Below are 41,271 nucleotides of genomic sequence, written 5' to 3'. Positions count from 1 at the left end.
TAAAAGCCTGTTTACAACAAAGTATAAAAATAATGCTTAAATTTATTCCTTAATCTAAAGGTTAGTGCATTTTTAGTCACTCTGATTTTCCTGCGGAAAATCCTCGGACACAAAACCGCACTATCCTTATACACAACCGTTAGCTGTAATTAAAAAAAAACGTTAGAATATTTCGAATACGGCTTTCCGTAAATGAAGATGAAAGTAAATTAATAATTTAGTCAACCTAAAAAAATAAAAAATATGGCAAGATGTACAGCACCTTCGAGAGGACATAGAACAGCAAGTGGACGAGCAAATTGCCCTGCGTGTAGTAGTAGATATGGTGGATATAGTTCTGGATATTCATATCCATCTTATGATAACTCTTATACTTCGAGCAGAAGAACATCTTCATCTGGAAATTATAATAGTTCAAAAGGTCGAACTCGAAAAGCTTCTTGGTCAAAATCTGGTTCTACTATTTATTATACTTCAGCAGAGATAAATACACTTACACCTGTTAGAAAAGTCGTTGAAAAAAGAGCCGAAAAACCTGATATTAGAGATGTTTTTCTTTGCCACGCTTGGGATGACAGAAAAGAATCTGCGTTAGAATTATACAACTTACTAGAATCAAATGGTGTAAATGTATGGTTCAGTGAAAAAGACATACCATTAGGAACTTCATTTCTTCGGGAAATCGATAAAGGTTTAGCCAAATCTAAAATTGGAATTGTTTTAGTAACACCTAGCTTCTTGAAAAGAGTACAGAACGAAGGTGTAGCCGAAAAAGAATTATCTGCTTTACTTGCTACAGACCAACTTGTACCTATTGTGCACAATACAACTTATGATGAATTGAGAGATGTGAGTCCATTATTAGGGTCGAGAAATGGATTAGATACACAAGAGGATACAATGGAAAATGTTGCAAAGAAATTGGCTGAATTAATTACTGTGAATGAAAACAACTACAGCTAACAACGTGTATAATTAATGGCTAGTACTCGCCTACTTACGAAAATCCTCGCGGATTTTCTATTCGGTTTTTATTTACTAAACTAGGTACTTAAACACGCCACTAATCATACACAAAACCGTTATGCCACATTAACCAAAAATTGCGCAAATAAAAAAATGACCTTAGAAAAATTTTTCTCATCAGAATTGATTCTTAAAAATGATTCGATTTTATTGCGTCCTTTATCAATTAATGATATTGACTCTATTGAGCAAATAAGTTACAATAAAGAATTAGGCGAATTTGGAGCAAGAGTAAAAAACAGAAATGATTTAATCGATTATTTTGACTTCTGTTTGAAAGCAAAAAAAGAAAAAGAATTATATCCTTTAATAATTATAAATCAGAAAAATAATAACCCAATCGGATTGACAATGTTTGGAAATATTAGTTTTCAAAGTAAAAGGATAGAAATAGGTTGGACTTGGATTGGCGAAAAATTTCAAGGAACTGGTATTAATGGAATTTGTAAAGGACTACTTTTAGACTATTGTTTTGACAATTTAAATCTACGAAGAGTTGAATTTAAAATAGACATTAATAACATAAAATCTCAAAAGGCGGTAGAAAAAATTGGAGCTTTTAAAGAAGGTCTTTTAAGAAATTACAATATCCAATCTTATGGAGAAAGCAAAGGAACGTATGTCTACAGTATTCTTAAAGAAGAATGGGGAAATAAAATTTAAAAATATCCGAAAGGAAGAAACAAAAACGTGGCATAACAAAGCATAAAATTAATGGCTAGTTTTAGCTTACTTGGAAAATTCCTGCGGAATTTTCCGCTGGCAAGGTTCTATTTACTAAATTAGTGCTTAAACGCGCCACTAATATTATACGTAACCGTTGGCACACATTAGATGAAAACAAGAACTATAAACATAATTATTCTGATTTTGATATTTACCAGTTGCAAAAACAAGACAACTGAACCAGAACAAATGAATATAAAACAGACTTCTGAATTGGAAGAAAAAACCGAACCTGAAATCAAAACTCAAATTGATTTAACGGAATCGAGCTCAGAATCAACCGACAAAATACTTGACTTTCTTTCAGAAAAATATTCGAAAGTGTATGAATATAAAGGAATCGATTCAAGACAATTAATCGGAATTAATTTTATTGCAAAAGACAGCATTGACTATTATTTAAGTTCAGAAACTATGCCGTGTGACACCGAATATTACGGAAAAGCAATTAATAAAAATTACGGATTGGATTCAGAAATTGACGAAGATGAAAATGGTGTTTCTTATCCTTCAAACGAATACTCAATTGACCAAAAAGATTATGTGATTTATATACGAGTTTCATCAGACTCAACAAAAGTAACAATCGGATATACTGATAATGAAACTGACGGAACGGATTGTGCGCCGAATACAATAAATACGATGAAAAAAATAAAATAACGTGTGCCAACAAAGTATAAGAAATAATGCTTAAATTTATTCCTAAATCAAAAAGATAGCGCGTATTTGGTCTCTCTGATTTTCCTGCGGAAAATCCTCGGACACAAAATCGCACTATTCTTATACACAACCGTTGTAGTGCATATAAACAAAACGAAATGGAAAATAAATTTAAAATATCTTTCGCTGTTATACTGATTTTAACAATAATTGGATGTCGAAACATTGACAAAAAAGAAAATGAATCAGTGCAAAAAGAAACAGCCTTGATTCAAATGGAATTTGGAAAGTGGAACAAACAAAATGACAGTCTAGGCGTTGAATTAGATGTCAATAATTTTGAAAACTGGCTTGAATTAATTAATCGGACTGAAAAAATAGCCTGCAATGATAGTATACCAAAAATAACTTCAACAACAGATAGCGAAATTAAAACCATTTATTTCAGAAACACTTGTCTAAAAGAAGATTCTATTAGAATTATTAAAACTAAAAATGTAATTGAAATCTATAATAATAAGATTAGTAAAAATAACGAATCTGGTATTCCTTTGGATAGTTTAGAAAATGTTTTAAGAAAAGATATTGAAAATAATGGGAAAAACCTAGAGTTGAGTGAAAGCTCAGAAAAGCTAACGATATGTATTCAGTATGATGATAAAAATGATTTTAAGAATCTACCTAACATCTTAAAGCAACTTACAGAAACCTATTACCGAATTACAAATAAAACGGATTTGAAAATACTTTTAGTTGATAAAAAATACTTTAGTCCACCACCAAGGCCATAAGATGGAATTTAAAAAATACGCACCACAACAAAGCATAAAATTAATGGCTAGTTTTAGCTTACTTGGAAAATTCCTTCGGAATTTTCCGCTGGCAAGTTACTATTTACTAAATTAGTGCTTAAACGCGCCACTAATATTATACGTAACCGTTGTAGGTAATTTTGACGCACCAAGAAACTGAATGGAAAATTTAATAGGGAATATTGTCTTTTTAATTGTTGGAGGCGGATTTTTATATGCAGGATTCTATATTCGAAATTCGAATCGCAGAATACAGACAAACGGAATTAAAACAAAAGCTAAAATAATTGATTTCGTTGAGGAAGAAAGTGAAGATGCTGACGGATATTCAACCACTTACCACTTCCCTATTGTTCGATTTACTGACAAAAATGGAATTGAAACGACACAAAAATTAAACTCAAGTGCAAACCCAAAAAAGATTAATCAACCGATTGAAATTATCTACTTAAAAAAAGACAAAGAATACGAAATAATGATTAACAGCGACTTTTGGAAAACCTACTTCCCAATGATATTTATAATTGGCGGATTTTTATTTTCTGGAATTGGAATTATATGGTTGATTAATAAAATATGAATAAAAAACTACCTACAACAAAGCATAAAATTAATGGCTAGTTTTAGCTTACTTGGAAAATTCCTTCGGAATTTTCCGCTGGCAAGTTTCTATTTATTAAATTAATGCTTAAACGCGCCACTAATATTATACGTAATCGTTAGCAGCAAGCTGAAAAACAAATCGCACATAGAAAAAACCGACATGGAAAGTGAGCAAGAAATTATCGAGATTGATTCTAAAAAAAAATTAAAATCTAGAATTATTTCATATTTATCAGATTCTAATAAAGTTGCTGCTTTTGCTAGTATTGTTGCTGCTTTTGCCGCCATATTAGCGCTTTTTATATCTTTTTGGCAAAGTTCTCAACTAGACAAAACTTTACAAATAACACTCTCGGAAACAAGACCAATTCTAATACTTGAAATTGAAGTAGAACCTTTAACGGAAAATTTATCAAGAGTTAAGTTTGTAGTAAAAAATTCAGGTCCAATCCCAGCTAGAATTTTACACTCAGCAACTCAACCATGGGTTGATAATGATACAAGAAATCCGACTGACCATACAGACATAGATATTGTTTCACCCGGAGAAACCCATATTATCTCTTCATTTGATATTAAAAACCCATTATTAAAAAATATAATAAATGATAAATCTGATTTAAAATATGCAATTGCTCTTTTATATTCAACTACAACTAAAACTGATACGAGAAAATGGATTACTGATGTATGGGTTGCATATAGTTTAAGAAAAAAGGCTTTTGCTGTTCGAAAAAGAGACGAAATTGAAGTAAATAGTAAAACAAAAAAATGCAATTTAAACGAATTAAAACCACAAAATTGGCTTGAATGGCAACCACCAAAATAAACAAAAAAGCCAGCTGCTAACATACGTATATAAGTAATAAATTTTGAGATGCTTTTTTAAATAAGTATATTTTTTCGATAATTTAAAGAATCAATATATAATTTCATCATTATTAAATTTAGAACTAACGAAATCTAGTCTTTTCTATCATTTCTTTAAACACCTTCCATTTATTAATATCTCCATTAATAATATAAGTTTCTGTTTTTTTAAAAAGAGAGGTTAACCCTCCAATAACAGCACCTCCAAGAGCACCAATTCCTCCAAAAAAAGCTGCGCCTTCTCCCTTTGTATATGAAAATACTAATGCATCAGGATCTGCTGTTGACACACCCATTATAACACCTAAAGAAGCTCCAGGAACTGCACCAACAAGCACATTATGACCTGCAGAATGTTTCGTTTTTAAATAACCTATATCGTCAATACCCAACTTTATTAATTTATCGCCATTTTTCAATCCCAAAATACTATCATTAATAAATTTAATATGCCCTATTGCTATTTTTTTTCCATCTGCTGAATATATTCTAAAAAAAGCATCATGCCTTTTTGCTTCTTTTTGCGCAAAAAGATTCATGCTAAATATTAATGTAAAGCAAAGAGTTATAGCTAGTAATTGTTTTGTAATTGTTTTCATTATTATAATTTTAGTCAGTAAATGTTATAGTTTATAAGTAAGACCTATTTTAGTAGATTGAATATCCCCTTGTCCGGTTTCAAATATGCTACTAATTGTATATTTTTTTAACCTCAAACCAATAGTAAATCCATTAAAACTAGTATCTACATCATATATATTCGCCAACTTTCTATTTATTAAGTCTCCAACATAAAAACCTATCGTAAAAGCTTCTTCATCAGATATTTTAAAAACATATTCAGAATAAAACTGGTAAGTAAACATAGATTTTTGGTTTGCAACATATAAATCTTCATCTTCAACTAAACTTAACTTATTTAGTTTATCTTGATATGCACCAGATTCATTAAGATATGCCACCTCAAAACCTACAAATCGCCAATCTACTTTGGGACGTGTATATGTGTAATTTATTCCCGATTTTAAATTAACTGCAAAAAACTTACTCTTTTCACCATTCCTTATAAGGTCTTGATAACCCTCAGTAAATTTATAAGTACCAAAAGCAACTCCTAATCCATAATAAAAATTATAACGTCTTCCTGTTGTATTTCTGTGAACATTAATTGCAGTAACTGTTTTTTTATCATTAAATGTTGCTGCTTCTTGCGGATGTTTTCCAATACTCAAATCACCAGAAACATAAGTCTCTGTTGTTTTCCTGCCTATATAATGCTGTTTTTCTGAATATGATTTTAAAGAACCATATGAACCAGTTGTATAAATTCTAGCAGGTGAACAAGAAACGGATATGACAATTAAAAAAAGGAATGTGATTTTTAAAAAATATTTCATCGCTATGATTATTAATTAGTTACAACACAAAACTAATTTGTAATAATTGATAATCATTTACACAAAATGATTAAAAACCAATTTATTTTTCTTATTTTTCACAAAAGCTGCCTGATTCCTACTTGTAATTTTTGAAAAAATGCAAGAACAATTTATTAAATATTTAAAGGCCAAATCTGTTGATAACAATTCCTTTACTGAAGAAATAGCAAGTGTTTTAGATATAGGCTATGATGCTGCTTATAGAAGGATTAATTTAAAAACGAGCTTATCTTTAGAAGAAAGTGTAAAGCTTGCAAAACACTACAAGGTTTCATTAAACAAACTGTTTGAAGTTGGGAGTCAAACCAGCATACTCGCAAATTTATCGCCGCCTATTCATAACAAAGAAGGTTTAGGAATGTGGCTAAAACAATCCTATAACAGTGTTTTTCCTTTAACAAAACTAAAAAGCGCTTCTATTATCTATTCTGCTAAAGACATTCCATTATTTCATACGCTTAAAGATTCTCTTCTATCGAGATATAAAATCTATGTTTGGTTAAAGGATGTGGACCCAGAAATGACTAGAAATAAAATTTCATTTGATGACTTTGTAAAGGAAATACCAGAAGCATTATTAGAAAGCGCATTTAAATTAGGTGAAGTTTATAAAGACATTAACATTACTGAAATATGGAATAACACCACTATTAACGGAACATTACAACAAGTTTTATATTACTTTGAAGCCGGCTCATTATCTAAAGAATTAGCATTATTAATTTGTTTAGATATAGAAGATGTAATAAAACATATAGAAAAACAAGCCATTCAACAATCACTAATTGGGTCTAAAAACAAGGCTATCTATAATTTATATATTAACGATATTCATACAATGAGTAATACAATTATGGTAAAAACCCCATATCAGAAAGTATTTTTCACACCTTTTACGGTAATAAGCTATTTTAAAATAGAACACCAACCAACTTGTGAACTTATGTTCGAATTTTTCGAAAAACAAATGAGTATATCTAAACTATTAGTAAATGCTGGAGAAAAAGACCGTTCATTATTTTTTAAAAGAATGCATCTAAAAATTGATAAATTAAGAAAACGCATAACTATGGATAACGATGTGTTTGATTTTGAGTAAACAAAACATTAAAATTCTTAGAGACTTAAACTCTTTAATTAAAATATATGTTGTTAATATATAGACTAATACTTTTCCAGCCAATCAAAATGTTTTTTAATAATATCTTCTTTATTATTTTTAATATGTTCTATAAGACTTTTTGCAACGTTCGACATGTTTTTTGAACTCAACCAAATTAAATTCCAATTGGTAATAATAGGAAGTCCTTTAGTGGGAATAATTTGCAAATCACCAATACTAATAGCATTTTTTATACCAATTAAAGGCATAATGGAATATCCCAACCCTGATATTACAGCTTGTTTTAATGCTTCATTAGATGTAAGTTCTATTGTTTTATAAGTAGATATTTTCATAGAATCTATAAACTTCTCCATAGCTAATCTTGTAGCCGATCCTTGTTCTCTGTAAATAAGTGGTAAATTTTGAAATTCTTTTTTAGATAAGTACTTTCCTTTATGATTATAATCCTTTCCACCAACCATGTATAACTTATTTTGCATAAGCTCAATTCTATTTATTTTAAGTTTTTTAGGAATTGTTGAAACCATAGCAAAGTCTACTTCATTATTCTCTAACGACCTTATAACTGATGCCTTATTAGTAACATCCATTACTAAATCGACACCTCTATTATTATTTATAAAATCTGATATAAAATAAGGCGTTACATATTTTGCTGTAGACACAATAGCAATACTTAACTTACCAGCTAATTCCCCTTGAAATGATAAAGCTTTATAATTAATAGCTTTTACTTCCTCAATTATTTTTTTTGCAGCTGTAGCAATTTCTTCCCCAAATTCTGTTATATAAATTCGTCGTCCAACCACCTCAAACAATGGTATTTGAAACTGATCTTGAAACTTTTTTAATTGAATTGAAACCGCTGGTTGAGTAAGATACAAAGCCTCCGAAGCTTTTGTAACACTTTGAAATTCTGCAATTTTTAAAAACACTTCTAACTGATGCAAAGTATAATTCATAAATAATATTTATATATTTTATAATAAATATAAATAAAAATATATAAATAAAAAACATCAAATTTGAACCGAAGTAAAACCACAAAATAAAAACCATGGAAGCAGTATCAAAAAAAGCAAAAAAAATTAAAAATGTACAACAGGAAATCAAGCTTATTGATGGAACTTTTAATCCAACTGAAGCAGCAGATATTATTGATTCTATTTTAGATGTAAAAATAAACCATCACAAACTTAAGCGTCTTTCTATTACAGAAGGAAATGCAAAAGATTTATGTATGTATGATAATGACAGAATAAACGAGCTTATTGATGCAAAACTAGATGCTAAACTATTTTTTAACGATGCCAGGTTAAATAATAAAAAACTAATAATAGAAAGTACAGTAACAATTAAAATTGAAGATTAAAAAGTGTTTGCTTAATTTGAATTAGTCAAATAGCCCATCATAAAATATTTTATAATGGGCTTTTAAACCTTAAAATATTAAAAAGCTAAATTAACAAACAACTTGTTTTTATTACAATTACAACATAAAATCAGAAAAAAACGTGACTTATTCAAGTTTATAGGGTCTTAAAAATAGAAACACAAAAAATAATTTGAAACTTTTTGTAACATTTTTAGACATATATACGTATAACTATTGAACGACCTATTTATTCATATTATAAATTACAGGAAACTTAGATGAGACAACTTAAAATTACGAAGCAGGTTACCAATAGAGAAACCGCATCGTTAGATAAATATTTACAGGAAATTGGTAAAGTAGATTTAATTACTGCTGACGAAGAAGTTGAATTAGCTCAACGTATAAAAGCAGGAGATCAAATTGCTTTAGAAAAGTTGACAAAAGCTAATTTACGTTTCGTGGTATCAGTAGCTAAACAATACCAAAACCAAGGGCTTACATTACCAGATTTAATTAATGAAGGTAACTTAGGTTTAATTAAGGCGGCTCAACGTTTTGATGAAACTCGTGGTTTTAAATTTATATCGTATGCTGTTTGGTGGATTCGTCAATCGATTCTTCAAGCTTTGGCTGAACAATCGCGTATTGTACGTTTACCTTTAAACAAAATTGGTTCTATTAACAAGATTAATAAAACATTTGCTTTTTTAGAACAAAGTCATGAGCGTCCTCCATCTGCTGAAGAAATCGCTAAAGAATTGGACATGACAATTAACGATGTTAAGGAGTCTATGAAAAACTCTGGTCGTCACGTAAGTATGGATGCGCCTTTAGTTGAAGGAGAAGACTCTAACTTATACGATGTATTAAATAGTGGAGAATCTCCTAACCCAGATAGAGAGCTATTACACGAATCGTTACGTACTGAAATTGAACGTGCTTTAGAAACATTAACGCCTCGTGAGGCTGATGTTATTCGTTTATACTTTGGTTTAGGAAACCAACACCCAATGACTTTAGAAGAAATTGGTGAAACATTCGATTTAACACGTGAGCGTGTTAGACAAATTAAAGAAAAAGCTATTCGTAGATTAAAACATACGTCTAGAAGTAAAATATTAAAAACATATTTAGGATAGTAATTTTTTATTAAGAATTACGACTAAATTACAGTAACAAACAGTTACACATAACTGTTCGTTTTTTGATTGATGAAAGAACCCACGGCTGATTACCGTGGGTTCATTTTTCATATATTTTCATTAAAACACTTCCAATTTAAAAGAACTTTTATTTTTTTAGTTTCTATATTTGCAAAAACTAAACAACAATTTTATAATGAATTCTAAACTAATAGCACCTTCTTTACTAGCCGCAGATTTTGGCAACTTACAACGAGACATTGAAATGGTTAACAAAAGTGATGCTGATTGGTTTCATATAGATGTGATGGATGGTCATTTTGTTCCGAACATATCTTACGGAATGCCAGTTATACAGGCCATTAAAAAACATGCAACCAAGCCTTTGGATGTTCATTTAATGATTGAAAAACCAGAACGCTATATTGAAGAATTTGCTAAAGTTGGAGCCGATATTATAACGGTTCATTACGAATCTACAGTTCATTTGCACAGAACGCTTACACAAATTGAAGATGCTGGCTGTAAAGCTGGTGTTGTACTTAACTTAACAACTCCTATCTCTGTTTTAGAAGATATTTTACCTAAATGTTATATGGTACTATTAATGTCTATCAACCCAGGGTTTGGTGGTCAACAATTTGAAGATATTACCTATAATAGAATTCAGAAACTACGCAAAATGGCCAAAGAGCAAGGTTTAAATACACGCATAGAAATTGACGGTGGTGTTACCAATAAAAATATTAAGCAATTAGTTGATGCTGGTGCAGATACTTTTGTAGCTGGTAGTCATGTATTTAAAAGCAGTAACCAAACTGAAACCATAAAAGAGTTAAAAACCATTGCTAATTCTTAACATTATTGTTTTAAATAATACTGTAATAAATCGGTAGTTGTAACTATTCCTGTTAAAATACCATCATCTACAACTGGTAAAGCATGAAAACCTCTATTTGCTAAAATTTGAGTTGCTTGGGTTATAGTTGTATTACTTCCTACAGTTTCCACATCTTTTGTCATGACTTGCTCTATAGTAAATGCATTATAAACTACAGCATTTACATTATAATCGTCTTGAGATGCGTCTGCTAAACTTATTTTTAATAAATCAGAATAACTTAACATCCCTATTACAACATCTCTACTTACAACAGGAATATGTTTAATTCTATATTTATTAAAAAGCATTTCAGCTCTTTCTAAGTTATCTGTTCTTGTCAAAGCAATAATATTTTTACTCATTATAGTAGACACTGGAATTCTATGACTCATTTTATAAGTATTTATAAGTTTACAACAAAATTACTTAACAACTAAGCGTTAATTTATGATAAATATCAGCTTAAAGAAGTAAATTGAATTCATTTAATGAATGAGCAGAATTTAAAACTGACGCAATAAATATTTAATAAGATCGGTTGTAGTTACTATTCCAACTAATCTATTTCTATCAACTACCGGTAAGGCATGAAACTCTTCAACTGCAAGTATTTTTGCTACATCTTTTATAGAATTAGAAGTAGATACTGTTACTATTTGTTTTTTCATTACTTGATCTATAGTAAACATATTATAAACTAAAACATCTTTAGAATCATCATCTGACTCATCTATAACATCGCCAAAACTTAATCGTAGTAAATCTGTATAACTAAGCATTCCAACCACAGCATTATCAGATACAACAGGAATATGCCTAATATGATTATGCTTAAAAAGATATTCGGCCTTTTCTAAATTATCGGTAGTATTTAAAGTAATAACTGGCTCAGTCATTATCATGGAAACAGGTGCTTTCTTTATCATGACTTATATAATTTAGTATTTGTTATCTCTAAAATTATAAAACTAAAGCTCAAAAAAGTATGATAAAAGTCATGTAAAAAAATGATTTGAACAATCCAACATGTTAAAATAATGTTAAAAATATACAGACTTGTCTGTTTTTTTAACATTGAATGTATCTTTGTCTCATGAAAAAATTAGGTGTAAAAGAAAGAATTATTGAAACAGCTTCAAAATTATTTTATTTCCAGGGCTATAACCAAACGGGAATAAATCAAATAATAGAAGAAGCAGGAGTTGCAAAAGCCAGCATGTATCAACATTTTAGATCTAAAGAAGATATTGCTGTTGCTTATTTAATTGCAAGGCATTCTATGTGGATGGGGAAATTAGAAACATGTGTATCAAAAAACAATGAAGCCAAAGACAAAGTCATTGGATGCTTTGATTATTTAATAGAATGGTTAAGCGAAGTTAATTTTAGAGGTTGTGGATGGCAAAATATTATAACTGATATTCCATCTGGGCATGACAAAATTAAAGATCAAGCAATCTATCATAAAAATGAATTAAGACAATGGATTCATAAAGAACTTGAAAAAGAAGATGATATAACAACTGATGAAGCTAACGATTTGGGAGATCAAGTTTTAATATTAATAGAAGGTGCTATTATACTTTCTCAAATACAAAAAAACGATTGGCCTATTATAGCTGCTAAAAAAGCATGTAAAAAATTATTAATCAACTAATGATTTTTTTTAAACAAAATAAACAGACCTGTCTGTTCAAAAAATATAACTATGAAAAAAATAACACCTCCATTTACAATGGAAACAGCAAAAGCAAAAGTACAAGCCGCAGAAGATGCTTGGAACGGCAAAAACCCAGAAAAAGTAGCATTAGCATACACAAAGAATTCTCAATGGAGAAATCGAGACAAATTCTTTATTGGTAGAGAAGCTATTGTAGAATTTTTATCTAATAAATGGAATAGAGAATTGCATTATAAGCTAAAGAAACATCTATGGTCTTTTACCGACAATAGAATAGCTGTGAGGTTCGAATATGAATGGCAGGATGCTAATACTAATAAATGGTACAGAACTCATGGAAACGAACTTTGGGAGTTTGATAAAGACGGCATTATGCAAGTAAGAGATATGAGTGCAAATGACATAACAATAACAGAATCAGAAAGAAAATTTAAATAATTAAAAACCATTAAACATGAAAACACAACAAGGAAGACTTTCCATTTGGAACAGCAAAAGACGTTATAGATTATAATCTTAACGCCAATTAGAATTAAAAAAATTATTAAACATTTATTAAACAAAAACATTATGAAAACATTACAACCACTTACAGTAGATCAAGTAAATGAAAATTCTCAAGCAATTTTTGAAGGCATTAAAAGTAAAATAGGTATGCTTCCAAACTTATACGCTTCTATGGGCGTTTCAGACAAATTATTGGCAGGTTTCTTAACCTTTACAGACACTCTTAAAAGTGGAGAATTCACTGGTAAAGAATATGAAGCCATAGCTTTAGCAACATCACAAGCTAATAATTGTAACTACTGTTTATCTGCACATACAGCTATTGGAAAAATGAATGGTTTTACTGAAGAAGAAACTATAGCATTAAGAACCAATACTATTGAAGATACGAAACTAAATGCCTTGGTTACTTTAGCTAGTGCTTTTGTGAACACTCAAGGCCACCCATCAGAATCTGTTATAGAAAACTTTTTTGATGCTGGATATAATAAAGCTGCTTTTGCAGAATTAATAGCCATCGTTTCATTAACGACAATTACAAATACAGTATTTCATAACGGAGGATTTAACATAGATTTTCCTTTAGCAACATCATTAGAAATAAATCAAGAAGTATAAACACTAACAAATATTAATAAATAACATTATGAAAACACAAATTTTAAAATCAGCATTAAATCTTACAGCAATAACTGTTTTATCTATCGGATTATTCTCTTTTAACAGTACCGATATATTAAATAATGAAGCAGAACCTATAATTAATAATACAACTTCATACAAAACAATAGAAGTAAGCGGATTAAATATTTTTTATAGAGAAGCTGGAGATATAAATAAGCCTACAATCCTTTTATTACATGGCTACCCAACATCATCACATATGTTTCGAAATTTAATAACAGACTTGTCTGTTCGATATCATGTATTAGCTCCTGATTACCCAGGATTTGGGAGAAGTGATCAACCATTAATAAAAGACTTCGAATATTCATTTGATAATATGTCAAATATTGTAGAAGGGTTTCTAGAAAAATTAAATATTGAAAAATACAGTATCTATTTGATGGATTATGGTGCGCCAATTGGCTTTAGAATTGCTTCTAAATATCCTGAACGCATAGAATCATTAATCATTCAAAACGGAAATGCGTACGATGAAGGATTGAAAGATTTCTGGATACCTATTAAAAAATACTGGAACGACTATACGCCTGAAAATGGAAAACCATTAGAAGGGTTTCATTCACCTGATGGCTTAAAATGGCAATACACACATGGTGTGCAAGATGTATCAAAAATAAGTCCTGATAACTGGAATATAGATTTACAACACCTTACAAGAGCTGAAAATAACGATATTCAATTGGCTATGTTTTATAGCTATAGAACGAATGTGCCTTTATATCCAGAATGGCAACAGTATTTTAGAGACCACCAACCTCCTACTCTAATTGTTTGGGGAAAAAACGACTATATTTTTCCTGCTGATGGTGCACATCCATACAAAAGAGATTTAAAAAACTTGGAATTTCATTTGTTAGATACAGGGCATTTTGCCTTAGAAGAAAAAGGAGAAGAAATAGCTAATTATATTTTAAACTTTTTAAAGAAAAATAAAATTCAATAAGTGTTAGTTAGTAGCAGTCAGTTCGAGTTTATACATATTCCTTGTTAAATAAAAAGATTACGTCTTCTTGAACTGATTTTCTCTATTAAAAAAAAAGGATCTCATGAATACAAATTATATTTCTTTAAAAGATCTCAAAGAATCAAGTTATGGTAAAATTAAAAGAACTTACCTAAACCCCATTTTAAATTCAAGACATTTTCAAACAACATTAATAACCATTCAAAAAACAGAATTATGAAAACGATAAATTGGAAAAATGCTATAATAGCCGGATTTATAGGAACCATCTTATTTGATCTAGTCGGATTAATTATAACAGGAAACTGGTGGGACATACCAGAAATACTTGGAGCAAAAACTGGATTAGGCTTAACTTATGGTGTTATTGGTCACTACTCTAACGGTATTTTATTAGCCATTCTTTTTACTGGAATTGCACCGTCACTTTGGGGTCCTAAATGGTTAAGACCATTAATTTTTGTCGCAGCTGAAACCGTTGCATTAGTATGGTTATTTATGCTCCCATTATTAGGAGCAGGAGTCGCTGGGATAGATTTATCGCCTGCAATGCCATTAATAACGTTGGTTAGGCACTTAGCTTATGCTATACCATTAATATTTTTAATTAAATATGAGGTTACAACGTCTTAAAACCTTTATAATAAAATACAAGGAAACAAATTAAATTTCCTTGTATTTTATATTAACGACTAATAGCTTAAAACAATTATAATGGCTAAAAATTTCGCAGAAATAGCATTTACAGATGCAGTTAAAAAATTACAAACAAAACATGGTAGCAGAAATGGCTATGAGCGCATGGAAAAGTTTAATATAATTGATGGATTAACTCATAGCGAAATAAGCTTTATAGAGAAACGTGACAGTTTTTATATGGCAACCATAGGAACAAAAAACTATCCATATATTCAACACCGTGGTGGTCCCAAAGGATTTTTAAAAGTATTAGATTCTAAACGTCTAGGATTTATAGATTTTTCAGGAAATAAGCAGTATGTATCAGTTGGAAATATTAAAACGAATAACAAGGTTTCGTTATTTATTATGGATTACCCTAATAAATCAAGACTTAAAATATTTGCCAAATCTGAAATAATAGTATTAAAGGATAATCCTGAATTAAAAGAATCCCTCAATTTGGAAGACTATAATTTTAAACCTGAACGCATGATGATTTTTCACATAGAAGCTTACGATTGGAATTGCCCACAACATATTATACAGCGTTATACTATGAACGACGTTGAAGAAGCAATTATACCGTTAAAAACACACATTATTAATTTAGAGGCTCAAATAGAAGAACTAAAGTCAAAAAAATAAGAACAAGTTTCAATATTTATGTAGTAGCTTTTAGCTCCTATTTAAAGAATGTTGAAATATTATATTTATACATTCATTGATAACAAACAAGTAACCCTAATCATCTTTAATATCCACCAACATTAAAATTAAGCATCTGCTTAACTTTACCATATATGAGAGGAAACTCAGATCTAAAATCTTGAGGTGTTTCTATAAAATTTTCGATTATGACTGCTAAAAACTCAAATTGATTGGTATAAGCATAACCTCTAAAATATTCAGATTTAACTAACTTTTCTTTTATTCCTGCCTTTGAAGTTAATAGTACTGACAACTCTTTAAAAGAATCTTTGAATATAATTGAGCTAACATCACGTTCTTTTATACTGTTTAAATGAATAGCATGTGTAAATTCATGAATACCTAAGTTTAAATTATCATTATCAATTCTATAACCCTCTTGAAAATCTTTCCACGAAAGCACAAGTGCTTTAAGCTTCGGATTAAATTCCCCTTTATGATAAGCATTATTTGTATTAGAATAAAAGGCTTCTGGATATATTACAATTTTTGAAATAAGCCCAATATAAAAATCTCTAAATCCAAAAGTTAACATGACTGCTGTTGCAGCAATTAAAACTTGTTTTTCATCTGTTATTATAACACCTTCTCTACTAATAAAATCTTTATCTTTTAAAAAAGAGGCCACCCGATGCTCGAAATATTTTTTTTCTTTATTACTAAGATTATTATAAAACGAAAATTGTTGTCTTAAAACACCTTTTTGATTATCATTTAGTGTCCTTAAATAAATATAAAAATGATTATACAATGGTTTTTTAAACTTTAATACATAGGCCATTTCTATCAACCTAAAAGTATAATATAAGATGATGGATGCTAATACAACAAACAAAATACCCAGTAGTACTTTGCTAGCATTGGTGTCTTCAGCTATTAAAATATATAACATAAAATTAAAAACGTCTATTTACTTTCAAAAGTACAAGAACGACTAATAATATTAATAGTAAATTATATTTTAATATAAATTCGTTTTTTATTTAGCCACCAACCTAATGACCAACATAACATCATAAAAGCTAATGCTGTTACTAAAGCTCCAAATGCTCCTGGTAATATTTTTTGAAAAATCCTTTCACTTACCCATTCAAAAAGATCTAATCCAGAACTGGTTTTAATTTGTCGTAATATGATATAGAACAACTCTGAAAATAGATAAATAAACAAAGGGTTTTTTCCGAAGATATCAAAAAAGGCAACACCAAACTTCACCTTTCTTAATTCTATAGCATAAATTAAAACAGCCATGATAGATAAATCTAAACCTACTGTGTATAGCACAAAAGAACTCGTCCAAAGTTTTTTAGATATAGGAAAAATTAAATCCCACCAAAGTCCTAATGCAGCTAATAAGAAACCTGCAATTAGTAATTTACTAATACCTTCATAAGTCTTTCCTTTTTGCTGAACAAAAGAACCTGCAATATAACCAACAAGAACATTTACAATAGACGGCAAGGTGCTCAATATACCCTCTGGATCGAATGGAATACTATCTTTTTTATAAATATGCCCATCTCCTAATATTGACAGATCTAACTTTGCTATAGCATTTGTTGCCATATCCAAAACTGCTCCTGATTCTCCGAATAGATATAAGATTCCCCAATAGGCCAACAAAATTATTGCAGAAATAATAACCGCTGCTTTTTCGGAGAAATAATAAAATATTAGAGATGCAAATAAATAGCACAATGCAATACGCTGTAAAACACCCATAATACGTGTTTCACTTATTGGTTTTAGTTCCCATGCTCCATCTATGCCTTCTCTAAAAAAAGGGAACCAATACATTAAATACCCAAACAAAAAGATTAAAAAGGTGCGCTTAATTATTTTTTTTAAAGCAAAACTAGTTTCAGCTTGTTTTAGTTTGTTCATGGAAAAGCTCATAGCATTCCCCATAGCAAATAAAAATGATGGAAACACTAAATCTGCAAGCGAAAAACCAAACCACTGTACATGTACCAAATACGGATATAGATTGGCTCCTGTACCAGGTGTATTTACAATAATCATTAAACAAATAGTCAACCCTCTGAAAACATCTAAGGACAAAAAACGATTAGATTTTTGGATTATTTCCGTCATTAATAATTGTATTTAATAATAGGTAAACGCTTTGTTAAAGGCTCAATTTTAGATCTATATTTATCATGTAATTCTTTAGCGATAGTTGATGAACTACCTGTTGCTTCAAGTGGATAATCGCTTCTAGAAGTTACCCATCCCCATTCCCATGATTTTATTTTAGCATCAAAAGCATCTTGATTAAATGTTCCCCAGTCAGCTTTTACATCTGTGAAAAATTGTTCCCAACGTGGTTTATAAAAATCTGTAAAAACACCACTCCATTGTCTATTTGCGTATTCATGAAGTCTGTTATCAGCGCCTCCCCAAAGTGTAATAATATCACGTGCATTTTGCTCGTAAATTGCTTTTTCTGCTTCGGTAGTTCCCCAACTTCTTGCATCATCAATCCATGGTCCTAATAGAAAATCTTTTCTTGTAGCAAGCAAACGATCTATATCTTCTATTAATTCAATAAACTCTGAACTGTATTTATTAAAAGCTTCTTTATTATTTTCTTTATAAGCTCTAGCAAACTCTTGTTGTAAAGGCAATGCATAATTAGCCAATACTTGACGTGTTACATCAACCAAATCGTATTCGAAACCATCATAGTTTTCACAATCTGGAATAGATTTGATAAACAAATCCCAAGCGGGTAATAAATCTTCTGGCGCATAATTCAACTTTGTTCTTGCCCATCTTCTATAACCTTCAAAAGTTGGTCTTGCCACAATAATAGATTCGGCTCCGTCTCTAATTTCTTTTCCGTTATAAGCTGTTTGAACAAGTATATCCCATGCTTGTAACAAATTATCAGTTTCTTTACCATAACGATTAAGAATATATTTTTTAAGCCATGCATTTAAATCTATTGAAGTATCTCTCCAAGTATTATCGGTCATTAATTCATATAAAACAGGATTTTGTTCTATCGCCTCCATAGTCAACCCAATACCTTTAAGATTACCTGAATTAGCATCCGTTAAAGCTTTTGCAGGTTCTTCGGCAATGGTTTCAATTCTTCCAAACATACTAATGTTCCCTCCAAAATTGTGAAGCATATTCCAAATCCATTGTTTTCCATAGAAAGCTTCTGTTCGTTTCCAAACAGGTTCAATTTCTGAAGCTAAATCAAGAATAATCATTTTATCATCTGGAACCGCATCCAATAATCCTTTTATTTGTGGAGCTTTCCAGAAATCTCTGTGGCTATAGAACAACCAACCTTGCATGACCCAAATAGCCTCTGGATCGGCAGCTTTCATACCTTCATAAACTTTGTCGCTTAGTGCTGATAAATATTCAGGATCGTCTGAAGGTGGTTCATTTTCATTAAAAGTATCAGCAGAATACAAATTATCGGTTCCATAGATTTCCGTTTGTTTTTCTAGAAATTTCTTTCCTATTTCAGCAAATAACGGATCGTTAGCATCTAATATATAAGTGTCTTCAAAATCGTTTCCCCAGTTAGTTTGCTTTAAATTAGCATCTGGAAAAAACTTCTTAAAAGACGCTGGCACATGACCTGTAAATGCTGGTAAAACAGGTTTCATACCTAATTCTCTCTCGCGTCTCAATATTTTTATTTGTAAATCTCTGTGGCTTTCTTTCCAACTCATTGGCAACGGGCCGCCCCAACCATCTAAATTGCCCATCCAAAACCAAGAGAAATAAGAGGGTCCGCTAAAAAAAGGATCTAAATCTTTATCTGTAAAACCATACGATTTATAAACCTCATCCCAAACATAGGCTTCACCTGTAATTGCTAATGGCATATTAATACCATGTAAAGCCATCCAATCTATTTCTTTTTCCCAACGATTCCAATCCCACCAACTCATAGTATAATTAAATGTGCAGTAATTAAAATAGTAACGGTACTTGTAAGGTGTTTTTTTATGAATTAACTTTGAAACCTCAGGTAAATCTTCAGTTACATTAATATTAGTACCGTTCCAAGTAATTTGAGAATGTGTGTATTCTTTTAAATAAAAATATAATGCTGAGGCTATAGAACCATGGTTATTTCCTCTTAATATGATTTTATTGTTTTTTGATTCTAATTCAAACCAATCTTCAACAGTTAATGTATCAATTTCTACAATAAAATTTGACGCATGATTTGGTAAAACCCTTTGAATTAAAGCTTCAGAAGGTGTAAACGCTTGTTTTTGTTTTACTTCAGAATTACAACTGTAAAGAAAGACACAAATAACACTTACTAAGAGTATTGATTTTATTGCTTTATTGATTGAAAATTTCACGGATTTTAATTTAATTATTACCTAATAACACATATATAAGTATTGTAACCGCACATAAAAATATAGCCATTGGCTTGGTGTATTTCCATGTTTTTAGCTCTACAATATGTAAATCTTCTTCATTATATTCTGAATCTGCTGGATAGAAATAAGACACTCCAAACATAACGGCTAAATTCAATAAAAACTCAATACCCCAAATATGTACAAAATGAATATTAACCTTAAAGACAAAGGTGGTTAATATATAAAACGCAAGACCTACAACTAATGCCGCTTTAGCACCCATTGCAGATATCTTTTTTAGAAAAAACCCAGCTAACATTATAGATGCAATAGGAATAAAAAAGATACCATTTAATTGTTGTAATAATTGATACAAACCATCTGGCGCATTAGCAACCATAGGCGCTGCTAGTATAGCAAAAACAGCTAAAACAGTAGAAGTTAACTTCCCTATTCTTACTAATTTTTTATCACTGGCATCTTTACCAAAATGTCTTTTATAAACATCAATACTAAATATGGTTGCAGCACTATTTAATACACTATTAAAAGTACTTAAAACAGCTCCTAACACAATAGCTGCAAAAATACCAACTAAACCAACTGGCAATACTTTTTTGATAAGTTCAGGGTAAATCATATCCTGATTATCGTAAAGCGAATCTCCAAAATAATAAAAACCTATAACGCCAGGTAAAATTATAATAAGAGGCACTAAAATTTTTAATACGCCTGTAAAAAGTAATCCTTTTTGAGCTTCAACTAAATTCTTAGCACCCAAAGCGCGTTGAATAATAGTTTGATTCATACTCCAAAAATAGAGTTGATTTATTATGAGTCCTGTAAACAAAACTCCAAATGGCAACACCGAATCTTTAGCGCCTATTACATTAAACTTTTCTGGACTATGATTGTAAACCTTAATTAAACCATCTAGAGGGTTCCCGTCTCCAATACTAATAAGTGCAAATAATGGAATGGCTAAACCACCAATTAAAAGTCCATAACCATTAATAGTATCTGAAACAGCGACTGCTTTTAAGCCTCCAAAAATAGCGTAAATAGACCCTAAAACTCCAATAAAAACAACCGTTATCCATAAACCTTCTTCTTTAGTAACCTCTAATACTTCTGATATATTAAAAATACTTTCAATATTTATAGCCCCTGTATATAAAACAATAGGGATTAATGTTACAATAAAAGAAATCATTAAAAATAACGCGACCAACGTTCTTGTTGTACTATCAAATCTATTTTCTAAATACTCCGGAATAGTTGTAAGTCCCATTCGTAAATATTTAGGAACAAAATAAATAGCGGCGATCACTAAAGCTAATGCTGATGTAACTTCCCAAGCAATAATTATGAATCCGTTTTTATATGAAGATCCATTCATTCCAATTAAATGCTCTGTAGAAATATTTGTAAGCAACATAGACCCTGCTATAACAACGCCTGTTAAACTTCTGCCTCCTAAAAAATAACCGTCTTGAGAATCTAATTTCTCCTTTCTTAACTTGTACCAAGAAAAAATAGCTACAAAAGCTGTAAAGACAATAAATGAAATAACGGTATACATAATTAGTTGGTTGATTTTAGTTGTTGGTTAATCTAAGTGCATAATGAAGTAAGACACAGTATCGTATCATACTAAAAAATAATTTCAAACTATTTAAAACTTTAATTTGTTGGGTATATATTTAGCTACTAATTCCTTATAGTAAGGCATTAATGCTTTTACATCTGGCTTAACTGGTGCTTTTGTATATAAATCGTAAGGATTGAATTTCTTAACCCATTCAAACATTTCAACATCTTTATCATTCATTAGATGTCTATACGAGTTTTCTCTATGTTGAGAATAGAACGAATGGTATCTTACCATATACAAAGCTGGTTCTGGCAAATAATCTTTCAGTATTTGGTATAAATACTCATCATGTCCCCAACTCATCTTCACATTATCTAGTCCGCAATGCTCTTTATAAACCCCTAATTTGGTATTGTATTTTGGGTTTGAATAATCTGGATTTTCTTTAAAAAATTCAGAATAAACAATAGTATCTGAAAAAGCACATCCAACAGGATATGTATCTCCAACTACTGCCCATTGTGGTTCTCCAAACAAACATAAAACCTTTCCTAAATCGTGTATAAAACCAGTAAGCACAAACCAATCTGGATGACCATCAGCTCTTATTGCTTCTGATGTTTGCAAAAGATGTTGGGTTTGATCTAAATCTATATCTGGATCGCTATCATCTACTAAAGTGTTTAGAAACTCTACAGCATCCCAAACAGATAATTCTTTTCTATTGAATCTTAAAAAATCAGCTTCTTTTTCACAAACAAAATCATACGTTTGATACAAATGGTTAATTCTATAAAATTCTTTAACCGTTTCTAGCCTCTCTGAATCCACATAATTTCTAAACTCTTCTTTTTCCTTATCGGTTGTAATATCGTCTGGATCTGGGTATCTATCTAACAAGTTTTCTTCCCAGTCATCAACATTCTCCATCGGATTTTGCTGATCTTTATTTAATGCATTTTTCATGTGTTTACAGTTATTGTTATTTAATTATCACATGTAACATCCTTGTGGCTATTTTTCTTTTTTACTAAATCCTAAGCCAAGGGTGTTTCATTATTATTATTATTATTATGAACAACGAAGTTCCCTTTTTAAAACGATTAAAAAATGGACAGATGCATCAAAAATATGGATAGATTTATTTAAAGCTCAATAAAAAAAGGGTATAACAATCACTTTATAAGCTTACTAGGAGGAAAACCAAATTGTTTTTTAAAACATCTGCTAAAATATAGCGGATCATTAAAACCGACTAAATTAGTAACCTCTGAAACGTTATATTTTTTAGTTTTTAATAGTTGAGCTGATTTTTTAAGACGCATTGTTCTTATAAATTCATTAGGCGCTAAATCAGTTAGTTCTTTAATTTTTCGATATAGTTTTGAAGCACTTACTCCTAATTCTTTACACATGAAATCTGTAGAAAAATCAACTTCACTTAAATTTTCATTAATTAAATTAGTTACTTTATTCATTAATTCTTCATCAATTGGTGAATGCGTAAGTAAACCAACTTCACTTTCAACCTCTCCTGAAAATTTAGCTTTTAATTCTAATCTGGATTTAATGATATTTTCAATAACAGTTTTAAGCAACGACGGATCGAAAGGTTTTACCAAATAACCATCAGCTCCAGTACCATACCCCTTAACTTTATCTTCATTATCAGAAAGCGCTGTTAACATAACTACAGGAATGTGACTAATAAACTCATCATTCTTTAATTCTTCACAAAACTCTAAACCTCCCATTATAGGCATCATAACATCTGTGACACATAAAATAGGTTTCTTTTTTCTACAAATTTTTAATCCATTTACTCCGTTATCGGCTTCATAAACTTTATAATAATCTGATAAATAATCAACCAAATACTTTCTAAGCTCTATATTATCTTCTACTACTAGTATTTTTTGTTTTAATTCGGTACTCTGAATAACTTTTTTTGCTTCAATCTTTGGTAGCGGTTCTTCTTTCCCTTGTTTAAAATCGTATTCAAAAACCTCATTATCTTGATATGAATCACGGTCTATTGGTATTTCTACTGTAAACACACTACCTTTTTCTGGTTCACTCTCTACTTTAATAATACCTTTATGAAGTTCTACTAAAGATTTGACTAACGACAAGCCTATACCAGAACCTGTATTATGACTTTTACTGTTACTAGCTTGATAAAATCTAGTAAATATTTTTTCCTGACTTTTTAAAGGAATCCCTATACCGTTATCGCTTACTTCAACAACCAACATATTTTCTACACCATCTTTCAGCTTTACAAACAAATCTACATTTCCGTATTTATTAGTGAATTTTAAAGCATTAGACAGTAAATTATATAATACTTTATCTAACTTATCATTATCAACCCAACCAATAATCTCTGGTATATCTGAATTAAAATTTAATTGAATATGCTTATTAAATGCTAATTCTTTAAATGAATCGAAAATATTCTTAGTATATGGTATAATATCAGTTTTAGATACTTTTAGGTTTAATTCTCCCGTTTGAGATTTTCTAAAATCTAATACTTGATTTACTAAATTCAATAATCTATTGGCATTATCGTGTATTAAATTATATCTGCTTTTTTGATAGTCGGTTGCATAGCCTTTACTTTCTTCTATAAGCTGTTTAGAAGGGCCTAAAATAAGTGTCAAAGGTGTTCTTAATTCATGAGATATGTTTGTAAAAAAGCGAAGTTTTTCATTGTTTAATTTAACATCACGTTCTCTACTTACTTTCTCAGTTAAGAGTTCTTGTTTTAATTTACTTCTATTTTTCAGCTCTCTTCTTGTAAAATAAAAAAGCAATATAAAAACAACTGTAAACAATATAAATGCTTGTGGTGTTAACCAAAAAGGAGATGTGATTTTTATCTGATATGACTCTATTTCACTCCAATACCCGTAACTATTACTCGCTTTTACTTTAAACACATAATCTCCCGGAAAGAGATTTGTATATTGAATGGTTCTTGAATTACTACTAGCATTAATCCAATCCTTATCAAAGCCTTCTAACATGTATTCAAACTTGTTAAGCTTGGTATCTGAAAATGATGGTGCTGAAAACTGAAGTGAGAAATTACGATTTTTATAGTCTAACTCGACTCTTTTACTAAAATTTAAATCTTTTATCAAAGGCACTTGTCCGTTAATTTCCATTCCAGGAAGCACTTCTTTATTCTGAATTTTAAACTCTGTAATGATTGGAGTTGGAGACCATTCATTTTCTATAATAGTCTCAGGAGAGAAATAAATAATACCATTTTTACCTCCTAAATAAATATTAGAATCCTTATCATTATAAAATCCACTTGAACTAAAAACATCTAACCTATTACCGCTATTTACTTGGTAAATATTGATGTCTTTTAAATCATTTTTAAGTCTTGCGACACTATTATTATTTATGTTTAACCATAAATCGCCATTGATATCAGTAACCATGTCTGTAATCCACTTACCAACAAGTTCCTTTGGTTCTGTTAAATACTTAAAGTCATTAGTCTGCGGCTCGTAATAGCTTAATCCTGTACGTGTAGAAACATATACTTTACCTTTATTATCTACCATAACATCGCTTACATCCTCATCGTTTACAAGTCCATTTACTTTATTAGAAACCAATTTATAAGTTTCTATAATACCTGATTTTCCATGATATTTTACAATACCAGTTTGAGTCGCAAACCATAAATTATCTACTTGATCTTTTTCAATAGCATTAATAGCAAAACCTGGCAATAATCTACTTTTGGCATCTTGCACTTTTAAACTCTCTATATTTAGCATTACCGCCCCTTCTCCAAAAGAACCAACCATAATTGTTGAATCTGAAATTTTAGAAAAAGCAAATACTGCGGAAGCTTCAAAACCTACATCAACCTCTTTAGAATTATTTGTAACATAATTATATACTAAAATTTTCCCGTTCCATAAACCGCAATAAAATATTTTTCCATCGTCTGAATATATACTAGCTATATCTTTTTGATTATTATATAATGGAACAAATCCTCCATTTTGGTTTGAGATAAAAAGTCCGTTATGCCTTGTAGCAGTAATTATTTTATTATCATAAGTTTTAGAAAACCCTCGTATTCGTGGTGCTTGATTCCCTATATATTTAGAAATATCTTTACTTAATACAAACTGATTCTCATAAGGGTCATATTTATCCAATCCATCTTCTGTACCAATCCACAATACTCCTGAATCATCAAAATAAAGTGCATATACCAAATTATCAACTAAAGACGTATCATCAGATAAAATTGAATAATACCATCTATATTTACCCTTATTTATATCTTCTAATTGATCACATTCTAGTATCCCTCCTAAAGTACCAACCCAATATTTTCCATTTGGACCTTGAACTACTGTTAAAAAATAAGGACCTAAACTCCCTCTTATATCATCATCTTCTATATAAAGATTCTTAAAAGTATTAGAAGCATTATCCAACTTATACAATCCTTCACGAGTACCAACAAACATATCGAACTTATCATCTTCATAAATAAAATTAATATAAGGGTTTTTCTCTTCTGAATTTGGAATTGAAAGTGTATAATCTGCTATTTTTACTATTTCACCTTTAGTATCTAAAGTAATTTTAGCAACAGATGCCGTTGCAAAACTACCTACCCAGATATTTCCTTTTTTGTCTCTATAAATTTCCTTGACATATTCAAAGCCTTCAATAAAGACTTTTTCGAATCTATTTTGTTTTGGATAAAAGATATAAACACCTTTAGTTTTTGTCCCTACCCAAATACGCTTAAATTCATCTACATGTAAAGATCGAATCTCTTCATCCTGCAAACTATTTGGATTGTCTTTTTCGTTCAAAAATGTTTTAAAAACACCCGTATCACTTTTAAAAAGCGTTAATCCTTTTCTTGTTCCTATCCATAAATTATTAAAAGCTTTATCATACTCTAATGCCGTTATATCGTCATTTAATATTTTATTTTCTCCTGGAAAAGAGCTTAAATAAGACTTAAACTGATAGCCATCAAAACGGTTTAGCCCAGAAAAGGTTCCAAACCACATAAAACCATTGTTATCTTGGGAAATATATCTAACTGAATTATGTGACAAACCACTATTATCGTTATAATGCTCAAATTTTATATTCTGAGAATTAACAGCTAAAAAACAACTGAAACAAAAAAATAATATTAAAAATTTATTTGTCATAATTAAATTATCTATCCAATGATAAAGGTTGAATAATATAATGAATTTCAAGGATTAATTGATTCTATTTTATTTGAAATCAAGTTTATTTTAAAATGATTTGATGGTTGACCTTTCAATGTTTTTTGAAATATTCTTGACCATAAAACAAGATTTTCATCTTGACTTTCATTTAATTGCTCGCAAACTAGATGATATTGTTTTAATCTTTCAACACCAACTTCTGGAATTGCTAATTGGTCGGCACTTCTTAATTTATAAAAGTCAAAAATCATATCGAACCCAGACCAATTGCTAAAACTACTTAATTCTAAACCTTGTTTTAACAGTTGCTCTTTGATTTTAACAACCTCATGTTCACTTGTATTTAAAAGTAGTAAATCTTTACCAGAAGCTTTTACAAAAGTCTCTAAAAAATCAACCTGAAAATCATTTGGCAAAAAACGAAGTCTTACCAATTCCTTTAAATGCCATTCTGTAAATTCTTTATATGTTTTAGCATCTAAAATATTTTTATTCCAAATTTTAAAATGCATTGTTTCCTGCAAGTATGCATATTCTTCTTTATAAAAAGGAAATAAGCTGCTATAGTTTTTAACTGAATCTATAACTACTGTTTCTACTTCAAATGCTGCATTAGAATGTATAGTCAATATCTTATAAGCGGGTGTATAAGCTGCTAATGATGGTGTTTGAATATTATATAGAGTATTTCCTTTTTTAGTCGTTCTCACTCCTGTGTCATTAATATGCATGTGTCCTCCAAAATGAATATTAATCCCCGAATCGGCAAATATTTTAGCAACATTCTCATCTGGTACCCTATGCAACTGCATTTTATTATCTCCGAAGAATTGTTTTAATTCAGTGGAAGCATCGTCATTAAAATCGACCATAGGATAATGACTAAAAGCGATTAATATTTTCCCTTTCTTTTTTGCTTGCTCTGAAACACTTTTCACCCAATCAATTAAATGTCTTTTGTATAAAAGCACATTGTTATAACCAATACTTGCTCCCGAAAAATCTTTTGGATTATCCTTTAAACGCGACAAATCTTCTTTAGGCACATATACATTCGCATCGATAGCTAATAACCAAACATCTTTTACTGGTTCTACCAAATAGCTAGCATCTGGAATAGATAAATTAGTTTCATAAATAGTATAAACTCTTTTTTCTAAAACTGATTCTTTTAATGCTAAGTCGAAATTATAAGTTTCATAATTGTATTTTGAAAAAGGTGTTTCCCAATACAAATCATTCTTTTTTGGAAAAAAACCAAAATCGACCATCTCAAGCATCATGTCTTTATAACCCCAATTTTTAATATCGAATGTTACAATAGGTTCTAATTCATTTTCTTTTGAAATCGAATTTGTTTTAACACTGGTAATAATTTGTTCTTTACCTCCTTTTCCTAAAAAATCTGTTTTTTTAGCTTCTTGTGTAAAAGGTCTTACGGCATCATGATTTCCTGTTGTTACATAAAAAGAAATGTCATGTTTTTTTGAATATTCAGTAAGTATTCTTCTTAACCCTCTAATATGTATTGGTTGTCCGTCATCACTAAAATCTCCTGGAAGCGCGACTATTTTTATGCCTCTATTAACAATATCATTTAATGCTGTTATAAAAGCAAAATAATTTTCGTTAAAAATTCGTGTGGATTGCAATTGCGAACTCATGGTTCTAATATTTGCATATTCACCCGTTACTGGGTTTTTAATCCCTTTGTAACTCGCGTCTTGAAATTCTCCATAAATATCAGCAAAATGTGCATCTGCTATAAAGGCTATTTGTTGTTTTTTAAAGACATTGCTTTCCTCTTTTTCACAAGAAAATGTGATTAATAAAAGTAGAATAGAAAAACATCTTAATAAAAAACTCATATTTATTTTATTGCTTTATTGATTCTTTTGGGAACGCATATGAATTTTTCCAACCTCCCAAATCAATTAATACTTGATCTATCATGATTCCAGAATCTATCATCCAAATTTTTAAAGTATGCTTTCCTGCTTTGTTTACTATTTGCTTAACCGATTCTACACTGGCATTTTTGAGTACATTCTGTTTCCAAGTATCACTTCTTCCAAAGGTCTGAAAGTCTACAATTACTGGTTCATAATCATCAATAGCGATAGCACAACGCACACCTCTATCATTGTGAATAGCATGCGTAGGCACTGCTTGTAAATTAACATCAACTTCTCCAAAATTAAAAGTATAGAAATCGTATTCTAATACTGGGCTATTTTCTTGAACATGTTTTAAATTGCTCTCAGACTCGACGCTTCTAGGTAACGGACTAACAACTTTACCAGAATAACCTAGTCCTTCAAAAACTTCCCATTTTGCTTCTTTACCAGCTTTATTACGTGTATAGTTTTCAGCATTTATAGATACATAACCTTTATCTTCAACAAAGCCTTTATATTCTTTTAAATCTGAAAATTTAGGATTAAATACAGAAATCCCAATAGTTATCGTACTATCTGCTGTCACAAAATCTATAGCACTGTTAACCTTATAACTTGGTGGAATTAATTGAAAATCATGCCCCAAAGGTGCCTCTTTTTTGTTTTCTCCTTTTGGCACTTTGTCCCAATCAATACTTACCCACAAACGCTTTTCTTGTTTCCCTGATTCACTTTGTAATGTGCCAGATGTTTCTGAAAGTTTTATCCAATCCTGTTTTGGTTTCGCTGTCCATTGTAAATCGCCTTTTCCTTTTAAAAAAACATCAATAAAATAACGGTTGTCTGTATAGCTATTGAAAACGGGCAATACATCTGCAAAACTATTTACAATATCGTAATTCACTTCCATTTGATAGCCTTCTAAAGCCAATCCTAAACTCAGTTTTTCATCTGAATCAAATGTTGTGTATGTTGGTTTTGAAAACACAGGCAAACTACGAGGAGACATCGTCATAATATGATTCCATTTTCCTTTTTGAAGTATTTTATTATAATAATTTGTTTCTTTTTGAATGCGCTCAAAAACACCTAAAGCCTGTTCACCAAAATAAGCTGCACTCGACTTTCCTTGTTGTGCTGCAAAATTATTTTTATAACTATACAGCCATTTCTGATTTAATTTTGACGCTCCTATTATTGGATAATACACCAATTGATAAAAAGCATCTTTGCGGTTTGAATCTACTTTTTGATATAAACTATCTACCCTTTTATCTAATTTTCTATATGCTTCAATTCTAGCATTTACCTCATCGCCATAATGATATTGTGTCATTTCGGTTTTACCTGCTTTAACAACAGGTTCTACATGACTCCAAGCCATAAACTCTGGTCGTCGTATATAAGCTAGTCTGTTATTTTCAAATAATAAATCGGTAGTTTCAGACGAAATAGTAGCACCAAATTCTCTTGTAGCCCAAGTTGTCATATGTTCTTTTACAGATGTGCTTTTTTGAAAATTATCCATATCCCAAGCCATATCTAAAAACAACTCCATGCTATACTCATGTGGTTTAATATCGCCACAATTCAAAACCCATAAATCTTGTGATTTAAACTCGTAAGCCTTAGTCATTTCTTCCCACATTAAAACAGGATTTGTCGAGTTTAACCATAAATAATCATGCGGTCTTCCCCAATACGAAGTATGGTAATACACACCAGCTCCTCCTGCACGTTTTTGCTCTTCTAGATTACTTAATTGACGCATATAACCATAGTTGTCATCGGTCCAAACGAGTGTAATATCTTCTGGTAAGTTTAATCCGTTTTGGTAATATTTTAAAACTTCTTTATACGGAACAAAAGCTTGAGGCACTAATTTTGGATCTTTTTTGGTTTCCTTTTTCAAAATAGTACGCTGATCTTTAATTATTTGTTCTAATAATTTTACTTGCTGATCTGTATCATCTTCACCAACAATCATAGGCGAATCATGTTCTCCTCGCATACCTGTAGTATAAATACCTTCATATTTAGCGGTTTCTTTTGTACGCTTAGCAAACATTTTTTTTATAACTTCAGAATTTGTATCATAACGATACTCTCCCATAGTTTCATGATTCCATTCTGTATTAATATTACTTAACATAGGTTCAGCGTGCGATGTTCCTATAACAATTGCATAATTGTCAGCTATCAATTTATTTTCAGGAAATGAATAAAAAGGTTTTGTGCTTCTATGCATTGCTGGCCAAATAGTATTGGCTCTTAATCGTAATAATAATTCAAATACTTTGGCATAGGTTTTTGATCCCATGTCACCCGTTTCTGGTTCATAATTTAAAGCTGCCCAACGTTGCAATCCCCAATCTTCATCGTTTAAAAACACCCCTCTATACTTTACAGATGGTTTTTTAGATACTTTATTTTCAATTGGGACACTAATTGTTTCACTTTTATAAGGAGTAACGTCTGCCCACCATTCCCATGGAGAAACACCTATTTTTCTTGATAATTCTAAAATTCCATAAGCGGTTCCTCTTCGGTCGCTACCTGCAATTACTAATGCTTTTTCTATGCCTTTTTTAGGGTTCTCAACGACTTGTATTGCATAACGTTCCCAATCTCCCTCAATTTTTGAAACATCTATTTTATTCTTAGCAATAAGGGCATCGATATATTTACTTTTCCCTATCGTTCCCGCCATTATAACGATTCCAGATGTTGCATTTTTATCAATTGCTCTTTTTACATTTTGTCCTGAAATATTCAATACATCTTTGATAAACAAATCGGATGCAATTTGTACCACTTTAAAATCATTCTTGTCTGTTAAAATAGATGTTGTTTTTCCGTTTTCTATAATAGAAAATTCAGAGCCAGATTGTGCTTGAACATATGAACCCAATTGAAAAAAGACGAATACAAAATACAAATGTTTTAACATACTAAAATTTTATAGTTTCAGGATTAATTTTAATGGTCTTATTATCTATTGGAATTAAATAAAATGAGTAATTATAAGCTCCAGATTTAATTTTATATTCGGAGTGAGGTTCTGCCTTAAAAGACCATGTATTATCGCCTCCAATACCTTGTTGAATTAAATCGACATTAACTGTTAACACTCCTCTTTTTACTAATGTATTGGTATGTGTTGCTGCATCTAAATTTTCTGTGCTGTAGGGAGACACACTAAAGTTTATAGGATTATCACCTTTAACTAAAAGCCCATTACCTGAAGTGTTTTGCAATTTAAACCAACGCGTTTCCATGTGGTTTCCGTATTCTTGTGGCACTACATATTCATAACTCATTGTATTCGCATCGCCTTTGTAAAAATCTAATAAAGCTGCAGTATTTCTATCCTGATAATTAGCCTGTGGACCTTTACCAAAATAACTTACTTTTTTATACTGATTGGCAACATCAAACTGCATTCCTATTTTAGGAACATCAGGTGTGTTTTTATCAATAACTACTGACTGATTTACTTTTACATAGCCATTTCCTAAAACTGTATACTTTAAATTTACTTCTGTTTTCGGGTTTTCAATATTGCCTTTAACAGTAATAACGACTTTACCTTTTTCAGAAGCAATAGTTTCTATATTCTCAACTTTAAATAAATTACCCGCAACAAACCAATCGCGTTCATTTGTTTTTTTCATTGACCTTCTATACGCTTTATCGTTTTCGGTTTCTGGTCTCCAAAAATTTAGCTTTAAAGGATTTTTTATAAGTTCAATGCCTTTAAAATTATAGGATGTAATATAACCTGAAGCTTTATTAACGACTAATTTAATAGATTGATTTTTAACCGTAATTAATTGTTCTGATTCTTCAACAATTAAATCTTTTTTGCTTGTTGTTTTATCAATTGCTTTTGATGACTTTAAAGCCAATTGAAATTGTTCTTCAAAAATCACATAACCTTTCTTTGCCCAAAGTGTACTTTCTTTCAACTCCCCTTTTATGTTTATAAAATAGTCACTTCCTTTTTTAGGTTTTATATTTTTGAAATCGATTTTAAACGCTTCCTTTTGATCCGGTTTTGTTGCTAATGCTGAAACATTTCCAGACTGAATAATTTTACCGTTCTCTATAATATTCCAAACTAAATTATATTTAGATAAATCTGAAATATGATGACGATTCAAAATTTCGAATTCTCCTTCCAAAGCATTTATTGCAGTTATAACTGCTGGTTGATTTACCTTTTTTGCTTCATAAATTTCTGGCTTTGGTTTTCTATCTGCAGTTACAATACCGTTGATACAAAAGCTTCCGTCATTAGGTATATCTCCATAATCACCCCCATAAGCAATATATTCATTTCCTTTACTATCAATTTTTAACAGTCCTTGATCTATAAAATCCCAGATAAAACCACCCAAAGCTCGGTCGTATTTATAAATAACATCCCAATAGGTTTTCATGTTTCCTAAAGAATTCCCCATTGCATGAGCGTACTCACACATTAGCACTGGACGTTTATCAAAATTTGTATTATTTATTAAGCTTTCTAATTCGTTAGGTTGCGGATACATCCTACTTAACATATCAACCCATTTTGGGTCGGTTGGATTCCCTACATGAGATGGCCAAAAACGACTTTGATATTTAGCATCGGTTGGGTCACCTTGCGCACCTTCATAATGTATATAACGGGTTGGATCTAAATCTTTAATCCACCCAGACATAGCAGCATGATTTGGGCCTGTACCAGACTCGTTTCCTAAAGACCAAATAACAATACTTGGATGATTTTTATCGCGTTCAACCATACGCATACCGCGTTCTAAAAATGCATTTGCCCAACTTGCATCATTTGATAATTTCCCACCTAGACCGTGCGTTTCTAGGTTTGCTTCATCCATAACATAAAGTCCGTACTTATTACATAAATCGTAGAAATAAGGATTGTTTGGATAGTGAGACGTTCTAACAGCATTAAAGTTGAATTTTTTAATAAGCTGCACATCTTTTTCCATGTCGGCTTTTGAAACCACTTTACCATTTGTCATACTATGGTCGTGACGATTCACGCCAATTAATTTTACGGGATTTCCGTTAACCAAAAACCGGCCTTTTTCGTCAATTTTCACTTCTCTAAAACCTACTTTAGTGCTTGTAAATTCTACCGAATTCCCTTCATTATCTTTTACCGTTAAAAGCAACGTATACAAATAAGGAACATCTGCCGACCATTGTTTTGGTTTTTTAATAGCCATCTCAACAATTCCGAAATACACGTTATCTCTAGCTGGGTAACCTTCACCTAAAAAAGTATCTAAACTCAATACTTTGTCTTCGCCTACATTGTTTCCTTCTGCGTCAAGTAATTGAGCTGTTAGCGTCCAATCATCAACAACTGTTCTTAACGGCGTCGTACTAAAATGTCCAATCTTTTCAATAAATTTATCTGGAATATTTACGGTAAATTTTGGTCTAATTTGCAGTAAAGCATCTTCGTAATGTTCATCAAAATCTGTTCTTACAGTAAAATCTGAAAGTCTCACTTTTGGAACGGCTTTTAAAAACACGTCGCGCTCAATACCACTCATTCGCCAAGTATCTTGATCTTCTAAATAACTACCATCGCACCAACGATATACTTTTACGGCAATTTTATTGGTTCCTTTTTTTAAATGCTTTGTAATATCGAATTCCGAAGGTAATCTTGTATCCTCACTGTAACCAACAAACTCACTATTTATCCAAACATAAAAAGCAGAAGACACACCTCCAAAATGAAGAATAACATCGCGCTCATTCCAAGATTCATCTATGGTGAAACTTTTAATATAATGACCAACAGGGTTATCGTTATGGTTAATAAAAGGATAATTATTAAAAAACGGATAGTTAATATTTGTATAAATAGGCGTCCCATAACCTTTCATTTCCCAATTTGATGGCACATTAATGGTTGTCCAATTCGACACATCGAAATTAGTATCTTGAAATGTATTTGACGCTTCACTTGGTTTTGCTACCCAGTTAAATTTCCAATCGCCATTTAAAGATTTATAAAACTTAGAGTTCTCAAGAATATTAGCCTTTGCTAAATCTAAATTTTCATAAGAATAGAAAGTAGCATGAGCTGGTAATCTGTTTATTTGATTGATAGCAGGGTCTTCCCAAATATTGTCCTGCGCAGGCAAAACAACTGAAAACAAAAAACAAATAATAAATTGAAAACTAGTTTTTATCATGATTGTATATAATTCTAATATTTTTCTACCACTTGTGTAGCATCATTGTCTAAAGAAACGCCCTTTGTATCTTTTAGAATGATTTGACCTTTTTCACTTTTTGGAATACTAATTTGATTTATACTTAAATCTTCAACATCATCAAAAACAAAAGCAGGTCTAAAATCTTTATCATCAAGGGTAAATTTGATATTTTTCATAGTGATTCCTTTTGCATGCCTTACATAAAGTCCGTAGGCTGGATATTCACCAAACATGGAAAATTCTGGACTTTTTTTAATTTCCTCTGGTACTTGGTCTAATCGACTTAAAGGTACATAAGCCATCCCTTTTGATGCTTTTCCAGGGTAGTTTATTTCAATATTTTCTAGAATTACATTTTTAATTTTATAATCTGGAATCCCTACAATAGCTGATGAAAAGGGATTATGAAAAAAATCGACTTCAGGACCTCGCAAATCGTAATTAATATCTGGACGTTCAAAAGGCACTTGAACTTTTATATTTTTAATACTTACGTTTTTTATTGACCCCGGTTTTTCACCAGAACGATGGCCTAATCTTAAAAAAATGGCATTACCAGTATTAACTGCTGTTATATTAGAAACATTTATATTTTCTATAAAACCACCATCAACTGTTTGGATGGCTATGGCAGAACGAAACGTATCAAAAACTTGAATATCTTTAATCGTTACATTTTTAAAACCTCCAATAGATGCTGTTCCAAATTTAATAGCACTCGCGCTGGAACGAATGGTACAATTGGCTATATAAATAGAATCGTTAAAATACCCTGGATAATATGATTTTAAACAAATACCATCATCGGCAGAATTAACATCGCAATTTACAATCTTAACATTTTTACAATCTGTAATATCAATTCCGTCGTTATTCCAATAAGAACGATTTAAAATCTTTAGATTATCTAAAATAAGATTTGAGCATAACTCAAACGATAATCCCCAACAAGATGCTTCACCTACTTTTAAATCTGTAATTTCGACATTGTTACATTGTGAAAATCTAAACAATTTAGGCCGCATGGTTTCATTGGGTCTGTGTCTTCTATTATTATAATTTGGATCTATAGTTACACCTGCATGATGCAAACTATCTACTGCTAAAGCTAGTTTTAATCCTTGGCCATCAATTTTCCCTTTTCCTTTAAGTTGAATATTATTGGCTTTATGTGCTAAAATTAAAGCCAATTGTGAGTTATCATCTTTTTTAGGAGATGTTGGCCTTCCTGGGAAATCCATCTTAAAATAGTCCTGTGGTTTTGTACTTCCTAACAACACAGCTCCTTCTTCAAAATATAAAGTTACGTTACTCTTTAACTGAATACTGCCCGATAAAAACTTGCCTTTAGGAAACACAATTCTTCCACCTTTATTTTTAAAAGCTTCATCTATAGCTTTTTGAATTACCTTTGTATTTAATGTTTTTCCATCTGGAATAGCGCCGTAGTTTGTAATAACAAAATCGGTTAGATTATTTTGAGCAATATGATCTACGCACTTATTTGATAAAAAAAAGAACAGTAAAACTGATAAACTAACTAAAAAAAAGCGTTTTGTTTTAATCATAAAAAAAGATTAAAATTTAATTTTAAATTACCTTTCTAAAATTTCAGTTAAGGTACAATTTACTCCTAGAGGATTCTTAGAAATTTTACAAATTAATGGAAAATTAGGGTTATTTAAAATCCACATTTCTGTTTCATCTATTTCAGCTTTAACAAACAAGACATTTACTATTTTATCATCAATAACAACTTCATTCGCTACTTTGGTTTTATCTAAATTATAAGTTGTATTGTTATATATAAACTTGTTATTAGAAACTAAATCTTTAAAAGCAGCTTTTGAAATCATAAAAAACGTATCTGTTGGCTCTAAAACTAATAAATCTGGAGATTCTCCTTGATTAAAAGTTAAACCTGTTCCGTTTTCTAAGGCTTCGGGTAAAATAGCGTATTTTCTAACTGTGCTACGTAAATCCCAATCGATAATTAATGTATCTGAAACAAATTTAGGTCTTAAATTCACAGGTCTTGTTTGCCCATACAATTTACAGATATATTGCAGCTCTGTATTATTTGTTATTTCTGGAATATAAGTTTGAGATTCTACCGCACTATAAAGTAAACAACAAACTGTTATTAAAATTAGTTTTTTCATGTGTCTATATTTTTTTAGGTGGTAAAATAGTAGTTCCCCAAGCAGATGGTTTTGAGCCCATTTTAAAAGTCAGTTCGCCTCCTTTTACAATATCGTCATGATTTATCCATGCTTTATCATATGGCTCTCCATTTAAATACGCTTGCTTTATATATTTATTTTTAGCAGATAAACTTTTAGCTGTTATTGTAAAATATACGCCGTCTTGCACCTGTATTTTTGTTTGCTCTAGCAACGGTGTATTTATTAAATAATACGGTTGACCTGCGTTAGGATATAAACCCATCATATGAAATGCTAACCATGAAGACATAGCCCCAGAATCATCATTACCAGGTAAACCTATGTGTGTAGCATTAAAATTATCTCTTATGATTTTCCCAATTCTATCGCTACTTAAATCTGGGCGACCAATCCAATGATACAATGTAGGTGTTAAGAATGAAGGCTCATTAGCTACATTATATAAGTTTTTCTCAAAAAAGGTATTTAATCTATTTTTGAACACATCGTTTCCTCCAGATTTCTTAATAATTTCTGGAATATCATGAGGCAAACTAAAAGAATATTCCCAAGAATCGCCTTCATAAAAGAATACACACCAGTGGCACACATACCAAGGCGATTCTTTTACATGTGTTGTATATTTAAATGTTGGTTTTTGAATTTTAGAACTTCCAAAAACAATATCATCTAACCAATTACCATCTTCATCTTTAGGCATAATAAAACCCTTAAATCCTTCATCTTCATAATCGTCTCTCCATAAGTTTTCCCAGTAGCTAGATTGTTTCATATAACGCTCGTAAATATCGTTATATCCTAAGCCTTTTGCAACGGTTGCAATGTTGTAATCGTTGTAAGCATAATCGATGGTTCTATTTCCTGCTCTAGGAATTCCGTAAGGGATATAACCTAGATTTAAATACTCGACTAAACCACCTCGTCCTTCTGCTTCTTCATTTCCTCCTGGAGGCACTTCAGCATCTTTAAGCATCGCTTTTAATGCGAGTTCATAATCTATACCTTTTAAATTTTTAACAAAAGCATCTGCAATTACTGTTTCTGCATTCGACCCGCCTTGTGTACGCCCGTTATCATTACCACTTCTACCTTCAGGCAGATATCCGTCACGTTCATAAATATTAAGCATCGCGTTAACAATTTCAACTTCACGTTCTGGATCTATAAGTGTTATTAAGGGGCTAGAGGTTCTAAAAGTGTCCCAAATACAATAAAAATCATCATAATAAGGTACTTCATTCCATAATGGGTTTTCACCCGACCTATCTACAGGCATCAACATGGTATGATACAACCCTGTATAAAACATTTTTTTGTAATCTAGAGATGTACTTGGAGCCAGTGTAATTTTATTTATTATCTGTTCCCATTTATTTTCTAAAGATGATAAAACAGTATTAAAATTCCAATGCGGAATCTCTTTTTCAATATTATTTTTTGCCTTTAAAGCACTTAAATACGAAACCCCTATTTTAACATGAAGCTCTTGACTCCCTTGGTTTCCAAAAGAAAGTAAAGCACCTGTTTTTTGACTAGAATCATATTGTGCTGTCTGATTAGCATAGAGCTTCCCATTTTTCCAAGTAACGTATTTTGCAATGGGTTGATCAAAAACTGCCCAAAAATAAACGGTGTATGCACGACCATTATTCCAACCGCCTCTAATTCTGCTATATCCTCTAACTTCAGTATCTGAAACGATTTCAATTTCAGACCCTACAAATTGTTGAGATTCTCGGCTGTTAGGAATTTCTTTTTCTCCTAAGAAAAAACCGGGGTCGATTTTAAAATCTTTACTTGAGTTTTCTGGATATGTTATTTTATAAAAAGCTACTTTCTCTGAAGTTGTAATTTCTGTTTTTATATTATTTTCTTTGAAAACAGATTGATAATACCCTAGCTTCACATGTTCTTCAGCTCTGTGAGATGTTTGGTCTAACTTATCTAAAGCACCTGAAAATGGCATAACTTGTATGTTACCATATTTAGGGCCTCCACCTGTACCGCTTACATGTACTTGACTAAAACCTGTTACTTCCATAGGCATTGGTTTCCAGCCACTATTTGGAGATGCGGTACAATCTGGACTTGGTTTTACCATACCATAAGGGCAAGATGGACCTATAAAAACACGCCCTACTCCTTCTGACCCTATCATAGGGTCTATATATTTATGAAGCACATCTTGCGCATTACTGATATTAGAAAACAATGAAAACATTCCAATAAAAAATGCTAATACTATTCCTTTTTTCATGTGTTTAGATTTATCTTTTTTCAGTAAGTAATGAATTTTATTTTTCTATAGATTTGTTTGTCATCTCTAATAGTATTTCGCCACCATTTGTAATATCTCTATGTTTAATAGTATAATCATTAACAGGTTCCCCCTTAATTTCGACACTATTTACAAATACATTTTCTAATGAATTATTTTGAGTTTTAATTACAAACTCTTTTCCTAAATAATAATCTGGATGTAACTGTATTGATATCTTATCGAAAATTGGGCTTCCTATTTGATATTCTGGATTTTCTTCTGTTCCTCCATTCATTTGAAACAATCCAATTTTCATTAATACATTTAAACTACCCATTAAACCTTGATCTTCATCACCATTATAACCTGTATTTGGAGCTAAACCACTAAAGGTTTCTTTCACCACTTTCCTTGTCCAATACTGAGCAAGATCATGTCGTCCTAATTGATTAAAAATATGAGCTGTTTGCATCGATGGTTGATTACCAAAATTTACAGGAATTCGAGAATATTCTGGGTGTAATTCTGCTGCATGTGATGTTCCTGATGTGAATTTTAATTTTTCGGCCGTTTTAAATTGGGTATTTAATTTTTCTACTGCTTTTTCTTTACCTCCCATTAAAGTCGCTAAACCATCAATATCATGAGGTACAAACCATGTTGATTGTGCAGCATTAGATTCAATAAAGCCATTTTCATATTGATAAGGATCGAAATCCACATTCCATTCACCATCTATATTTTTAGGCGCCATCCAACCGGCTTCTTTATTAAATACGTTTTTATAATTTTCAGAACGCTTCAAAAAGTAATTATAGTCCTCAACATGTCCTAACTTTTTAGCTAATTGTGCTAAAGTCCAATCTTGATAAGCATACTCCATAGTTTGACTAGACCCATCTAAATGTATTCCATAACTGTCGCCTTCTGGTAATGGATGAGGCACATAACCTTTATCTAAATAATATTTTAAACCACCTCCTAAGTTAGTAAGATGCTCATAACCTGCTTTCCCCATAATACCACCTTGCATATGGTTCTTTTTAAGTGCTTGATAAACACCCTCTAAATCGGTTTTTATAAGTCCTTTTTGAATAGCACTTACTATAAAAGGCGTTGAAGAAGCTCCTGTCATAACATAAGTATAATCGCCTCCTGAAGGTCCGCGAGGAATTATACCACCATCTTTATAATATTGCATTAAAGACTGTGTAAAATCTTCCATAACGTCAGGGTAAACAAGACCCCAAAGTGTATTTATAGTCCATTGAGCACCCCAAAAAGAATCGGAGTTATATTGATTAAACTTAGGTTTACCATCTACACCAAGAGGAATTTGACCTATTCTAAATTCTGAACCTATATTATCTGGATATGCACCATTAAAATCACTAATAGTTCTGCGTCCTTGTAATGCATGCCATAAATCTGTATAAAAACGTCTTTGTTCTTTTTCTGTACCGCCTTCTACTTCTATTCTTCCTAATAAATTATTCCACTCTGTTTTTGATTGATTTACAACTTTATTAAAATCCCAATGTGGTAATTCTTCTTGAATATTAATATTCGCATTTTCAACAGAGGTATAAGAGATACCTACTTTCAT

The 41,271-nt window shown here is 30.8% G+C and carries 35 protein-coding genes (1 of these 35 cut by a window edge); 17 read left to right on the top strand and 18 right to left on the bottom strand.

From position 1 onward, the window contains the following. Positions 1-243 precede the first annotated feature (243 nt). The 6 genes from ACH5TW_RS00805 (at position 244) to ACH5TW_RS00780 (ending at position 4,659) form a co-directional block, all read left to right on the top strand. A complete protein-coding gene (locus ACH5TW_RS00805) occupies positions 244-963 on the top strand; it encodes a toll/interleukin-1 receptor domain-containing protein (RefSeq protein ID WP_439334571.1) in 720 nt (239 codons plus the stop codon). A 156-nt stretch (positions 964-1,119) separates the two neighbouring features. Then, positions 1,120-1,689, top strand: coding sequence for a GNAT family N-acetyltransferase (locus tag ACH5TW_RS00800; RefSeq protein ID WP_439334570.1), 570 nt, complete (start codon positions 1,120-1,122; stop codon positions 1,687-1,689). Positions 1,690-1,896: 207 nt separating this feature from the next. Further along, positions 1,897-2,415: a hypothetical protein gene (locus tag ACH5TW_RS00795; RefSeq protein WP_439334569.1), complete on the top strand. Its 519-nt coding sequence runs from the start codon at positions 1,897-1,899 to the stop codon at positions 2,413-2,415. 158 nt (positions 2,416-2,573) lie between these two features. Further along, on the top strand, positions 2,574-3,206 hold the full coding sequence (locus ACH5TW_RS00790) for a hypothetical protein (RefSeq protein WP_439334568.1): 633 nt from the start codon (positions 2,574-2,576) through the stop codon (positions 3,204-3,206). Positions 3,207-3,387: 181 nt separating this feature from the next. Continuing rightward, complete coding sequence (locus tag ACH5TW_RS00785; RefSeq protein WP_439334567.1) at positions 3,388-3,807, top strand: hypothetical protein; 420 nt, start codon at positions 3,388-3,390, stop codon at positions 3,805-3,807. 183 nt (positions 3,808-3,990) lie between these two features. Further along, positions 3,991-4,659 (top strand): DUF8453 domain-containing protein, encoded by a 669-nt coding sequence (locus tag ACH5TW_RS00780; RefSeq protein ID WP_439334566.1) that lies wholly within the window; start codon positions 3,991-3,993, stop codon positions 4,657-4,659. Positions 4,660-4,783: 124 nt separating this feature from the next. On the opposite strand, the gene ACH5TW_RS00775 is transcribed toward ACH5TW_RS00780, so the two are convergent. Both ACH5TW_RS00775 and ACH5TW_RS00770 read right to left on the bottom strand, forming a co-directional pair. After that, complete coding sequence (locus tag ACH5TW_RS00775; RefSeq protein WP_439334565.1) at positions 4,784-5,299, bottom strand: hypothetical protein; 516 nt, start codon at positions 5,297-5,299, stop codon at positions 4,784-4,786. Between the two features lie 24 nt (positions 5,300-5,323). Beyond that, complete coding sequence (locus ACH5TW_RS00770) at positions 5,324-6,097, bottom strand: hypothetical protein (RefSeq protein WP_439334564.1); 774 nt, start codon at positions 6,095-6,097, stop codon at positions 5,324-5,326. Between the two features lie 139 nt (positions 6,098-6,236). Between ACH5TW_RS00770 and ACH5TW_RS00765 the strand changes: the two genes are divergently transcribed. After that, positions 6,237-7,238: a hypothetical protein gene (locus ACH5TW_RS00765; protein ID WP_439334563.1), complete on the top strand. Its 1,002-nt coding sequence runs from the start codon at positions 6,237-6,239 to the stop codon at positions 7,236-7,238. A 65-nt stretch (positions 7,239-7,303) separates the two neighbouring features. On the opposite strand, the gene ACH5TW_RS00760 is transcribed toward ACH5TW_RS00765, so the two are convergent. Beyond that, the gene (locus ACH5TW_RS00760; RefSeq protein WP_439334562.1) at positions 7,304-8,227 is read right to left on the bottom strand and encodes a LysR substrate-binding domain-containing protein; all 924 of its coding nucleotides are present in this window, start codon (positions 8,225-8,227) and stop codon (positions 7,304-7,306) included. A 95-nt stretch (positions 8,228-8,322) separates the two neighbouring features. Between ACH5TW_RS00760 and ACH5TW_RS00755 the strand changes: the two genes are divergently transcribed. The 3 genes from ACH5TW_RS00755 to rpe all read left to right on the top strand — a co-directional run bounded on the left by ACH5TW_RS00755 (position 8,323) and on the right by rpe (position 10,644). Continuing rightward, the gene (locus ACH5TW_RS00755) at positions 8,323-8,637 is read left to right on the top strand and encodes a hypothetical protein (RefSeq protein WP_439334561.1); all 315 of its coding nucleotides are present in this window, start codon (positions 8,323-8,325) and stop codon (positions 8,635-8,637) included. A 281-nt stretch (positions 8,638-8,918) separates the two neighbouring features. Continuing rightward, complete coding sequence (locus ACH5TW_RS00750) at positions 8,919-9,782, top strand: sigma-70 family RNA polymerase sigma factor (protein WP_034041378.1); 864 nt, start codon at positions 8,919-8,921, stop codon at positions 9,780-9,782. A gap of 199 nt (positions 9,783-9,981) precedes the next feature. Next, positions 9,982-10,644 carry a ribulose-phosphate 3-epimerase gene (rpe, locus tag ACH5TW_RS00745; RefSeq protein ID WP_439334560.1) on the top strand — a complete coding sequence of 221 codons (663 nt, stop codon included), beginning with the start codon at positions 9,982-9,984 and terminating at the stop codon, positions 10,642-10,644. A gap of 2 nt (positions 10,645-10,646) precedes the next feature. On the opposite strand, the gene ACH5TW_RS00740 is transcribed toward rpe, so the two are convergent. Beyond that, a complete protein-coding gene (locus ACH5TW_RS00740) occupies positions 10,647-11,060 on the bottom strand; it encodes a CBS domain-containing protein (protein ID WP_439334559.1) in 414 nt (137 codons plus the stop codon). A gap of 111 nt (positions 11,061-11,171) precedes the next feature. Next, a complete protein-coding gene (locus ACH5TW_RS00735; protein WP_439334558.1) occupies positions 11,172-11,594 on the bottom strand; it encodes a CBS domain-containing protein in 423 nt (140 codons plus the stop codon). A gap of 167 nt (positions 11,595-11,761) precedes the next feature. Between ACH5TW_RS00735 and ACH5TW_RS00730 the strand changes: the two genes are divergently transcribed. The 7 genes from ACH5TW_RS00730 to ACH5TW_RS00700 all read left to right on the top strand — a co-directional run bounded on the left by ACH5TW_RS00730 (position 11,762) and on the right by ACH5TW_RS00700 (position 15,833). Continuing rightward, on the top strand, positions 11,762-12,325 hold the full coding sequence (locus ACH5TW_RS00730; RefSeq protein WP_439334557.1) for a TetR/AcrR family transcriptional regulator: 564 nt from the start codon (positions 11,762-11,764) through the stop codon (positions 12,323-12,325). A 51-nt stretch (positions 12,326-12,376) separates the two neighbouring features. After that, entirely contained in the window at positions 12,377-12,787 is a 411-nt protein-coding gene (locus ACH5TW_RS00725; protein WP_439334556.1) for a nuclear transport factor 2 family protein, read from the top strand. A 132-nt stretch (positions 12,788-12,919) separates the two neighbouring features. Then, complete coding sequence (locus ACH5TW_RS00720) at positions 12,920-13,474, top strand: carboxymuconolactone decarboxylase family protein (protein WP_439334555.1); 555 nt, start codon at positions 12,920-12,922, stop codon at positions 13,472-13,474. A gap of 28 nt (positions 13,475-13,502) precedes the next feature. After that, complete coding sequence (locus ACH5TW_RS00715; protein WP_439334554.1) at positions 13,503-14,486, top strand: alpha/beta fold hydrolase; 984 nt, start codon at positions 13,503-13,505, stop codon at positions 14,484-14,486. Between the two features lie 103 nt (positions 14,487-14,589). Next, a complete protein-coding gene (locus tag ACH5TW_RS00710; protein ID WP_439334553.1) occupies positions 14,590-14,727 on the top strand; it encodes a hypothetical protein in 138 nt (45 codons plus the stop codon). Then, positions 14,724-15,140: a hypothetical protein gene (locus ACH5TW_RS00705; protein ID WP_439334552.1), complete on the top strand. Its 417-nt coding sequence runs from the start codon at positions 14,724-14,726 to the stop codon at positions 15,138-15,140. The genes ACH5TW_RS00710 and ACH5TW_RS00705 overlap by 4 nt, the downstream gene beginning before the upstream one ends. 81 nt (positions 15,141-15,221) lie before the next feature. Continuing rightward, positions 15,222-15,833, top strand: a complete 612-nt coding sequence (locus tag ACH5TW_RS00700) for a pyridoxamine 5'-phosphate oxidase family protein (RefSeq protein ID WP_439334551.1) — start codon at positions 15,222-15,224, stop codon at positions 15,831-15,833. A gap of 106 nt (positions 15,834-15,939) precedes the next feature. Here ACH5TW_RS00700 and ACH5TW_RS00695 read toward each other — a convergent pair whose 3' ends face one another. The 13 genes from ACH5TW_RS00695 to ACH5TW_RS00635 all read right to left on the bottom strand — a co-directional run. Further along, positions 15,940-16,788: a zinc-dependent peptidase gene (locus ACH5TW_RS00695; protein WP_439334550.1), complete on the bottom strand. Its 849-nt coding sequence runs from the start codon at positions 16,786-16,788 to the stop codon at positions 15,940-15,942. 62 nt (positions 16,789-16,850) lie between these two features. Beyond that, positions 16,851-17,990: an acyltransferase family protein gene (locus ACH5TW_RS00690; protein WP_439334549.1), complete on the bottom strand. Its 1,140-nt coding sequence runs from the start codon at positions 17,988-17,990 to the stop codon at positions 16,851-16,853. Continuing rightward, positions 17,990-20,236, bottom strand: a complete 2,247-nt coding sequence (locus ACH5TW_RS00685; protein ID WP_439334548.1) for an alpha-N-acetylglucosaminidase — start codon at positions 20,234-20,236, stop codon at positions 17,990-17,992. The genes ACH5TW_RS00690 and ACH5TW_RS00685 overlap by 1 nt, the downstream gene beginning before the upstream one ends. A gap of 10 nt (positions 20,237-20,246) precedes the next feature. After that, positions 20,247-21,824, bottom strand: coding sequence for a solute:sodium symporter family transporter (locus tag ACH5TW_RS00680; protein ID WP_439334547.1), 1,578 nt, complete (start codon positions 21,822-21,824; stop codon positions 20,247-20,249). Between the two features lie 93 nt (positions 21,825-21,917). Beyond that, positions 21,918-22,802 carry an inositol oxygenase family protein gene (locus tag ACH5TW_RS00675; RefSeq protein WP_439334546.1) on the bottom strand — a complete coding sequence of 295 codons (885 nt, stop codon included), beginning with the start codon at positions 22,800-22,802 and terminating at the stop codon, positions 21,918-21,920. Positions 22,803-23,011: 209 nt separating this feature from the next. After that, positions 23,012-27,052, bottom strand: coding sequence for a hybrid sensor histidine kinase/response regulator transcription factor (locus ACH5TW_RS00670; protein WP_439334545.1), 4,041 nt, complete (start codon positions 27,050-27,052; stop codon positions 23,012-23,014). A gap of 47 nt (positions 27,053-27,099) precedes the next feature. Continuing rightward, on the bottom strand, positions 27,100-28,944 hold the full coding sequence (locus tag ACH5TW_RS00665) for a metallophosphoesterase family protein (protein WP_439334544.1): 1,845 nt from the start codon (positions 28,942-28,944) through the stop codon (positions 27,100-27,102). A 7-nt stretch (positions 28,945-28,951) separates the two neighbouring features. Continuing rightward, positions 28,952-31,924, bottom strand: a complete 2,973-nt coding sequence (locus ACH5TW_RS00660; protein ID WP_439334543.1) for a glycosyl hydrolase 115 family protein — start codon at positions 31,922-31,924, stop codon at positions 28,952-28,954. Position 31,925: 1 nt separating this feature from the next. Next, positions 31,926-35,195 (bottom strand): beta-galactosidase, LacZ type, encoded by a 3,270-nt coding sequence (gene lacZ, locus ACH5TW_RS00655; protein ID WP_439334542.1) that lies wholly within the window; start codon positions 35,193-35,195, stop codon positions 31,926-31,928. A 14-nt stretch (positions 35,196-35,209) separates the two neighbouring features. Then, a complete protein-coding gene (locus ACH5TW_RS00650) occupies positions 35,210-36,787 on the bottom strand; it encodes a glycoside hydrolase family 28 protein (protein ID WP_439334541.1) in 1,578 nt (525 codons plus the stop codon). A 27-nt stretch (positions 36,788-36,814) separates the two neighbouring features. After that, on the bottom strand, positions 36,815-37,381 hold the full coding sequence (locus tag ACH5TW_RS00645) for a hypothetical protein (RefSeq protein ID WP_439334540.1): 567 nt from the start codon (positions 37,379-37,381) through the stop codon (positions 36,815-36,817). Between the two features lie 4 nt (positions 37,382-37,385). After that, positions 37,386-39,662 (bottom strand): GH92 family glycosyl hydrolase, encoded by a 2,277-nt coding sequence (locus ACH5TW_RS00640; RefSeq protein ID WP_439334539.1) that lies wholly within the window; start codon positions 39,660-39,662, stop codon positions 37,386-37,388. Between the two features lie 37 nt (positions 39,663-39,699). Then, a protein-coding gene (locus tag ACH5TW_RS00635; protein WP_439334538.1) for a GH92 family glycosyl hydrolase crosses the window boundary here: on the bottom strand, positions 39,700-41,271 show its 3' portion. Its footprint extends 750 nt past the window's final position; 1,572 of the gene's 2,322 nt are visible here — the last part of the coding sequence; its start codon lies beyond the right edge, outside the window; the stop codon is at positions 39,700-39,702.

The organism is Thalassobellus sediminis, from assembly GCF_044386045.1.
Classification (GTDB): domain Bacteria; phylum Bacteroidota; class Bacteroidia; order Flavobacteriales; family Flavobacteriaceae; genus Thalassobellus; species Thalassobellus sediminis.
The sequence above is the reverse complement of the archived record's forward strand: the minus strand, read 5'-3'. Positions and strand labels throughout refer to the sequence as shown.

Coding starts and splice junctions, on each gene's coding strand:
- ACH5TW_RS00645 (WP_439334540.1), bottom strand. CDS start 37,381: ATGAAAAAACTAATTTTAATAACAGTTTGTTGTTTACTTTATAGTGCG.
- ACH5TW_RS00710 (WP_439334553.1), top strand. CDS start 14,590: ATGAATACAAATTATATTTCTTTAAAAGATCTCAAAGAATCAAGTTAT.
- ACH5TW_RS00800 (WP_439334570.1), top strand. CDS start 1,120: ATGACCTTAGAAAAATTTTTCTCATCAGAATTGATTCTTAAAAATGAT.
- ACH5TW_RS00730 (WP_439334557.1), top strand. CDS start 11,762: ATGAAAAAATTAGGTGTAAAAGAAAGAATTATTGAAACAGCTTCAAAA.
- ACH5TW_RS00650 (WP_439334541.1), bottom strand. CDS start 36,787: ATGATTAAAACAAAACGCTTTTTTTTAGTTAGTTTATCAGTTTTACTG.
- ACH5TW_RS00750 (WP_034041378.1), top strand. CDS start 8,919: ATGAGACAACTTAAAATTACGAAGCAGGTTACCAATAGAGAAACCGCA.
- ACH5TW_RS00640 (WP_439334539.1), bottom strand. CDS start 39,662: ATGAAAAAAGGAATAGTATTAGCATTTTTTATTGGAATGTTTTCATTG.
- ACH5TW_RS00675 (WP_439334546.1), bottom strand. CDS start 22,802: ATGAAAAATGCATTAAATAAAGATCAGCAAAATCCGATGGAGAATGTT.
- ACH5TW_RS00740 (WP_439334559.1), bottom strand. CDS start 11,060: ATGAGTCATAGAATTCCAGTGTCTACTATAATGAGTAAAAATATTATT.
- ACH5TW_RS00715 (WP_439334554.1), top strand. CDS start 13,503: ATGAAAACACAAATTTTAAAATCAGCATTAAATCTTACAGCAATAACT.
- lacZ (WP_439334542.1), bottom strand. CDS start 35,195: ATGATAAAAACTAGTTTTCAATTTATTATTTGTTTTTTGTTTTCAGTT.
- ACH5TW_RS00765 (WP_439334563.1), top strand. CDS start 6,237: ATGCAAGAACAATTTATTAAATATTTAAAGGCCAAATCTGTTGATAAC.
- ACH5TW_RS00775 (WP_439334565.1), bottom strand. CDS start 5,299: ATGAAAACAATTACAAAACAATTACTAGCTATAACTCTTTGCTTTACA.
- ACH5TW_RS00705 (WP_439334552.1), top strand. CDS start 14,724: ATGAAAACGATAAATTGGAAAAATGCTATAATAGCCGGATTTATAGGA.
- ACH5TW_RS00665 (WP_439334544.1), bottom strand. CDS start 28,944: ATGAGTTTTTTATTAAGATGTTTTTCTATTCTACTTTTATTAATCACA.
- ACH5TW_RS00660 (WP_439334543.1), bottom strand. CDS start 31,924: ATGTTAAAACATTTGTATTTTGTATTCGTCTTTTTTCAATTGGGTTCA.
- ACH5TW_RS00670 (WP_439334545.1), bottom strand. CDS start 27,052: ATGACAAATAAATTTTTAATATTATTTTTTTGTTTCAGTTGTTTTTTA.
- ACH5TW_RS00735 (WP_439334558.1), bottom strand. CDS start 11,594: ATGATAAAGAAAGCACCTGTTTCCATGATAATGACTGAGCCAGTTATT.
- ACH5TW_RS00690 (WP_439334549.1), bottom strand. CDS start 17,990: ATGACGGAAATAATCCAAAAATCTAATCGTTTTTTGTCCTTAGATGTT.
- ACH5TW_RS00790 (WP_439334568.1), top strand. CDS start 2,574: ATGGAAAATAAATTTAAAATATCTTTCGCTGTTATACTGATTTTAACA.
- ACH5TW_RS00785 (WP_439334567.1), top strand. CDS start 3,388: ATGGAAAATTTAATAGGGAATATTGTCTTTTTAATTGTTGGAGGCGGA.
- rpe (WP_439334560.1), top strand. CDS start 9,982: ATGAATTCTAAACTAATAGCACCTTCTTTACTAGCCGCAGATTTTGGC.
- ACH5TW_RS00770 (WP_439334564.1), bottom strand. CDS start 6,097: ATGAAATATTTTTTAAAAATCACATTCCTTTTTTTAATTGTCATATCC.
- ACH5TW_RS00695 (WP_439334550.1), bottom strand. CDS start 16,788: ATGTTATATATTTTAATAGCTGAAGACACCAATGCTAGCAAAGTACTA.
- ACH5TW_RS00755 (WP_439334561.1), top strand. CDS start 8,323: ATGGAAGCAGTATCAAAAAAAGCAAAAAAAATTAAAAATGTACAACAG.
- ACH5TW_RS00780 (WP_439334566.1), top strand. CDS start 3,991: ATGGAAAGTGAGCAAGAAATTATCGAGATTGATTCTAAAAAAAAATTA.
- ACH5TW_RS00700 (WP_439334551.1), top strand. CDS start 15,222: ATGGCTAAAAATTTCGCAGAAATAGCATTTACAGATGCAGTTAAAAAA.
- ACH5TW_RS00720 (WP_439334555.1), top strand. CDS start 12,920: ATGAAAACATTACAACCACTTACAGTAGATCAAGTAAATGAAAATTCT.
- ACH5TW_RS00760 (WP_439334562.1), bottom strand. CDS start 8,227: ATGAATTATACTTTGCATCAGTTAGAAGTGTTTTTAAAAATTGCAGAA.
- ACH5TW_RS00805 (WP_439334571.1), top strand. CDS start 244: ATGGCAAGATGTACAGCACCTTCGAGAGGACATAGAACAGCAAGTGGA.
- ACH5TW_RS00725 (WP_439334556.1), top strand. CDS start 12,377: ATGAAAAAAATAACACCTCCATTTACAATGGAAACAGCAAAAGCAAAA.
- ACH5TW_RS00680 (WP_439334547.1), bottom strand. CDS start 21,824: ATGTATACCGTTATTTCATTTATTGTCTTTACAGCTTTTGTAGCTATT.